This window comes from Streptomyces avidinii (assembly GCF_014650695.1).
Taxonomy (GTDB): Bacteria; Actinomycetota; Actinomycetes; order Streptomycetales; family Streptomycetaceae; genus Streptomyces; species Streptomyces avidinii.
Map to the genome: position 1 here is coordinate 253,062 of NZ_BMVL01000010.1, position 57,671 is coordinate 310,732.

At 73.8% G+C, this 57,671-nt stretch carries 47 protein-coding genes and 1 pseudogene (2 of these 48 cut by a window edge); 29 read left to right on the forward strand and 19 right to left on the reverse strand.

Translation table 11 applies throughout. The annotated features are described in order from the left end of the window. From IE257_RS25890 to IE257_RS25930, 9 genes are all read left to right on the forward strand, one after another. On the forward strand, nt 1–1,425 hold the 3' portion of the coding sequence (locus tag IE257_RS25890; RefSeq protein ID WP_189972314.1) for a VMAP-C domain-containing protein. 756 nt of this gene lie to the left of the window's left edge; 1,425 of the gene's 2,181 nt are visible here — the last part of the coding sequence; its start codon lies off the left edge, out of view; it ends in the stop codon at nt 1,423–1,425. Nucleotides 1,426–1,466: 41 nt separating this feature from the next. After that, entirely contained in the window at nt 1,467–2,528 is a 1,062-nt protein-coding gene (locus tag IE257_RS25895; protein ID WP_189972315.1) for an AAA family ATPase, read from the forward strand. Nucleotides 2,529–2,534: 6 nt separating this feature from the next. Continuing rightward, entirely contained in the window at nt 2,535–5,852 is a 3,318-nt protein-coding gene (locus IE257_RS25900) for an SAV_2336 N-terminal domain-related protein (RefSeq protein ID WP_189972316.1), read from the forward strand. Between the two features lie 162 nt (nt 5,853–6,014). Next, complete coding sequence (gene fxsA, locus IE257_RS25905) at nt 6,015–6,209, forward strand: FxSxx-COOH cyclophane-containing RiPP peptide (RefSeq protein WP_189972317.1); 195 nt, start codon at nt 6,015–6,017, stop codon at nt 6,207–6,209. A 153-nt stretch (nt 6,210–6,362) separates the two neighbouring features. Continuing rightward, entirely contained in the window at nt 6,363–8,042 is a 1,680-nt protein-coding gene (locus IE257_RS25910) for an FxsB family cyclophane-forming radical SAM/SPASM peptide maturase (protein ID WP_372453173.1), read from the forward strand. After that, nucleotides 8,039–9,298 carry an aKG-HExxH-type peptide beta-hydroxylase gene (locus IE257_RS25915; RefSeq protein ID WP_189972318.1) on the forward strand — a complete coding sequence of 420 codons (1,260 nt, stop codon included), beginning with the start codon at nt 8,039–8,041 and terminating at the stop codon, nt 9,296–9,298. The genes IE257_RS25910 and IE257_RS25915 overlap by 4 nt, the downstream gene beginning before the upstream one ends. A 62-nt stretch (nt 9,299–9,360) precedes the next feature. Beyond that, nucleotides 9,361–12,384 carry an FxSxx-COOH system tetratricopeptide repeat protein gene (gene fxsT, locus IE257_RS25920; RefSeq protein WP_189972319.1) on the forward strand — a complete coding sequence of 1,008 codons (3,024 nt, stop codon included), beginning with the start codon at nt 9,361–9,363 and terminating at the stop codon, nt 12,382–12,384. Nucleotides 12,385–12,729: 345 nt separating this feature from the next. Beyond that, the gene (locus IE257_RS25925) at nt 12,730–14,223 is read left to right on the forward strand and encodes an IMP dehydrogenase (protein WP_189972320.1); all 1,494 of its coding nucleotides are present in this window, start codon (nt 12,730–12,732) and stop codon (nt 14,221–14,223) included. Nucleotides 14,224–14,285: 62 nt separating this feature from the next. Then, nucleotides 14,286–14,639 (forward strand): hypothetical protein, encoded by a 354-nt coding sequence (locus tag IE257_RS25930; protein ID WP_189972380.1) that lies wholly within the window; start codon nt 14,286–14,288, stop codon nt 14,637–14,639. A gap of 318 nt (nt 14,640–14,957) precedes the next feature. Here IE257_RS25930 and IE257_RS39000 read toward each other — a convergent pair whose 3' ends face one another. From IE257_RS39000 to IE257_RS25955, 5 genes are all read right to left on the reverse strand, one after another. Continuing rightward, complete coding sequence (locus tag IE257_RS39000) at nt 14,958–15,662, reverse strand: hypothetical protein (RefSeq protein ID WP_189972321.1); 705 nt, start codon at nt 15,660–15,662, stop codon at nt 14,958–14,960. 219 nt (nt 15,663–15,881) lie between these two features. Next, a complete protein-coding gene (locus tag IE257_RS25940) occupies nt 15,882–19,796 on the reverse strand; it encodes a multifunctional oxoglutarate decarboxylase/oxoglutarate dehydrogenase thiamine pyrophosphate-binding subunit/dihydrolipoyllysine-residue succinyltransferase subunit (RefSeq protein WP_189972322.1) in 3,915 nt (1,304 codons plus the stop codon). A 259-nt stretch (nt 19,797–20,055) separates the two neighbouring features. Then, complete coding sequence (locus IE257_RS25945; protein WP_189972323.1) at nt 20,056–21,159, reverse strand: HAMP domain-containing sensor histidine kinase; 1,104 nt, start codon at nt 21,157–21,159, stop codon at nt 20,056–20,058. Beyond that, entirely contained in the window at nt 21,156–21,896 is a 741-nt protein-coding gene (locus tag IE257_RS25950; RefSeq protein WP_189972324.1) for a response regulator transcription factor, read from the reverse strand. The genes IE257_RS25945 and IE257_RS25950 overlap by 4 nt, the downstream gene beginning before the upstream one ends. 201 nt (nt 21,897–22,097) lie before the next feature. Next, nucleotides 22,098–23,855 carry a glycoside hydrolase family 3 protein gene (locus tag IE257_RS25955; protein WP_189972325.1) on the reverse strand — a complete coding sequence of 586 codons (1,758 nt, stop codon included), beginning with the start codon at nt 23,853–23,855 and terminating at the stop codon, nt 22,098–22,100. 139 nt (nt 23,856–23,994) lie between these two features. On the opposite strand from IE257_RS25955, the gene IE257_RS25960 reads away from it, so the two are divergent. After that, nucleotides 23,995–24,714 (forward strand): TetR family transcriptional regulator, encoded by a 720-nt coding sequence (locus IE257_RS25960; RefSeq protein WP_189972326.1) that lies wholly within the window; start codon nt 23,995–23,997, stop codon nt 24,712–24,714. Here IE257_RS25960 and IE257_RS25965 read toward each other — a convergent pair. Beyond that, a complete protein-coding gene (locus IE257_RS25965; RefSeq protein ID WP_189972327.1) occupies nt 24,711–25,250 on the reverse strand; it encodes a hypothetical protein in 540 nt (179 codons plus the stop codon). The two genes, IE257_RS25960 and IE257_RS25965, sit on opposite strands and share 4 nt — an antisense overlap. Before the next feature lie 36 nt (nt 25,251–25,286). On the opposite strand from IE257_RS25965, the gene IE257_RS39005 reads away from it, so the two are divergent. The 5 genes from IE257_RS39005 to IE257_RS25990 all read left to right on the forward strand — a co-directional run bounded on the left by IE257_RS39005 (nt 25,287) and on the right by IE257_RS25990 (nt 31,624). Next, nucleotides 25,287–26,669, forward strand: a complete 1,383-nt coding sequence (locus IE257_RS39005) for a glycosyltransferase family protein (RefSeq protein ID WP_189972328.1) — start codon at nt 25,287–25,289, stop codon at nt 26,667–26,669. A 100-nt stretch (nt 26,670–26,769) separates the two neighbouring features. Further along, complete coding sequence (locus IE257_RS25975; RefSeq protein WP_189972329.1) at nt 26,770–27,690, forward strand: sulfurtransferase; 921 nt, start codon at nt 26,770–26,772, stop codon at nt 27,688–27,690. Between the two features lie 64 nt (nt 27,691–27,754). Continuing rightward, on the forward strand, nt 27,755–28,519 hold the full coding sequence (locus IE257_RS25980; protein ID WP_189972330.1) for a DUF4097 family beta strand repeat-containing protein: 765 nt from the start codon (nt 27,755–27,757) through the stop codon (nt 28,517–28,519). A gap of 94 nt (nt 28,520–28,613) precedes the next feature. Beyond that, nucleotides 28,614–31,019: an endopeptidase La gene (gene lon, locus IE257_RS25985; RefSeq protein ID WP_189972331.1), complete on the forward strand. Its 2,406-nt coding sequence runs from the start codon at nt 28,614–28,616 to the stop codon at nt 31,017–31,019. A gap of 164 nt (nt 31,020–31,183) precedes the next feature. Next, on the forward strand, nt 31,184–31,624 hold the full coding sequence (locus IE257_RS25990) for a MarR family winged helix-turn-helix transcriptional regulator (RefSeq protein ID WP_030013696.1): 441 nt from the start codon (nt 31,184–31,186) through the stop codon (nt 31,622–31,624). Between the two features lie 46 nt (nt 31,625–31,670). Here the strand turns inward: IE257_RS25990 and IE257_RS25995 are convergent, their stop codons facing one another. Beyond that, a complete protein-coding gene (locus IE257_RS25995) occupies nt 31,671–32,444 on the reverse strand; it encodes a protein phosphatase 2C domain-containing protein (RefSeq protein WP_189972332.1) in 774 nt (257 codons plus the stop codon). Nucleotides 32,445–32,841: 397 nt separating this feature from the next. On the opposite strand from IE257_RS25995, the gene IE257_RS26000 reads away from it, so the two are divergent. From IE257_RS26000 to IE257_RS26020, 5 genes are read left to right on the forward strand one after another with little or no spacing between them, the layout of a single operon-like run. Next, nucleotides 32,842–35,844, forward strand: a complete 3,003-nt coding sequence (locus IE257_RS26000; protein WP_189972333.1) for a sensor histidine kinase — start codon at nt 32,842–32,844, stop codon at nt 35,842–35,844. Then, entirely contained in the window at nt 35,841–36,326 is a 486-nt protein-coding gene (locus IE257_RS26005; RefSeq protein WP_189972334.1) for a roadblock/LC7 domain-containing protein, read from the forward strand. Before IE257_RS26000 ends, IE257_RS26005 begins: the two co-directional genes overlap by 4 nt. After that, nucleotides 36,323–36,712 (forward strand): DUF742 domain-containing protein, encoded by a 390-nt coding sequence (locus tag IE257_RS26010; protein WP_189972335.1) that lies wholly within the window; start codon nt 36,323–36,325, stop codon nt 36,710–36,712. Before IE257_RS26005 ends, IE257_RS26010 begins: the two co-directional genes overlap by 4 nt. After that, nucleotides 36,693–37,328: a GTP-binding protein gene (locus tag IE257_RS26015; RefSeq protein WP_189972336.1), complete on the forward strand. Its 636-nt coding sequence runs from the start codon at nt 36,693–36,695 to the stop codon at nt 37,326–37,328. Before IE257_RS26010 ends, IE257_RS26015 begins: the two co-directional genes overlap by 20 nt. A 27-nt stretch (nt 37,329–37,355) precedes the next feature. Then, nucleotides 37,356–38,639 carry a styrene monooxygenase/indole monooxygenase family protein gene (locus IE257_RS26020; RefSeq protein WP_189972337.1) on the forward strand — a complete coding sequence of 428 codons (1,284 nt, stop codon included), beginning with the start codon at nt 37,356–37,358 and terminating at the stop codon, nt 38,637–38,639. Here the strand turns inward: IE257_RS26020 and IE257_RS26025 are convergent. The 6 genes and pseudogenes from IE257_RS26025 to IE257_RS26050 form a co-directional block, all read right to left on the reverse strand. Continuing rightward, nucleotides 38,567–39,760 carry a C40 family peptidase gene (locus IE257_RS26025; protein WP_229920659.1) on the reverse strand — a complete coding sequence of 398 codons (1,194 nt, stop codon included), beginning with the start codon at nt 39,758–39,760 and terminating at the stop codon, nt 38,567–38,569. The genes IE257_RS26020 and IE257_RS26025 overlap by 73 nt on opposite strands. A gap of 198 nt (nt 39,761–39,958) precedes the next feature. Further along, nucleotides 39,959–40,882, reverse strand: coding sequence for an RNA polymerase sigma-70 factor (locus tag IE257_RS26030; RefSeq protein ID WP_189972338.1), 924 nt, complete (start codon nt 40,880–40,882; stop codon nt 39,959–39,961). Nucleotides 40,883–40,989: 107 nt separating this feature from the next. Then, complete coding sequence (locus tag IE257_RS26035) at nt 40,990–41,463, reverse strand: carboxymuconolactone decarboxylase family protein (protein WP_189972339.1); 474 nt, start codon at nt 41,461–41,463, stop codon at nt 40,990–40,992. A gap of 92 nt (nt 41,464–41,555) precedes the next feature. After that, nucleotides 41,556–42,139, reverse strand: a pseudogene (locus IE257_RS26040) (alpha/beta hydrolase fold domain-containing protein); the annotation flags it as partial. 87 nt (nt 42,140–42,226) lie between these two features. Next, nucleotides 42,227–42,610 (reverse strand): SHOCT domain-containing protein, encoded by a 384-nt coding sequence (locus tag IE257_RS26045; protein ID WP_189972340.1) that lies wholly within the window; start codon nt 42,608–42,610, stop codon nt 42,227–42,229. Further along, entirely contained in the window at nt 42,610–43,017 is a 408-nt protein-coding gene (locus tag IE257_RS26050) for a DUF6325 family protein (protein ID WP_189972341.1), read from the reverse strand. Before IE257_RS26050 ends, IE257_RS26045 begins: the two co-directional genes overlap by 1 nt. 106 nt (nt 43,018–43,123) lie before the next feature. On the opposite strand from IE257_RS26050, the gene IE257_RS26055 reads away from it, so the two are divergent. Together IE257_RS26055 and IE257_RS26060 are read left to right on the forward strand one after the other, a co-directional pair. Then, the gene (locus tag IE257_RS26055) at nt 43,124–44,494 is read left to right on the forward strand and encodes an FtsW/RodA/SpoVE family cell cycle protein (RefSeq protein ID WP_229920660.1); all 1,371 of its coding nucleotides are present in this window, start codon (nt 43,124–43,126) and stop codon (nt 44,492–44,494) included. Beyond that, complete coding sequence (locus IE257_RS26060) at nt 44,491–45,948, forward strand: penicillin-binding transpeptidase domain-containing protein (RefSeq protein WP_189972342.1); 1,458 nt, start codon at nt 44,491–44,493, stop codon at nt 45,946–45,948. The genes IE257_RS26055 and IE257_RS26060 overlap by 4 nt, the downstream gene beginning before the upstream one ends. Nucleotides 45,949–46,014: 66 nt before the next feature. Here the strand turns inward: IE257_RS26060 and IE257_RS26065 are convergent, their stop codons facing one another. Beyond that, entirely contained in the window at nt 46,015–47,127 is a 1,113-nt protein-coding gene (locus tag IE257_RS26065) for a ferritin-like domain-containing protein (protein ID WP_189972343.1), read from the reverse strand. Between the two features lie 168 nt (nt 47,128–47,295). Here IE257_RS26065 and IE257_RS26070 point away from each other — a divergent pair, with 168 nt between their 5' ends. The 3 genes from IE257_RS26070 to IE257_RS26080 all read left to right on the forward strand — a co-directional run bounded on the left by IE257_RS26070 (nt 47,296) and on the right by IE257_RS26080 (nt 49,374). Continuing rightward, nucleotides 47,296–48,225: an AurF N-oxygenase family protein gene (locus tag IE257_RS26070; RefSeq protein WP_189972344.1), complete on the forward strand. Its 930-nt coding sequence runs from the start codon at nt 47,296–47,298 to the stop codon at nt 48,223–48,225. Between the two features lie 143 nt (nt 48,226–48,368). Continuing rightward, nucleotides 48,369–49,082 (forward strand): TetR/AcrR family transcriptional regulator, encoded by a 714-nt coding sequence (locus IE257_RS26075; RefSeq protein ID WP_053167702.1) that lies wholly within the window; start codon nt 48,369–48,371, stop codon nt 49,080–49,082. Nucleotides 49,083–49,092: 10 nt separating this feature from the next. After that, nucleotides 49,093–49,374: a DUF8847 domain-containing protein gene (locus IE257_RS26080; RefSeq protein ID WP_189972345.1), complete on the forward strand. Its 282-nt coding sequence runs from the start codon at nt 49,093–49,095 to the stop codon at nt 49,372–49,374. A 562-nt stretch (nt 49,375–49,936) separates the two neighbouring features. Here the strand turns inward: IE257_RS26080 and IE257_RS26085 are convergent. From IE257_RS26085 to IE257_RS26095, 3 genes are all read right to left on the reverse strand, one after another. After that, complete coding sequence (locus tag IE257_RS26085; RefSeq protein ID WP_229920661.1) at nt 49,937–51,202, reverse strand: histidine kinase dimerization/phospho-acceptor domain-containing protein; 1,266 nt, start codon at nt 51,200–51,202, stop codon at nt 49,937–49,939. Nucleotides 51,203–51,234: 32 nt separating this feature from the next. Beyond that, nucleotides 51,235–51,984 (reverse strand): hypothetical protein, encoded by a 750-nt coding sequence (locus tag IE257_RS26090; RefSeq protein WP_189972347.1) that lies wholly within the window; start codon nt 51,982–51,984, stop codon nt 51,235–51,237. A gap of 239 nt (nt 51,985–52,223) precedes the next feature. After that, nucleotides 52,224–52,892 (reverse strand): hypothetical protein, encoded by a 669-nt coding sequence (locus IE257_RS26095; RefSeq protein WP_189972348.1) that lies wholly within the window; start codon nt 52,890–52,892, stop codon nt 52,224–52,226. 186 nt (nt 52,893–53,078) lie between these two features. Here IE257_RS26095 and IE257_RS26100 point away from each other — a divergent pair, with 186 nt between their 5' ends. Further along, on the forward strand, nt 53,079–53,903 hold the full coding sequence (locus IE257_RS26100; RefSeq protein WP_189972349.1) for a nuclease-related domain-containing protein: 825 nt from the start codon (nt 53,079–53,081) through the stop codon (nt 53,901–53,903). A 174-nt stretch (nt 53,904–54,077) separates the two neighbouring features. Here IE257_RS26100 and ku read toward each other — a convergent pair whose 3' ends face one another. Next, nucleotides 54,078–55,241, reverse strand: a complete 1,164-nt coding sequence (ku, locus tag IE257_RS26105) for a non-homologous end joining protein Ku (protein ID WP_189972350.1) — start codon at nt 55,239–55,241, stop codon at nt 54,078–54,080. A 31-nt stretch (nt 55,242–55,272) separates the two neighbouring features. Between ku and ligD the strand changes: the two genes are divergently transcribed. Then, complete coding sequence (gene ligD, locus IE257_RS26110; RefSeq protein WP_189972351.1) at nt 55,273–56,169, forward strand: non-homologous end-joining DNA ligase; 897 nt, start codon at nt 55,273–55,275, stop codon at nt 56,167–56,169. Next, the gene (locus IE257_RS26115; RefSeq protein ID WP_189972378.1) at nt 56,169–57,053 is read left to right on the forward strand and encodes an ATP-dependent DNA ligase; all 885 of its coding nucleotides are present in this window, start codon (nt 56,169–56,171) and stop codon (nt 57,051–57,053) included. The genes ligD and IE257_RS26115 overlap by 1 nt, the downstream gene beginning before the upstream one ends. A gap of 73 nt (nt 57,054–57,126) precedes the next feature. Here IE257_RS26115 and IE257_RS26120 read toward each other — a convergent pair whose 3' ends face one another. Next, nucleotides 57,127–57,522, reverse strand: coding sequence for a DUF6479 family protein (locus tag IE257_RS26120; protein WP_189972352.1), 396 nt, complete (start codon nt 57,520–57,522; stop codon nt 57,127–57,129). 110 nt (nt 57,523–57,632) lie between these two features. Here IE257_RS26120 and IE257_RS26125 point away from each other — a divergent pair, with 110 nt between their 5' ends. Then, on the forward strand, nt 57,633–57,671 hold the 5' end (the start) of the coding sequence (locus IE257_RS26125; RefSeq protein ID WP_189972353.1) for a plasmid stabilization protein. Its footprint extends 285 nt past the window's final position; the window shows 39 of its 324 coding nt (coding positions 1–39); its start codon is at nt 57,633–57,635; the stop codon falls past the right edge of the window.

A 57,671-nucleotide genomic window follows, 5' to 3' on the forward strand; every position in this document is an offset into this window, starting at 1 on the left:
CACCTCAGCGATCTCGACAACCGCCGGACCTGGACGGACGTGCACGGCGAGCTCCCGCCGGAGGAGGGCGACCCGTACGCGGGCCGGGGCCGGCTCACCCCCGGCGAGCGCACCACGCTGTGCGGACTACTGGCCGAACTGCCCCCGCCCGGCTCCTCCGAGGTCGTACGCGCCCTGGTCGAGGCGGCGCGCGGCGAGGAGCCGGACCCGCTGCCGCCCGCCCCGCTGAGCTGGCGCGACGGGCTGGGGCTGCTGCACGACCCGCCCGGCGGGACCGGGGAGGCCGCGGCGATGCTCCGGTACGCGACGGACGTGAGCGTGGCCGACTACCGCGAGCCCGTCACGCCCGGCGCCGACGAGGAGTTGTGGGACTGGGTACGAGCCACGGCCGAGCGGCTGTGGCGGCCGCTGCGCCGGGAGCTCGGCGAGCGCCACGAGCGGGGCCTCGCCGAGCGCGAGCGGCGCCGGCGGGCCTCGGCCGGGCGGGCGGTCCACGGCACGGCCCGGCGGGCCGGCGGTCTGCCGTCCGGGGCCTCGGTGCTGCTGGAGGTGTGGGCGCACGGCTGGGAGGACGTCTACGACTGGCGGGTCTCCGTGCTCGCCGGACCCGCACACGCGGGGCGGGTGACACCGGTGGACTCCGGCGTACGGGCCACCCTGGCGGGTCTGCCCGAGGCGTTACGGGTCCCGCTCGCCGAGGGGTTCCGCCGGTGCGACACCCACGAGGCGGCGGCCCTGCTCGAAGTGGCGGTGGCCCCGGAGCTGTTCGGGCTGGCGGTGGACGCGTGGGTGGTGGTGGGCGGCGTACCGCTGGGCGTGCAGCGGCCGGTGGTGCTGCGCCACCAGGCCGGGGCCACAGGAGCCGCGGGGGCCGCGGGGGCCGCCGGGGCCGCGGGGGCCGCCGGGGCCGCCGGAACCACGGCGACCACCGGGCCGAACCCGGGCGGTGCGCGCGAGCATCCCGCCGACCGCGAGGGCACCGACGCCGCCGCCCGCTGGGCCCGGGTGCAGGCGGGCCCGCTCCAGGACGAACGGGCCGACTGCGCAGGGGGGCGCCCGCGCAGCCCCGCCACCGAGTGGCTGACCGGGCTCCCCGACAACACCGTGCCCGTGCACTGCCGGGCGGCGGACCAGGAGCCCACGCTCGGCTCGCTGCACGCGGTGCGCGACGCCGGGTACGGCGTGGTCGTGACCCGGAGGCCCCCGCCGGAGCCGGGGGCCTCGTGCGCGCCCTTCCACCGCGGGCTGCGCGAGGAACTGGCGGACGCGGGGCGGGCGGAGGTGCTGCCGCTGCGCTTCCAGACCCTGCGGGGGCGGGCGTACGGGGCGGACCCCGACGCCTACTGGGCGGCCGGGGCGGGGCTGGTGTGGGAGGACCCGGCGCGGCCGCTGCCCGAGGAAGAGCCGCTGCAGGGCGACCTGTGACGGGCGCCGGCCCGGCCGACGCGAGGGAGGGAGCAAGCATCATGAACGACGAGTGGCTCATTTACCGCGGGGTGGGCGAGCCCCACGACGGGATCGACGCCCTGCCCGACCCGCCGCCCTGGCGGGACTTCGACGGCGGGCCCGTGGCGGAGCCCGGCGGTCCGGCCCGCGTCGCCGACGGCAACGTGGCCCGGCGGCTCGGCGCGCACCGGCAGGCCGCCGAGCTGCACCGCCCGGAACCGGAGGAGCTGGAGGCCATCAACGCCGCGCTGTACCTGCGGCGGCCGCTGCTCGTGACCGGCTTCCCCGGAACCGGCAAGTCCACGCTCGCGCACGCCGTCGCCCACGAGTTGAGGCTGGGGCGGGTGCTGCGCTGGCCGGTGGTGTCGCGGACCGTGCTCCAGGACGGGCTCTACCGGTACGACGCCCTGGCCCGGCTCCAGGACGTGCAGATCGCCGCGAGCGGCGGCGGCCCGGCCCCGGGCACCCACGGCTCCGGCTCCGAATCCGGCACCGCCGCCGGACCCGCGGCCGTCCCCGGCATCGGGAAGTACATCCGGCTCGGGCCGCTCGGCACCGCCCTGCTGCCGACCGCCAGGCCCCGCGTCCTGCTCATCGACGAGCTCGACAAGAGCGACATCGACCTGCCCAACGACCTGCTGAACGTGCTGGAGGAAGGGGAGTTCGCCCTTCCCGAGCTGGAACGGGTCGCCGACACCGAGCCCGAGGTGCAGGTGCTCACCGACGACGGGACGAAGGTGACCGTCCGCGGCGGCCGCGTCCGCTGCCGGGCCTTCCCGTTCATCATCCTGACCAGCAACGGGGAACGGGACTTCCCGGCCGCACTGCTGCGCCGCTGCATCCAGCTCGGACTCGGCCAGCCCGGCGAGAAACGGCTCGCCACCATGGTCCGCGCCCACCTCGGCGAGGAGGCCGCCCGGCTCGGCGCCGACCTGATCCGCGAGTTCCTCAGCCGCTCCCAGACCGAGCTGGTCGCCGCCGACCAGCTGCTCAACGCCGTCTACCTGACCCACTACGCCGCCCCGCCCACCCGGGAGGACCTCGCCGACCTGCTCATCCAGCGCCTCGACCGCCCCAGGTGACCGGCCGTGTCACCCGCACCCGCCGGAGCACCCGGCGTCCGTGAACTGGCCGCCCTGCTGCGCGCCGCCGGACTCGACCCGTCCGCCGAGGAGATCGCCGACGCGCTGTGGCTGGCCGGCCACATCCGCGGGCCCGTCCGGGCCGCCCCGGGCGGCCGGGGACCGGGCGGTGGCGGCCCGGACACCGCGGCCGCCGAACCGGCCGCCGAGCCCGCCGAGTCCGCACGGGCGGAGGCGGAGGCCGACGACCCGGTCGGGCTCTACGCCCCCGGGGCGGCCCGCTCCGAGGGCGCCGGCGGGGAACGGCCGGGGGAGTCGCCCGAGGAGTACGGAGTGCCCGTGCGGGTGCCCGGGGCCGCCGCGCTGCCCCGCATCCTGGAGGTCCAGCGGGCCCTGCGCGCCCTCCAGCGGCACCGCCCGCCCGGCCCGCCCACCCGGCTGGTGATCGACGAGACGGCCACCGCCGAGGCCAGCGCCCGCACCCTCGGACTGGTCATCCCGGTGCTCCGGGCGGAGAGCCGGCGCGAGGCGACCGTACGGCTGGTGATGGACGCGTCCCCGTCGATGGCGGTGTGGCAGGACATGTTCGAGGAACTGCGGTCGGTGTGCGAGCGGTTGGGGGCCTTCCGGGACGTCCAGGTGCACTACCTGCACCGCCTCACCGACGGCACGGCCGCCCTCGGACGCAGCCCCGCACCCGGCTGCGTCCGCGCCTCCGGACTGCGCTCCGGAGACCAGCTGCGGGACCCGACCGGCCGGGCCCTGACCATGGTGGTCTCCGACTGCGCCGGGCCGCTGTGGCGCGAGGGCACCGCGCAGCGCCTGCTGTACCGCTGGGCCGAGTGCACGCCGTGCGTGGTCGTCCAGCCGCTGCCGCAACGGCTGTGGGGGCGCAGCTGGATGCCCACCGAGCGGGGCACGCTCGCACGGCTGGAGGGCGGCGGGCAGCAGCTCGCCTTCCGGCCGGACCGGCCGCCGCTGCCCGGGCGGCCCACCGGAGGGCTGACCGTGCCGGTGCTGCCGCCGAGCCCGACCGCCCTCGGGGCGTGGGCCCGGCTGCTGGCCGGACTCGCCGCCGGACCGGTACCGGCCGAGGTGGGCCGGGTACGGGCCGACCATCCGGCCGCGCCCCTGCCGCCGCCGCGTGCCGTGCGGCCGCCGCGCGAACTGGTGGCCCGCTTCCGGTCCTCGGCCGCGCCCCGGGCCGTACAGCTCGCCGTGTACCTCTCGGCGGCGCCGCTCACCCTGCCCGTGATGCGGCTGGTGCAGCGCACGATGCTGCCGGACTCCGAGCCCTCCGACCTGGCGGAGGTGCTGCTGAGCGGGCTGCTGCGGCGCAGCGTGCCCGGGCACGGGCACTGGTACGAGTTCGTACCCGGGGTGCAGGACGTGCTGTTGGGGCCGCTGGGGCGGGACGAGGCCGCGCTGGTGCTCAAGCACTGCTCCGAGTACGTCCTGGCCCACTTCGGCCGGGGCGTACGGAACTTCCCCGCGCTCGCCGTCTCCCAGCTGACCGGGGTCCCGCCGGCGGTCGCCGACCCGGGACCCGAGGACACCGAGCGCCCGCCCGAGGGCCGGCTCCCGCAGGCCTTTGCACAGGTTTCGGCCAAAGTCGTACGGCGCTACCTGCCCGGGGTGCCCCAGGAGGCCCCGCCGGTACGGGAACCCGCCCCGGCCCCGGTGCCCGCCCGGGCCGGCGCGGTGCGCGCCGCCCGGGACCGGCTCGCGGACGCCGACGCCGACGGGGACGGCGGCGCGCGGGCCCTGTACGAGGCCGTGGCGGTGCTCCGGCGCGCGGTGACGGCCCCCGCCGGGCCCGGCGATCCCCCGGAGGAGGCGGAGACCGAGCTGGCGGGCGCGCTGCTGCGGCTGTGGGCGGCCCAGCGGGACCCGGAGCTCCTGGCCGAGGCGGAACGGGCCGTGACCGGGCTGCGGACGCCGCAGGCGGGGGCGCTGCTCGGCCGGGTGCTGTACGAGCGGGCGCTGGCCTCCGGACCGGATGCGGAGCTGCTGGCCGCGGCGGACATGGAGTTCGCGGCGGCGGGCGCCGCGGCCGACCCCGAACTGCGGCGGGACTGCGCGGTGCGGCGGGCCGAGACCCTGATCCGGCTGAGCGTGCTGCGGGACGAGCCGGGCGCGCTCCGCGAGGCCCGCGCGGCCCTCGAACCCCTGGCGGGCCCGGCCCCCGGCCCGGGTGCAGAAGCAGGCGGCGAAGTCGGCCGGGAAGCCGGTGGGGAAGCCGGTGGGGTCACCGGTGGGGCCGCCGCCCGCCCGGACCACGGCGGGGCGGGCGGCCCGCGCCCGGCCCCGTACCCCGAGCTGCAACTGGCCCTGGGCCGGGTCCTGCTGGCCCTGCTGCCCCGCACCGCCGACCCGGCCGAGCGCACGGCCCTCGCCGAACAGGCCGCCGCCCGCCTCGGGGCGGCCCTGGGCGGCCCACCGGCCGTCCCCGCCCGGCCCGGCCCGGGGGCGGCGCGGGTACGGGTGGAACTGGCCGACGCGCTGCGCCACCTCCCCCGCCGCCTGGAGGAGGCCGCGGCCCAGCTCGACGCGGCCCTCGCGGAGCCCGGCGGGGACCCGGAGCTGCGGGTGGCCGCCCTGGTGTGCCTGGCCCGGGTGCACCGGGAGCGGTACGCACGGGATGCCGACCCGGCGGCACTGGAGGACGCCGCCGAGGCGTACGGCCGGGCCCGGCGGCTGATCCCCCGCGATGCGGAGGCCTTCGCGGAACTGCTGCCCGAGTGGGGCGACGTGCTCCTGGACCGGGCCCGCGCCGCCGACGGGCGCCGGTTCACCGGGACGGCCGTACGCGTCCTGCGCGAGAGCCGGACCGCGGTCCCCCAGTCCGACCCGGGCGCGGCGCACCGGCTGCAGCGGCTGGCCGCCGGGCTCCGGCTGCGGCACGCGTACGAGGGCGACCCGGTGGACCTGCGGGAGGCCGAGTACCTGCTGGAGCTGGCGGTCCGGCACAGCCGCAGCCCGCTGGAACAGGCCCGCGCCTGGCGGGACCACGGCGACGTGCAGCAGGACATCCACGGCCACACCCGGGCACTGGACCGCCTCGACCGGGCGGCGGACTCCTACCGGCGGGCCTGGCGGGCCGCGCTGGAGGCCGACGTGGAGGACCGCGAGGACACCGCGGTCCAGCTGGCCGCCCGGGTACAGCAGTTGCGCGGGGACGTGCTGGAGCGCCTCGCCCGGCCCCGCGCGGCCCTGGACGCGTACCGCTCGGCGCTGGAGCTGTGGACGCGTACCCGCGAGGGCGCCGCCGGGAGCCCGGAGGCGGTCCGGGCGCGGATCCGGGCCCTGGAGGCCGGGCTCTGATGCGCCCGCGACGCCCGCGCCACGGGCGCGGCCCGGGCCGGGGGCCGCCGTTTCCGAGGACCGGTCGGCGGGAAAGGGAAGTGGACCCAGGAGTGGACCCAGGAGTGGACCCAGTGGACCCGGACCATCCGGTGTGCGACGCGACAGGGGGACCGGCGGCACATGGTGACGAAGCAGCAGGAAGTGGCGGCAACGACACCGGGATGTCCGGAGCGGTTGCCGGATCTCTCCGGGCTGGACCTGGCGGCGCTGCGCGGGATCGACCATCCCGTACTGGCCCGGGTGATCGAGGGCATGGTAGAGCGGGTGAACCGTCCGGCGGAGATCCTCAACGCCTTCGACTCCAGCGTGGCCTGACCGGGCCGCGCCGCGCGGAGCGCGCCTGATCCGCCCCATCTTGAAACCAAGTTGACCACTTTCCGCCGTTAGCCGGGACGGCCCCCAGGGCAGGGATGGACCGTCCGCCGGGGTGTACCCGGGCGGTGGTGGCCGGGGGAGGGAGACACGGCGATGGGGCGAGCGGTCAGGAACGGCTCCCCGCTGCCCGCGCCCGGCAGCCCCGACCCCACCACCCCGCACCGAGACCCCGTGCCCGACGCCCCGGCGGCGCCCGCGGACGAGGACCAGGCGGTACCCGCGCACCGCGACCCGGCGGCGCAGCACCCGCACCGCGACCCGGTGCCACCCGCACACCTCGAACAGGTGCCACCCGCGCCCGACGACCCGGCGGGGCAGCACCCGAACCGAAGTCCGGCGGCTCCCGGGCAGCCCGCGCTCCAAGACCCCGCCGTGCAGTACCCCTACGGTGCCGCGGCGCCGGTCGCGCAGACCCTGCGCCCGGCCCCCGCGCTCCATGACCCCGCCGGGCAGCATCCGCTCCACGACCCCGCCGCGCAGCGGACCCGGCACGCTCGGCACGCGCCCTGGCCGTACACCCGGCTCGACGTGGCCGCCGCCCGGGCGGCCGGCCACCGGCCCCACCCCGTACGGCAGTTCGTCCTCAAGACCCGCAGTCGCTGCAACCTCGCCTGCACCTACTGCTACGTCTACGAGATGGCCGACCAGGGCTGGCGCGACCAGCCGCCCGTCATGACCCCCGCCACCTTCGCCCGCGCCGCGCAGCGGATCGCCGAGCACGCCGCCGCCCACGACCTGCCCCGCGTCGACCTCGTCCTGCACGGCGGCGAACCGCTGCTCACCGCCCCCGCACGGCTGGCCGAGCCCGTCGACGCCATACGCACCGCCGTCGCCGAGGCCGCCCCGCACACCCGCGTCACCGCCACCGTCCAGACCAACGGCACCCTGCTCACCCGCGGCCGCCTCGCCGCCCTCGCCGCCGCCGGGATCCGCGTCGGCGTCAGCCTCGACGGCGGTCTGCCCGCGCACAACACCCGGCGCGTGGACCACGCCGGACGCCCCGGCTTCGGGGCCGCCGCCCGCGGCCTGCGACTGCTCGCCCGGCACCCGCAGAGCTACGCCGGGGTGCTCTGCGTCGTCGATCTCGACCAGGACCCGGTGGAGACCTACGAGTCCCTGCTCGCCTTCGCCCCGCCCAGCATCGGGCTGCTCCTGCCGCTCGCGAACTGGAGCGACCCGCCCCCCGGCCACCACCCGGACCGGACCCCGTACGCCGACTGGCTCCTCGCCGTCTTCGAACGCTGGTGGCACGACGGCGTACGGCGTACCCGGATCCGGCTCTTCGAGGAGATCATCGCCCTGTTGCTCGGCCTGCCCACCGCCACCGAGACCCTCGGGCTGACGCCCGCCGCCACCGCCGTGATCGAGACCGACGGCTCCATCGAACAGGCCGACTCCCTGAAATCCGCCTACGAGGGCGCCGCCGCCACCGGTATGACCCTGGACACCCACAGCTTCGACCAGTTCCTCGACCACCCCGGTCTCGCCGCCCGCCAGCTCGGGCGGGACGCGCTCGCCGCCCCGTGCCGCGCCTGCGAGCTGGTCGAGGTGTGCGGCGGCGGGCACTACCCGCACCGCTACCGCGCCGGCGAGGGCTTCCGCCAGCCGTCCGTGTACTGCGCCGACCTCCAGCCGCTGATCCGGCACATCGCCGCCGCCGTCGAGCACGCCGTCCGGCACGCCGCCGCCCAGGCCCCCACCGGTACCCCCAGTACCACCGGTACCCCCGGTACCCCCGGTACCCCCGCCCACCCCCCGGCGGTCGCCTCATGACCACCACCGCCCTCACCGTCTTCACCGTCTCCTCGCCCACCCTGCGCGCCCTCGCCTCCACCGAGCCGTCCATGGAGGGCACCCGCCTGGTCCGCGACGTACGCCGCTCCAAGCGCCTGCTCCTGCTGCGCGCCGTCCTCGACGCCGCCCCCGGCGGCCGGTCCGGGGAGACCGCCGACCACTGGGCCCTGCTGGAGGAGGCCGAACGGCACGACGCGGGCGCCGTGCGCGACGTACTGCACTACCCCGCCACCGGGGTGTGGGCCGAGGAGACCCTGCGCCGGCTGCACGCCCCGTGCGGCCCCCCGCCCGACCTCGGACACCTCGGCGCGCTCGCCGTCGCCGCGGCCCTGCGCGCCGGGATCGCCTTCAGCCACACCCTGCGGCCCCTGCACGGCCGGCTCGTCCTGCCCACCCTCGGCCTGCTGCGCCCGGACCGCCCCGGCCCGCTCACCCTCACCGCACGCTCCTGGGACCCCGACGACCCCGCGACCGTGCCCCTGCACGTCCTGCCAGGGGGCCGGACCGCCCTCGACGACCTCGACCCCTACCGGGCGGCCGGCCCGGCGCAGCCCGCCCCGGTCCGCCCCGCCCGCCGGCTCACCCCCAAGGGCCACAAGCGGTGGGACACCCAGTGGTCCGGCGCGCTCACCCTGCTCCAGCGCTACGACACCCTCCGCGCGGAGGAGACCGTCCAGCTCCTGCGCTCCGTCGTACCGCTGGCCGGCGGCTCCCGCTCCAGCGGTGCCACCCTGCCCGCGGCCGCAGGCTCCGTACTGGCCCGCGCGCAGGCCCCGCCCGCGCTCGCCGCGACCCTCGTCCACGAGGTCCAGCACGGCAAACTGACCGCCCTCGCCGACGTGCTGACCCTGCACACCGCCGACCACACGCCCCGCCACTGGGCGCCCTGGCGCAGCGACCCGCGCCCCCTGGAGGGACTGCTGCACGGCGCCTACGCCCACCTGGCCCTGGCCGGGTACTGGCAGCGCGCCGCCCTCTACGGGGCCCGCGGCGCCTGGGCCCAGCACGCCCGGATCCGCGCCCAGGTGGCGGCGGTCCTGCCCACCCTGCGGGCGCACGAGCGACTCACCGCCGTGGGGCGGGACTTCGCCGACGCGATGGGCGCCGCCGAGCGCGCCATGGACGACCTCCCCCCGCCCGGTGACCAGCACGCCGCGGCCCGCAGGGCCGTCGACCGCGAACGCCGCGCATGGTGCGAGGCACACCCCGAACTCGCCCCGTTCGCAGAGGGCTGACGGACCGTCCGCTGCGGTACCTTTCAAGCCCGTCCACCGCCCGCATTCAGGGAGACGGCCGCATGACCACCGGTAGTCGGCAGGACCGTGAATCGGCGGCGCCGCAGCCGCCCCACCCGTCCCACCCGCAGCGATTCGTCATCAGCTTCGCGGGGTTCAACCGCCCCTGGGCGGTGTGGATCGCCCACCGCCTGGAGGAGCACGGCCACCGCGTCGCCCTCCAGCGCTGGGACCCGCAGAGCAGCCCCGGCATCGGCCAGGCCCTCGACGACCTGGCCCGCTCCGGCAGCCGCGTCCTCCTCGTCCTCAGCGAGCGCTACTTCTCCGCCGGAACCCACACCGAGGAGGAGTGGAACACCGCCCTGCGCGCGGTCACCGACCGCCATCCCGAACGGTTCGCGGCGGTCTGCCTCACCGACGCCCCGCTGCCCAGCGCCGTCGCCGTACTGGAGAAGACCGACCTGTGGGGCCTGGACGCGTACGAGGCCGAGTACCGCGTGCTGCGCCGCCTGGAGCTGCCCACCGACCGGATCGGCACCGAGACCGGCCGCCGCGGGCCGCGCTTCCCCAACGACCCGCCGGAGATCTGGGGCCGCGTGCCGCGCCGCAACCCGCGCTTCACCGGCCGCAACGACGTCATCGGGACCCTGCGCGAGGCGCTGACCGAGGCCCCGCCGGGCGCGTCCACCGTCACCCTGCTGGGGCTCTCCGGCGTCGGCAAGACGCAGGTCGCCACCGAGTACGCCTACCGCTTCGCCTCCGAGTACGACGTGGTGTGGTGGGTCCCCGCCGAGGACCGGCCCACCCTGCGCGAGCGCCTCGCCGACCTGGCCCCGGCGCTCGGGCTGCCGCGCGGCGCCGGCAGCTACGGCGAGCAGATCCGGGCCGTCCTCGAAGCGCTGCGGCGCGGGAACCCGTACGGCCGCTGGCTGATCGTCTTCGACGGCTGCGACAGTCCGGACGACCTGATCGACCTGCTGCCCTCCGGCGCCGGCGATGTGATCATCACCTCGCGCAACCGTGAATGGGCCGCCCGGCACACCAGCCTCGTCGAGGTCCCGCTCTACGCCCGGCCCGAGTCGATCACCTTCATCCGCCGCCGGGCCCTGCGCCTCACCGCCGCCGAGGCCGACCAGCTCGCCGAGGCCCTGGAGGACTACCCGCTCGCCCTCGACCAGACCGCCGGCTGGCTCGCCGACTCGCCGCTGCCGGTGGGCGACTACCTCGACCTGCTCCAGCACCGGATGGACTCGCACGAGGCCGTCACGGTCTCCGAGGACTATCCCCTGCCCTTCCCGACCGCCCTCGCCATACTGCTCAACAACGTCCGGGAGAACTTCCCCGACGCCCTCGCCCTGCTCCGGCTGTTCGTCTTCTTCGCCCCCGGACCGGTGCCCCTGCGACTGCTGCGCGAGTTCCCCGCCGACGACGTGCCCGAACAGCTCGCCGGACTCATCAACGACCAGATCCGGTGGAACGCCGCCCTCAACAAGCTCGTCCAGTTCTCCGTGGTGCGCCTGGAGTACTCGGACCTGGCCGTGGAGGAGGGCGGCGGCGGGCTGGAGACCGTACAACTGCACCGCATGGTCCACGGCATCGTCCGCGAGAACCTCTCCCCGGAGGAGGCCGAGCCCCTGGCCCGCGCCGTCCGCCAGGTCCTCGCCGCCGCCGACCCCGGCCGGCCCTCCGACTCCCGGCTGTGGCCCCGGTACGCCGAACTCATCCCGCACCTGGCCACCTCCGGCGTGCTCACCAGCAGCAACCCGCGCATCCAGAACTTCCTGCTGCACTGCCTGCGCTACCTGATCCTCGCCGGCGAGTACCGCACCTGCCTGCGCCTGTCCGAGGAGACCGACCTGATCTGGCGGGCCCTGCTCGGCGAGGACCACCCCAAGGTCCGCGAACTCAGCTACCAGTACGGCGGAGCCCTGCGCAACCTCGGCCTGTTCCGGCGCGCCGAGACCCTCACCCGCGCCCGCGCCGCCCAGCTCACCGAGGAACGCGGCGACCGCGACCTGGAAACCCTGCGCGCGACCAGCTCGTACGGCGGGGTCCTGCTGTGCATCGCCCGCTTCGAACCGGCCCGGGAGATCTTCGAGCACTGCCTGGCCACCTACCGCGAACTGCTCGGCGAGGACGACTCCACCACCCTCGCCGCCCAGAACAACCTGGCCGCCACCTACCGCCTGCTCGGCCGCTACCAGGACGCCTACGACCTCGACCTGGACACCCTGCGCCGCCGGGAACGGGTCCTGAGGACCCATCACATCTCCACGCTCTCCTCCGGGATCGCCTGCGCCATGGGGCTGCGGCTGATGGGCCGCTACCACGAGGCACAGACCCGGCAGGAACAGGGCGTGAAGATCAACACCCAGGTGCTGGGCCTGGAACACCCGCAGACCCTGCGCGCCGAGCACAACCTCGGGATGTGCCTGCGCCGCTCCGGCGACATCCCCGGCGCGGGCCTGCGCCTGCGGACCGTGTGGGAGCGAGCCACCCGGGTCTTCGGCGTCGACTACCCGTGGACCCTGATGGTCGCCTCCGACTACGCCACCTACCTCAGGGAGTACGGGGACATCGGCGAGGCCCGCCGGATCTCCGAGGACGTGGTCCGCGGCTACCAGTCGCAACTCGGCCTCGCCCACCCGTACAGCATCGGCACGGTCGGCAACCTCGGCCTGGTGCTCCGCGCCCAGGGCGAGCGCGCGGCGGCCCTGTCCCTCGCGGAGCAGGCACTGGTGGGCATGCGGGGCGCGCTCGGCGACCGGCACCCCTGGACCCTGGGCTGCGCCCTGAACGCCACCGGGCACCGCAACATCACCGGGCGCCTGGAGGACGCGCTGGACCTGAGCCGGGACACCCTGCGCACGGCCGAGCAGGTGCTGGGCCCGGACCACCCGATGGCCCTGAGCGCCCAGATCGCCCTGGCGGCGGACCTCCGGTCGGTACGGGAGTACGAGGAGGCGGCGAAGCACGAGGACGCGGGCATCAAGGGCCTCACCCGCACCCTGGGCCCGCAGCACGTCCACACCGTCTCGGCGAAGCAACAGACCAGGCCGTACTGGGACTTCGAACCCCAGCCGTAGGGGGCGCACGAAGACCCGCGCGCGGGGCCTGCCGTGGGGCGGGAGCGGTACGGGACGACGCGCGCGGGGCCCTCACCCCCTCGGGCGTGAACCGCTCTGTCGGGCCGAGGACTTGAAGCAACCGCCAGGGGGGTGACGGCACGATTGGTGCAGCGGCTGAGTTGATCGATAAGGTGCCGTGTCACGACCGCACCCCCGTTCGACCAACGGGCCGGTCAGGGCTCTGCCGCAGTGGGTGGCACCTCCACGGCTGCCGTGTGATCTCTGCCTGTCCGGGCCCCGGAGTACGGGGGCGGTCCTCACGGCGGGGCAGTCCGGCCCCGGCCGACGGGTCAGGAGGAACGAGTGGCACAGATCATCGCCGAGGTCTCACGGACGTTCAACGAGTTTCTGCTCCTGCCGAACCGGACACGCACCGACTGCTCGGCTGCGACGGTCGACTTGCGCACGCCGCTGGTGCGGCACATGGCGGGCGAGGCACCGGCGATCGAGCTGCAGTCCCCGTTCACGTCCGCGATCATGCAGGCCGTCAGCACACCCGATCTCGCGATCACGCTCGCGCGAAACGGTGGTTTCAGCTTCCTGCACCACAATCAGCCGATCCAGGACCAGGCTGCGGCGGTCCGCCAGGTGAAGAACTTCAAGGCCGGGTTCGTCACCAGCGATACCAACGTCCGCCCCGACGACACCCTGAGCCTCCTGGTCGATGTCATGCGCCGCACCGGTCACAGCACCGCCGCGGTCACCCACGACGGGACCGCCACCGGTCGCCTGCTCGGCCTGGTGACCTCCCGGGACTTCCACCCCCAGCGCCATGATCTGGACGGACCGGTCAGTGGCCGGATGACCGCTGTCGCCGACCTGGCCCACGCCGGGGCGGACACCACGCTTTCCGAGGCCAACGCGCGGCTGTGGGACGAACGACTGGACTGCCTCCCGGTGTTGGATGCCGAGGGTCACCTGCAGCATCTGGTGTTCCGTTCCGACTACGCGGACAACAAGCGCTTCCCGAACCAGGTCGTGGACGCCGCCAAGCGTCTGCGCGTGGGCGCGGGCATCAACACCCACGACTATCAGGAGCGCGTCCCGGCCCTGCTGGAGGCGGGCGCGGACGCGTTGTGCTTCGACTCGTCCGACGGCTACAGCGACTGGCAGGCGCAGGCTCTGACCTGGGTGAAGAAGCACTATCCGGAGATCCCGGTCGGCGGCGGCAACGTGGTCGACGGCGAGGCGTTCACCTTTCTCGCCGAGGCGGGGGCGGACTTCGTCAAGGTAGGGGTGGGCGGCGGCTCCATCTGCATCACCCGGGACCAGAAGGGCATCGGCCGCGGCCAGGCCAGCGCTGTGCTGGACGTGGCGGCGGCCCGGGACGCCTTCCGCGAACGCACCGGCGCGTACGTGCCGATCTGCTCCGACGGTGGGCTGGTGCACGACTACCACGTGGCCCTGGCGCTGGCGATGGGGGCCGACTTCGTCATGATGGGGCGTTACTTCGCACGCTTCGACCAGGCGGCCGGCGCGAAACTGCCCACCCGCGACGGCTTCGTGAAGGAGTACTGGGGTGAGGGATCGAACCGGGCCCGCAACTGGCAGCGCTACGGCCAGGGAGGCCAAGGGCTGGTCTTCGAGGAAGGCGTGGACGGCTACGTTCCCTACGCAGGCGACCTCAGCGAAGGTCTCGCCCTGACCATGGCCAAGCTCAAGACCACGATGGTCTCCTGCGGCTCCACCACCCTGCCGGAGTTCCGGTCCACGGCCCGGCTGACCCTCGTTTCGGACCAGAGCTTCCAGGAGAGCCACGCCAACGTCACCCTGAGGGACACCCCGACGACCCCCTGACGGTGCTGGGCCGGTCGCGATGGGGCCCCGGTCCGGGCGCGGCGAGGTGGCAGGATGATGCGGTGTCCGACTCTCTGCGTGAACTCTGGTTTCGCGGCACCGCCTTCAATCCGGCGGCGCTCTCCGACGTACTGATACGCCTGGTGGATGGAGCGGCCGGTGAGGCCGGCCGGTCGATGTGCGAGGGGCGTGACCTGCCCGACGCCGTCATCGACGCAGCCCTCGGCCTGCCGGACGACATCCTCGTCACCCCCGACGAGGCGGTGCGCCGGGCGGCCGGCGCCGACCCCGGGCTGACGCCGGAAGCCCTGGAGGCTCTCCTCGTCGACCCCCGCACCGCGGAGGGCGCTGCGGCCAACCCGTCCCTCCCCGTCGCCCGCATGCACGCCCTCCTCGACTGCTGCTCGATCGCGTGAGGGGGAAGAGGATGAGCTTTCGGCGTCAGCGCGTCGCACCGGTGATGGTGGCCCTCTGGATGTAGAAGCGGCTTCTGCGGGACCGGTAGCCGCAAACACCTGGAGCACGATCCATGTGGCTGCAGTCGTCGCTGCTGCAGCCCTGGTCGGGCACACGGTGTGGAGGTGGCGATACTCGGCACGACAGCCTGAGGGCCAGGGCTGATGGGCCCACTCCGACGATCGCAGCTCAGGGCTTCGGGCGACGGCCCCCGGGGATGAACCACAGGGTGATCGTGGCGGCCGGGTGAATTGCCGCCCGCCCGAGGCAGCTGGTTGTCACACCGTGCACTGGTGTTGTTCGGCCTGCAGTACCAGCCGGCGGGCCGTGTCCGCCTCCTCCCGGACCTTGTCGAGGCGCTCCTCCAGTTGGGCGACCCGCTCGCGGTAGCGCTCCAGCTCGGCACGTACGAACTCCACGTCGGCCACCTGCTGCGCCGACTCCTGGCGGATCTCCTCCGTCTCCTGCGCGAACCGGTGCTCGGAAACGTCCAGTTGGGCGATGGCCAGGTCCGCGGCCTCCTCCGCCAGCGCGGTGCGCCGTTCGGCGTCCAGGGTCCGCTGGGCCGCGGCCCTGGTCACGGTGCGGATGCGCGCCTCGGCGGCGGCCGAGTCCGTGATGATGGCCAGTTCCTCGATGTAGCCGGGCAGGTCCGTGGCCAGCCGGGAGATGAGCGCCACGAGGCCGTCACGGGTGCCTGATGCGTCCTTGCCCTCTGTCGCGTCCTCCAGGGCGGTCCACATGGTGGCTTCGGTCGTCCCGTCCACGGGGGCGCCGGCCGCCTCGGCCGCCTTCTTCGCCTCGGCCGCCCGGCGTTTCTCGTCCTTGCGCTGCTGCCGCTTGGCGCGGAACGTGCGGAACGCGCCCAGTGCGTTGTGGTCGGGGTGGGCGCAGTACCGGGGTGCCGGGTTGTCGGCCGTCGGTGCCTCGGGGTGGTTCGTGCACTCCGGGTAAGCGCAGTGGGGGAGCGTCTCGACCGTCATCTTTCCGCCTTCCAGTGACATTTCGGGTTCCCTCGGGTGCGGCACGTGCCGTCCGGTCGCACTCGGGGATGTACGAACACGCTAGAGGCGGATGGGGACTTGGGGGCGTCTCCAGGGGGTGGCGTCAGGGATCCGTAAGATCATCGGCCGACCCGGGGCAATACGCCGGAAGGCCCGGCCCCCCGAGGGGGCCGGGCCTTCCGTGGTGCCGCGTGGCGGTTACGCCTCGAAGACCTCGTTCAGCAGGAGCTGCTGCTCCGCCTGGTGGCGCTTCGCGGAGCCCACCGCAGGGGACGAGCCGTGCGGGCGCGAGATGCGCCGCAGGCGCTCGCCCGCCGGGACGTCCGCGCCGACCGCCAGGTCGAGGTGGTCGATCAGGTTCAGCGCGATGAACGGCCACGCCCCCTGGTTCGCCGGTTCCTCCTGGGCCCAGATGTACTTCGCCGCGTTCGGGAACTTGGCGATCTCGGCCTGGATCTCCGCACCGGCGAGCGGGTAGAGCCGCTCGATGCGGATGATCGCGGTGTCGGTGACGCCGCGCTTCTCGCGCTCGGCCTCCAGGTCGTAGTAGACCTTGCCCGCGCAGAAGACGACCTTGCGGACCGCGTTCGCGTCCACCGTCGTGTCACCGATGACCGGACGGAACGAACCGGTGGTGAACTCCTCCGCCTTCGACGCCGCCGCCTTCAGACGCAGCATCGACTTCGGGGTGAAGACGATGAGCGGCTTGTGGTGCGGGTTGTGGACCTGCCACCGCAGGAGGTGGAAGTAGTTCGACGGGAGGGTGGGCATGGCCACCGTCATGTTGTCCTGCGCGCACATCTGGAGGAAGCGCTCGGGACGCGCGGACGAGTGGTCCGGGCCCTGGCCCTCGTAGCCGTGCGGCAGGAGCAGCGTGACGCCGGAGGTCTGGCCCCACTTCTGCTCGGCCGAGGAGATGAACTCGTCGACGACGGTCTGCGCACCGTTGACGAAGTCACCGAACTGGGCCTCCCAGAGGACCAGCGCGTCCGGACGGGCCAGCGAGTAGCCGTACTCGAAGCCCATGGCCGCGTACTCGGAGAGCAGCGAGTCGTAGACGTTGTAGCGGGCCTGGTCGTCCGACAGGTAGAGGAGCGGGGTGTAGTCCTCGCCCGTCTCCCGGTCGATGAGGACCGCGTGGCGCTGGCCGAAGGTGCCGCGGCGGGAGTCCTGGCCGGACAGCCGGACCGGGGTGCCCTCCATCAGCAGCGAGCCGAAGGCGAGGGTCTCGCCCATGCCCCAGTCGATGGTGCCCTCGTCGATCATCGCCGCGCGGCGTTGCAGCTGCGGCAGCAGACGCGGGTGGACGGTGACGCCCTCGGGGATGGTGACCTGGGACTCGGCGATCCGCTTGACGACGTCCTGGGAGATCGCGGTGTTGACGGCGACCGGGAAGTCGGGCTGCGGGGTCGGGGAGGGCGCCGCGACGGCGGGCTGCGTGGCGGCCTCGCGGACCTCCGCGAATACCTTTTCCAGCTGGCCCTGGAAGTCCTGGAGCGCCTGCTCGGCCTCTTCCAGCGTGATGTCGCCGCGACCGATGAGGGACTCGGTGTAGAGCTTGCGCACCGAGCGCTTCTTGTCGATCAGGTCGTACATCAGCGGCTGGGTGAAGGCCGGGTTGTCGGACTCGTTGTGGCCGCGACGGCGGTAGCAGATGAGGTCGATGACCACGTCCTTGTTGAACGCCTGGCGGAACTCGAAGGCCAGACGGGCAACGCGGACGACGGCCTCGGGGTCGTCGCCGTTCACGTGGAAGATCGGCGCCTCGATCATGCGGGCCACGTCGGTCGCGTACATCGAGGAACGCGAGGACTCCGGGGCGGCGGTGAAGCCGACCTGGTTGTTGATGACCACGTGCACGGTGCCGCCGGTGCGGTAGCCGCGCAGCTGCGACATGTTCAGCGTCTCGGCGACCACGCCCTGGCCCGCGAAGGCCGCGTCGCCGTGGAGCGCGAGGGGGAGGACCGTGAAGTCCGTGCCGCCCTTGTTGATGACGTCCTGCTTGGCGCGGGCGACACCCTCCAGGACCGGGTCGACCGCCTCCAGGTGCGAGGGGTTCGCGACGAGCGAGACCTTGATCTGCTCGCCGTCCAGGCCGGTGAACGTGCCCTCGGCGCCCAGGTGGTACTTGACGTCGCCGGAGCCGTGCATGGACTTCGGGTCGAGGTTGCCCTCGAACTCGCGGAAGATCTGCGCGTACGACTTGCCGACGATGTTCGCCAGGACGTTCAGGCGGCCGCGGTGGGCCATGCCGATGACGACCTCTTCGAGGCGGGCCTCGGCGGCCGAGTCGATGACGGCGTCGAGCAGCGGGATGACGGACTCGCCGCCCTCCAGGGAGAAGCGCTTCTGGCCGACGTACTTCGTCTGCAGGAAGGTCTCGAAGGCCTCCGCCGCGTTCAGGCGGCGCAGGATGCGCAGCTGCTCCTCGCGCTCCGGCTTGCTGTGCGGGCGCTCGATGCGGTCCTGGATCCAGCGGCGCTGCTTCGGGTCCTGGATGTGCATGAACTCGACGCCGGTGGTGCGGCAGTACGAGTCGCGGAGCACGCCGAGGATGTCGCGGAGCTTCATCATCGACTTGCCGGAGAAGCCGCCGACCGCGAACTCGCGCTCCAGGTCCCACAGGGTGAGGCCGTGCTCGGTGATGTCGAGGTCGGGGTGCTTGCGCTGCTTGTACTCCAGCGGGTCCGTGTCGGCCATGACGTGGCCGCGCACCCGGTAGGAGTGGATCAGCTCGAAGACGCGGGCGGCCTTCGTGACGTCGTCGTCGTGCGAGGCGTCGATGTCGCGGTTCCAGCGGACGGGCTCGTACGGGATGCGCAGCGACTCGAATACGGCGTCGTAGAAGCCGTCCTCGCCGAGCAGCAGGTTCGCGACGATGCGCAGGAACTCGCCGGAGGCCGCGCCCTGGATGACCCGGTGGTCGTAGGTCGAGGTCAGGGTCATGACCTTGGAGATGCCCAGCTTGTTCAGGGTGTCCTGCGAGGTGCCCTGGAACTCGGCGGGGTAGTCCATGGAGCCGACGCCCATGATGACCGACTGTCCGGGCATCAGGCGGGGCACGGAGTGCACGGTGCCCAGGCCGCCGGGGTTGGTCAGCGAGACGGTGACGCCGGTGAAGTCGTCCATCGTCAGCTTGCCGACACGGGCGCGGCGGACGATGTCCTCGTAGGCCTGCCAGAACTCGAAGAAGTTGAGGGTCTCGGCCTTCTTGATGCCGGCGACGACGAGCTGGCGGTCGCCGTTGGGCTTCACCAGGTCGATCGCGAGGCCGAAGTTGATGTGCTCCGGCTTGACCAGGGTGGGCTTGCCGTCCTTCTCCGCGAAGGAGTAGTTCATGGCCGGCATGGCCTTGATCGCCTGCACCATCGCGTAGCCGATCAGGTGCGTGAAGGAGATCTTCCCGCCCCGGGCGCGCTTGAGGTGGTTGTTGATGACGATGCGGTTGTCGAACAGCAGCTTCACCGGGACGGCGCGGACGGAGGTGGCCGTCGGCACGTCGAGGGAGGCGTTCATGTTCTTGGCAACGGCAGCCGCCGGGCCGCGGAGCGTCACCAGCTCGGGGCCCGCGGGGGCCTCGGTGGCGGCAGCAGAGGGCGCGGCGCCAGCCGCTCCAGTGGAGCCGGTGCCTGCACCGGGCTTCTGCGGGGCTACGGCGGAGGGGGCGGGCGCGGCCGGTGCGGCGGCCGGGGCCTGGGAGGTGACAGTCACAGCAGGGGCACCAGAGGGGGTGGCAGGAGCAGGGGCAGGGGCTGGCACAGGCGTGGGCGCGGCAGTCGTGGTGGGGGCCGCGGCGCGCGCCGCCCCCGTGGCGGCGGCGTCGGTGACCTGGGGCGCCGCGGCGACGGTGGTGGCGGCCTGTGCGGAGGCGCCGTCCGTCGTCGCGGGCTTCTCGGGACCGTCCGACTTCACCGGAGCGACGACAGCGCCCCCCGGCTTGTAGTCGGCGAAGAAGTCCCACCAGGCCCGGTCGACCGAGTTCGGGTCCTGGAGGTACTGCTGATAGATCTCGTCGACGAGCCACTCATTCGCGCCGAAGCCTGAGGCAGGGTTCTTCCCGCCCTCTGCTGCTTCGGTCGTGGTGCTCGAGTTACTGGGGGACTGTGGCGACACGGCGGCAACCGCCCTCTTCCGCTTCACAAGGTATGGACAGCGGGAATAAAGGCTACGCCTCCTCGGCCGCTGCATGCAGGCCGGGCGGTACTTACGTCGTGCAGGTCACATCGAACGGCGGGTTTCATGACGTGGAATGGCGGGAAACCAGCCTGGTTCGGGTAGGGGGCACCGAGGTTGCGGCCCCCTTGGCTTCGCACCCCTGACGGACCCCGGGTACGTGTGGCCGAGATCATGTCCTTCCCACTCGAACCCTACGTCAACCCGGCACCTGCGAGCTGCCCGGAAGCGTGACGAGGATGCGGCAGCCGCGTGACGATTCGGCCACTCCGATCCGCCCTCCGTGCAGCTCCACGGCCCAGCGGGCGATCGCCAGGCCCAGTCCGGTGCCTCCGTCGCCGCCGCCCGCGCTGCCCCGGTTGAACCGCTCGAAGACCCGGTGCCGCTCCGCCTCCGGGATGCCGGGGCCCTCGTCGCGTACTTCCAGGACGAGGCTGCCGGGCGCGTCGCCGGCCCGGGCGCGGACCGTGACCCGGCCGTGCGGAGGGCTGTGCTTGACCGCGTTGTCGATCAAATTTGCCACTACCTGGTGGAGTCGCTCGGCGTCCGCGTGCGCCCACAGCTCGGACGGGAAGACGTCCAGGTGCAGGTGTACGTCGTTGCGGGTGTGCCCGCCCGAGCCGGAGAGCAGCCCCGGCCGGCCGGCGGCCGCCAGCCTCGATTCCTTCAGCACGCCCGACAGGTACGGCCACACCTCGAAGCGGCGGGCGCGCAGCGGGACCACGCCGTTGTCCACCCGGGAGAGGTCCAGCAGGGTCTCCACGAGCCCGCCGAGCCGCTCGGTCTGCTTCAGCATCGTGCGCATGGTCTCCGGATCGGCGGCCGAGACCCCGTCCACCACGTTCTCCAGTACCGCCCGCAGCGCCGCGATGGGCGTGCGCAGCTCGTGCGACACGTTGGCGACGAGCTCCTTGCGGTGCCGGTCCACGGCCTCCAGGTCGTCCGCCATCAGGTTGATGGTGGAGGCCAGGTCGCCGAGCTCGTCGCGGCGACCCGCCCCGCGCACCCGCCGGGTGAAGTCGCCGTGGGATATCGCCCGGGCCACGGTCGTCATGTCGTCCAGCGGCGCCGTCAGGCTGTGCGCCACGAACTGGGTGATCAGCATCGAGGCGATCACCGAGAAGACCGTGATGAAGCGCAGCTCGGTGTCCGTGCGCAGGGCCACCAGCAGCAGGCCCGTCGTGATGAAGACCGAGACCACCACGAGGGTGCCCAGCTTGGTCTTGATCGAGAAGGGCGAGAAGGGCCGCAGCCCGCCCACGGGCCGCTGCCTCTGCCGCTGCCGTATCGGCGGGCCGCTCATGCCTGGGCCGGGGTCTCCAGGGCGTACCCGACGCCGTGGACCGTACGGATCCGCTCCGCGCCGATCTTGCGTCGCAGGGCCTTGATGTGGCTGTCGACCGTACGGGTCCCGGAGGCGTCGGCCCAGTCCCACACCTCGGCCAGCAGCTGCTCCCGGGAGAGCACCGCCCGCGGGGTGCCGGCCAGGCAGACCAGCAGGTCGAACTCGGTCGGGGTCAGGTGCACGTCCTCGGTGTGCACCCGCACCCGGCGCTGCGCGTGGTCGATCTCCAGATCGCCCAGGCGCAGGGTGGCCCCGCGCGGGGTGTGCGCGGCGATGGTGGCCCGCTCCACGCGCCGCAGCAGGACGTGGACCCGCGCGGCCAGCTCGCGCATCGAGAACGGCTTGGTCATGTAGTCGTCCGCGCCGACCCCGAGCCCGACCAGCAGGTCGGTCTCGTCGTCACGCGCGGTGAGCATGAGGACCGGGACGGGCCGCTGGGCCTGGACCCGGCGGCACACCTCCAGGCCGTCGAAGCCGGGCAGCATGATGTCGAGGACCAGCAGCTCCGGCAGCCAGTTCTCGGCCGCGGCGACGGCGGAGGGCCCGTCCCCGGCCGTCTGCACCTGGAAGCCCTCGGCGCGCAGGCGGGCCGCGATGGCCTCGGCGATGGTGTGGTCGTCCTCGACGACCAGCACACGCCGCTGAGCGCCGGGTGTCGCCGCGGCGCCCTGATGGGTGGTGTGTGTCTGTTCCATGTCCGCCCCTGAAGATCCCGCGTGAATGGGGTGCAGCGTAGAGGAGGCGTGGGCCTGCGGCTACGTGGGGTTCGGACATGGCATATGTGCTGGACCACAGTAAGCGGAATGTGGTGTACCGGGTACCGGTCCCCCCACGGGACCGGCACCCGGCGGGCGAGACCGGTCAGGTGCCTCGCCGTCCTGGGGGCCGGGCGGCGGCTAGAGGGCCAGTCCGTGGCCGTGCGGGAAGACCGGGTCGAACGTGTCGTTCGGCACATCCGGACGGGAGGCCGCCACGGCCCTCATCGAGCGCGGGAGCTCGAAGGGCAGGCGGCCCTCGGCGGTGGCGCGACCGAACGCCACGTCCAGCAGGGCGGCGTCACAGGCGCCGTAGTCCGCGATCAGGGCCGCCGCCCGCTCGGCGATCTCCGGGACGACGGCGGCCCGCTCCAGGTTGATGCAGACCAGGGTGGGCACCCGGTCCAGGAGGGCCAGGATCCCGGCGAGTTCGGGCTCGGCGAAGGCCAGCGAGCCGGAGTGGAAGAAGGACTCGAAGATGTTCTCCCGCGGCTCGTGCGGCGTCCGCAGCCGCAGCACGGCAAGGTCCGCGTCGGCCGGGTCGACGACGACCTCGCCGTACTCGGCGGCGACGCTCGCGTCCACGCCCTGCACGTACAGCCTCGGCCGCGTGGTGAGCGGCAGCAGGCCCCCGGGGTTGGTCAGGACGGTGAGGGACCGGCGCTGGGCCGCGGCCCCCAGGGCCGTGAAGTCGGCCCGCCCCACGATCTCGGCCGCCGCCTCCGGGTCCACGTACGGGTCCTCGAACAGGCCGAGCGTGAACTTCTCGCGCAGCAGGCGGCGTACCGAGGCGTCGATCCTGGACTCCGCGACCCGGCCCGAGCGGACCAGCTCGACGATCACTTCCGGGCACTGCTCGCCGCCGAACTGGTCGCAGCCGGCCTCCAGGCCGCGCGCCGCCCGCTCGGCCACGCCCAGGTGCTCCAGGCCCCAGGCGCGGGCCGGGTGCACCTGCCCGAAGATCACCGCGTCGTTGAGCAGGCCCCAGTCGCTGCAGACGATGCCCTCGAAGCCGAGCTCCTCGCGGAGCAGGCCGGTGACCACGCCCTTGTTGAAGCCGAAGCCGACCTCCTCCCAGTCCGTGCCGATCGGCTGGCCGTAGTACGGCATCATCTGCGCGCACCCGGCGGCGATCGCGGCCCTGAACGGCTCCAGGTGGTGCTCGCGCATCCCGCCCGGGTAGACCTGCTCCTTGCCGTGCGCGAAGTGCGGGTCCTCGCCGTCCTTCTGGGGGCCGCCCCCGGGGAAGTGCTTGACCATGGCGGACACCGACCCGGGCCCCAGGGCCGGGCCCTGGAGACCGCGCACGTACGCCGCCACGAGCTCGGCCGTCAGCCGCGCGTCGGAGCCGAAGGTGCCGGACTGGCGGGCCCAGCGGGGTTCGCTGGCCAGGTCGATCTGCGGGTGGAGGGCGACGCGGAAGCCGACGGCGAGGTACTCGCGCCGGACGGTGTCGGCGAACCGGTGGACGAGCTCGGGGTCGCCGATGGCGGCCAGGCCCAGGGCCTCCGGCCAGGCGGAGAAGGCGCCGGAGTTGAAGGAGGCGCCGATGTTGTCGGTGAAGGTGTGGCGCGGGTCGGTGGAGAGGGTGACCGGGATGCCGAGGCGGGTGGCCGCGGCCATCTCCTGGACGGCGTTCTGCCACGTGGCCATCTCGCGGGGCCCGTAGGTGCCGAGCAGGTTGAAGTGGGTGAGGAAGCGGTCCTCGATCAGCTCGGGCGTGGTGAAGGGGAGCATCGAGCCGTCGGTCTCGGTGACCGGGGTGCCGTCCGCGTTCATCATCAGCATCGAGTGGAAGAGCTGGCCCGCCTTCTCCTCCAGGGTCATCCGGGCGAGCAGGTCCTCCACGCGGCGGTCGACGGGCAGCGCGGCGTCTTTGTAATCGGGCGTCGTGTTCATGGCGGGGCTCCTGGCGCGTGACCGTCGGATCGGCACGGTCACGGTAGAGCTGAAAACCATGCACCCACTAGGTTTTTGAAATGTGACCTGGGTCACGCGGGCCGGGTGGCCTGGAACAGCGGCCGCTTAGGGTGTCCGCATGGCACAGGACAACGGGCGGACGGCACGGGCGGAGGGACGGGCGGGGCGGACCGCCCCGAAGGGCTCGGCCCGGGGTACCTACGCAGTCGGCGACGCCCGGCGGCAGAAGATCCTCGACACCGCCGTCGAGCACTTCGCACAGTGGGGCTTCAACGCGTCCTCGCTGGCCCGGATCGCCGCCGACTGCGGGATCACCCAGGGCGGGCTGCTGCACCACTTCCGCGGCAAGGAGGACCTGCTGCTGTCGGTCCTCGCCCAGAGCGAGCAGCACGACGTGGAGCGGCTGTTCAGCGAGCCCGCCGAGTCGGTTGCCGCCCACTTCGCCACCGTGGTGGACCTCGCCGCCGACAACGAGCGGCGGCCCGGCATCGTCCGGATGTTCAACACCCTGGTCGGCGAGTCCGGCAACCCGGGGCACCCCGCGCACGCGTACTTCACCCGGCGCTACGCCCGGGTGCTCGGCTACACCGTCGATCTGCTGGAGGCCGGCGTCGCCCGCGGCGAACTGCGCCCCGGCACCGATTGCGAGGCCGTCGGCCGGGAGACCCTCGCCGTCATGGACGGCCTCCAGATCCAGTGGGTGCTGGCCCCCGGGAGCGTGGACATGCCGGCCCGGCTGCGCGGCTTCCTGGACCGCCTGCTGCGGGACATCTCGGTCGCGGGGACGGGCCTGCCGGACGCCCCGCCGGGTGCCTCGCCGGACTCGCCGACGGCTTAGGGGGCGTCCGTGCCGCCGGTGAACGGGGGCAGTGCGTCCAGCACCCTCGTGAGGGACTCCGGTAGGGACTCCTGGCCGCCCGACACCTCGTGGCCGTCGTGCACGAAGGCGTAGAAGAAGCCGTCGTAGATCGTGGGGCCGCCGGTCGTGATCCGGGGCAGCCGGGCGAAGTCCGCCTCCCGGAGGGCGGTGCGCAGGCCGGTGAGCTCCGCCCCGGACAGCTTGCCGGTGCCCGTCGGCTTCGCCCCGGCGTCCAGCCTGGTGTAGGAGCCGTCCCCCTTGACCACGAGGGTGTGGGTCTGCCCGGCGAAGCCGCCGGTCCGGGTGACCCGGACCAGGGTCTCGCCGGGGGCGGGGAGCCGGCCGGCCGTGGGGCTCGCGCTCGGGCCGCCGGGCGGGCTCGCGCTCGCACTCGTGCCCGGCGCCGTGGAGGCCTTCGGGGGCGCCTCGTCGCCGCCCCCGGAGCCGGACGGCCCGCAGCCCGCCAGGACCACCGCACTCAGCACTGCCGCGACCACCGCTCGGAACGCGCGCACACCCACCTCCGCAAGGACTCGGGTCCAACCCCGAGTATGGAGTCCGCACACCCGTTCCGACAGCACGCGGAGGCCGTCATCAGCCGGATCGCCCCCTGGCGGCTGCTCCCGCCGCTGCTCGCCGTGTGCCTCGGCCTGTGGGGCCTGGAGCGCGGCGGCAGCATGTGGCGCGACGAGTCCGTCACCTGGCAGGTGGCCCACCGGCCGCTCGGCCAGATCGTCGAGCTGCTGGGCCGGGTCGACGCCGTCCACGGCCTGTACTACCTGCTCATGCACGGGGTGTTCGAGGCCTGGGAGGGCGGCCTGTGGGCGCTGCGGCTGCCCTCCGTCGCCGCCACCGCCCTCGCGGCCGCCGGAGTGGCCGCGATCGCCCACCGGCTCGTGGGGGAGCGGGCCGCGCTGCTCGCGGGCTGCGCGTACGCCGTACTGCCGCCCGTGCAGATGTACGCCCAGGAGGGGCGCTCGTACGCCCTGGTCGCCGCCGCCGTGGTGTGGGCGACGTACCTGATGCTGCGCGAGCGGTGGGCGGCGTACGCGGCGGTGCTGCTGCTCGGCTGCTGGCTGCACGAGTTCGCCGCGCTGGCCCTGCTCGCCCACGCCTTCACCGCCTGGCGCTCGCGCGGCTGGCGGTGGAGCGCCGCGGCCGTCGTCGCCCTGCTGGTGCCACTGGCCGTGGTGAGCGCCCGGCAGGCCGAGCAGCAGCTCGGCTGGCTCGGGCGGCCGAGCTGGCAGGACTGGGCGGCGTACGCGGTGGTGGGCGCCGCGGCCCTGCTGCTCGCGCGGGGGGCTCCGGGAGACCTCGTACGGGTGGCGCTCCCGCTCGTCCTGCTGCCGCCCGGGCTGCTGATGGTGATCTCGCTGCTCAACCCCTGGTACGTCGACCGGTACGTGCTGTACGCGCTGGCCGGGCTCGCCCTGCTGGCGGGTGCCCGGCTCGCGACGGCCCGCGGGTGGTGGCCGTGGCTACTGGCCGGCGCCCTCCTGGTGGCGTTCGGCTTCTGGTCGGTGTGGCTGCGTACGCCGGAGAGCCGCAAGGACGACGCGCTCGCCGTGGCCGCCGCGGTCCGCGAGCGGGCGCGGCCGGGGGACGCGGTGGTGTTCATGCCCGCGCGCCGGCGCGAGTGGCTGCTCTCCTCGCCGGAGGTCTACGGGGAGCTGCGGGACGTGGCCCTGGACCGCACCCCGGAGGCCTCGCACAGCCTCCAGGGCACCGAGCTGTCCCCGGAGCGGATCCGCGCGGCGCTGCCGGCCTCGCCCCGGGTGATCGCCCTGCTGGACCCGGCCGGCCAGCCGCTCGACCCGTACCCGCGGGAGGCGGTCAAGCGCGAGGAGCTGGCCGCCCGCTTCGACCTGTGCTCCACCACGGAGGTGCGCGGCGCCCGGATCGCGGTCTACGCCCGCCCGGGCACCTGCCCCTGACCGCAGCTGCCCGCCGACTCCCGCCGCCCGACCCGCCGCCGAGCCGGTCCGGGCCGCGCCGGAGGATGGGGCGACCGTGTCGTCCAGCCGGAGGTGCCGCATGACCACGCCCGAGAACGCGTCCGAAGAGCTGTCCGGGACCCCGCCCGAGGCCCAGCCCGACGCGCCGCCGGAACCGCTGCCCGGGCCGCTCGTCGGGGCGGACTGGCTCGCCCGGCGGCTCGACACGCCCGGCCTGGTCCTCCTCGACGCCTCCGTCGGCGCCCACCGAGGCGCCGGCCGCCGGATCCCCGGTGCCCGCCCCTTCGACCTCGACGGGGCCCTGTCCGACCACACCGCGCCCGCCCCGCACACCATGCCCGGGGCCCCGGAGTTCACCGAGGCCGTGCGGGCCCTCGGCATCGACGACTCGGACACCGTCGTCGTCTACGACGGCGCCGGCCTCTACTCCAGCGCCCGCGCCTGGTGGATGCTGCGCGCCATGGGCTTCGACCGGGTCGCCGTCCTCGACGGCGGACTGCCCGCCTGGACGGCCGCCGGCCTGCCCGTCGAGGCCGCCGCCCCGGCGTACGAGGGACCGCGCGGCTCCTTCACCGCCCGGCCCCGGGCCGGGCTGCTGGTCGACAGCGCCACCGTCGCGCGCGCCCTGACCGACCCGGCCGCGGCCGTTCTCGACGCCCGCACCCGGGGGCGGTTCGCCGGCACCGCTCCCGAGCCCCGGCCGGGCCTGCGCGGCGGCCACATGCCGGGCGCGCTCAACCTGCCGTTCGGCGAACTCCAGGACCGGGCCGGGCTGATGCGCCCCGCCGGGGAACTGCGCGCGGCCTTCCGGGAGCTGGCCGGGGACCGGGAGCGGCTCTACTTCAGCTGCGGCTCCGGGGTGACCGCCTGCGTACTGGCGCTCGGCGCCGACCTCGCCGGGTACCGGGAGCTCGCGGTGTACGACGGCTCCTGGAGCGAGTGGGGCATGCCCTCGGAGCTCCCCGTGACGACGAACGGCCCGGAGAAAGAAGGGGGTTAACCCCACCGCGTTCCGGGTACGCGCCCCATCGGCCCGGGGGGTGTCACCGCCCGAGAATCGGGCCATGACCTCACACACCACGTCGGCCCGCATCGCCCGCACCACCGTCGCCGCCCTCGGAACCGGCCTCCTGCTGGCCGGCTGCTCCCTCCCGGACGGCCTCAATGACCGCGCGCGCCGGACGGCGACCGCCGACGCCACGGTCACCGAGGCGGTCACCGCGGTGCGGGTGACGCAGGCCCGGGCCGGCTCGATCGAGGTCACCCCCGGGACCGGCCCCGGCGTCACGATCCGCCGCACCGTCCACTACGGCGAGGGCGCCGCCCCGACGCCCGGCCAGCAGGTCGCCGGCGGCGTACTGACCTTCACCGACGGCTGCTCCGCGGACTGCTACGTCGACTACCGCCTGGAGGTCCCGGCCAACGCCACGGTCGAGCTGGAGAGCACCAGCGGCGGGATCTCGGTGACGGGCGTGGCGGCGGCCGCGGTGACGGCCACCTCCGGCACGGTCAGGGCCGACCGGATCGGCGGCCCGCTGAAGGTCCGCACCACCTCCGGCGACGTCACCGCCACCGGCCTGTCCGCCGCGAGCGCCGACGTCCGCTCCTCCTCGGGCGACGCCCGCCTGGACTTCGCCGGCGCCCCGTCCTCGGTGCTCGCCGAGACCACCTCCGGCAACGTCACCCTGAAGGTCCCCCGGGCCCCGTACCGGCTCGCGGTCTCCACCACCTCCGGCGATCGCGACATCACCCTCCCCGACGACGCCTCGGCCCCCTCCAGCCTCTCGGCGAAGACCACGTCGGGCGACGTCCGCATCTCTGCCGTCTGACGCGTTCGCCCCGGGCGAACGGCGTTGGGGGAACATCGGGCGGCGCACATGCATTGAGTCGGCGTAGCTCAACTTCACTGCCGGAGGGAAGATCATGGCTTCGACGTCCGCCACACTCACTCTGCCCGTGCTGCCGCTCGACGACGAGGTCGTGCTGCCCGGAATGGTCGTTCCGCTGGACCTCTCCGACGCCGAGGTGCGCGCCGCCGTCGAGGCCGCGCAGGCCGCCGCCGGAAAGAACGGCAGCGGGAAGCCCCGGGTGCTGCTCGTGCCGCGCATCGACGGGAAGTACGCCGCGACCGGTGTGCTCGGGACCGTCGAGCAGGTCGGCCGGCTCTCCGGCGGCGACCCCGGCGCCCTCATCCGCGGCCTCGGCCGGGTCCGTATCGGCGCCGGGACCACCGGGCCCGGCGCGGCCCTCTGGGTCGAGGGCGAGACCGTCGACGAGGCGGTGCCCGATCCGCTGCCCGGAGCGGTCGCCGAGCTCGTCAAGGAGTACAAGGCGCTCGCCACCAGCTGGCTCAAGAAGCGCGGCGCCTGGCAGGTCGTGGACCGGGTCCAGCAGATCGAAGGCGTCTCCGCACTCGCCGACAACTCGGGCTACTCGCCCTTCCTGACGGTCGAGCAGAAGGTGGAACTGCTGGAGACCGCCGACCCGGTCGCCCGCCTCAAGCTCGCGATCAAGGCCCTCAGCGACCACCTCGCCGAGCAGGACGTGGCCGAGTCCATCGCCAAGGACGTCCAGGACGGCGTCGACAAGCAGCAGCGCGAGTTCCTGCTGCGGCGCCAGCTGGAGGCCGTGCGCAAGGAACTGCGGGAGATCAACGGGGAGAAGGACGGTGAGGAGTCCGACGACTACCGGGCCCGCGTCGAGGCCGCCGACCTCCCCGAGAACGTACGGGAGGCCGCGCTCAAGGAGGTCGACAAGCTGGAGCGGTCCAGCGACCAGAGCCCGGAGGGGTCCTGGATCCGGACCTGGCTGGACACTGTGCTGGAACTGCCCTGGAACGAGCGCACCGAGGACGAGTACGACATCCGCGGAGCCCGGGCGGTGCTCGACGCCGAGCACGCGGGCCTCAGCGACGTGAAGGACCGCATCACCGAGTACCTCGCCGTCCGCAAGCGGCGCAGCGAGCGCGGCATGGGCGTCATCGGCGGGCGGCGCGGCGGGGCCGTGCTCGCGCTCGTCGGGCCGCCCGGGGTCGGCAAGACCTCGTTGGGCGAGTCCGTGGCGCACGCCATGGGCCGCAAGTTCGTCCGCGTCGCGCTCGGCGGCGTACGGGACGAGGCCGAGATCCGCGGCCACCGCAGGACCTACGTCGGCGCCCTGCCCGGCCGGATCGTCCGGGCCATCAAGGAGGCCGGGTCGCTGAACCCGGTGGTCCTCCTCGACGAGATCGACAAGGTGGGCTCCGACTTCCGGGGCGACCCGGCGGCCGCCCTGCTGGAGGTCCTGGACCCGGCGCAGAACCACACCTTCCGCGACCACTACCTGGAGGTGGAGCTGGACCTCAGCGACGTCGTCTTCCTGGCCACCGCCAACGTCCTGGAGGCCATCCCCGAGGCCCTGGCCGACCGGATGGAGCTCGTCCGCCTGGACGGGTACACCGAGGACGAGAAGGTCGTCATCGCCCGCGACCACCTGCTGCCGCGCCAGCTGGAGCGCGCCGGGCTCGGCTCGGACGAGGTGGTCCTGCAGGAGGACGCGCTGCGCAGGCTGGCCGGCGAGTACACCCGCGAGGCGGGCGTACGCACCCTGGAGCGGTCCATCGCCCGCCTGCTGCGCAAGGTCGCCTCGCAGCACGAGCTGGGGGAGCGGGAGCTGCCCCTGAGCATCGGGGCGGACGACCTGCGGGGGCTGATCGGGCGCCCGCACCACGTACCGGAGTCCGCCCAGGACCCGGCCGAGCGGCGCACCGCCGTGCCCGGCGTGGCCACCGGCCTCGCGGTCACCGGCGCGGGCGGCGACGTGCTGTTCGTGGAGGCCTCGCTGGCCGACCCGGAGACGGGCGCGGCCGGCCTGACCCTCACCGGCCAGCTCGGCGACGTCATGAAGGAGTCGGCGCAGATCGCGCTGAGCTTCCTGCGCTCGCACGGCGCGGAACTGGAACTCCCGGTCGCCGACCTGAAGGACCGGGGCGTGCACATCCACTTCCCGGCGGGCGCCGTGCCCAAGGACGGCCCGAGTGCGGGCATCACCATGACCACCGCGCTCGCCTCGCTGCTCTCCGGGCGACAGGTGCGCACGGACGTGGCCATGACCGGTGAGGTCTCGCTGACCGGGCGGGTCCTGCCGATCGGCGGCGTGAAGCAGAAGCTGCTCGCCGCGCACCGGGCCGGGCTGACCACGGTCATCATTCCGAAGCGGAACGAGGCCGACCTGGACGACGTCCCGGCGGAGGTGCTGGAGGGGCTGGAGGTGCACCCCGTGACGGACGTGCGCCAGGTCCTGGAGCTCGCCCTCGCCCGGGACGAGGCTCCGGTCGTCGCCGCCGCCTGACAGCGGCGCCCGAACCGCGCCCGAACCGCGCCCGACCCCCGCGTACGGCGACCGCACACGGCCCGGTACCCCGCTCCGGCGGGGTACCGGGCCGTCGGCCCACCCCCTGCGAAATACTGGTCCCGCACCCACCGAGGTGCCGGACGCCATCGAAGGAGCAGGACGTGCACGGGAGTGAAGACCAGGAGTTCCTTGCCCTGGAGCGGGAGCTGTCCGTCTTCCTCCGGCGGGCCCGCGCCTCGTCCGGCGAGATGGCCCGCGAGCTCCACCCCGAGCTGGAGCCGGCCGCGTACGGGCTCCTCGTACGCCTGGAGGCGGCCGGCCGGCAGCGGGCCACCGAGCTCGCCGCCTACTTCGGGGTCGGCAAGGCCACCATGAGCCGGCAGCTGCGGGCCCTGGAGGTGCTGGGCCTGGTGGCCCGCGAGCCGGACCCCGCCGACGGCCGGGCCTCCCTGGTCGGCCTCACCGAGGAGGGCCGGGAACGGTTCCTGCGGGTCCGGGGGGCCCGGCGCGAGCAGTACATGCGCAAGCTCGCCGACTGGGACCGCGGCGAGGTGGCGGAACTGGCCCGGCTGCTGAACCAGTTGAACGCGGGCGCGGAGTAGGACCCCTGGGCGCGGGGCGGCCGGGCGGCCGGGCGGCGCGAGCCGCTCACAGCTCCGCGTAGACCGCCGAGGCGTCGTCGTGCCGCTTGTACCGGGCCGCCGGCCGGGCCGGGTCGGACTCCACGGCGCGCACCCGGTCGATCAGGCCCTGCGCACCCTCCTTCCGCAGCACCGCCAGGCACTGCGTCCAGTCGCCCTCCCCGAAGGTGTCCGTCCACCGGCTCGCCCCGTCCGTGAGCGCGGCCACCGCCCGCACCCGCCCGCGCGGGGTGCGCCCGGTCACCGCCCGGGCCGCCACCGCCGGGTCCGCGGCCGCCGTGAAGAAGCCGCCCTCCGCGTTCCGCAGCGCGTCCGTCGCGGCCACCGAGCCCAGCACCTCCCGGGGGATCCGGTCCAGCCGGTCGTCGAGCACCGCCGTCACCTCGCCCCCGGGCGCCTCCAGGAGCAGTACGGAGTCGGAGAGGACGAGGTGCTCCACGTACTGCGCGTCCCAGCGGACCACCACGACCGTCGCCTGCGGGGTGCGTACGTGAGAAAGGTCACAGGTGTCGCGGTGGGCCTCGGCCGTGGCGCGGACGGATTCGGCCAGAACCTGATCGAGCGGCATGTCCCGCCGCGATCCGGACAGTTCGGTCAACCGGCCGCCGAGCCGGGCCGCGAACCAGGGCACTCCGTGCACGCATCCGTCGTCGCCGCCCGGCGGCGTGACCCCGTCCAGAACGACCAGGACACCGCCGCCCGAAGCAGGGATCGCGGCCGATACCCAGTCCTCATTGGGGCGTTCCTGGTGGCCGGGGGCCGAGGCGAGGTCGATGCGCATACCGGCATTCTGCCGCGCGAGGGGCGGGGAGCGCGGGAAGGTCCGTACCGGAACGGGTGCGGAGCGGCGGCGCGCAGACACGCCTCCCGGATGCGGGGCGCGGCGGCTGCGGCCCCGGGGCGCTCCTGTGGGCGGGCATCCTGCCAAAGCCCGTATCGATCTTTCAACCACCTGTCCATGGCAGTGCCCTGACACGGGGTGCCCGAGTTGGTCGGCAACTCATCCGTGATGTTCACTCGTTCGAGTGGCCGGGTGGGCGATGTGCGGCTCTCTCCCCAACACGCTGCAAAGGTCTGAGGCGGTACGAGGGGGCAGGGGGCGTTTACTTGTTGACCGGCCGTTACCTCGGCCACACGAGTAGACGAGCAAGAGCACACGTACAGGATTGCGAGCACCGGTGCAGAAGAAGCGGTCTCGGAAGAACGGCACCGCCGCCGACGGCCCGGCCCCCGCAGGACGCCGCGTCCGCGTGCGCCGCAGGCTGGTCATCGGCGTTGCCGTCGCCGGCCTCACCGTCCTCGCGGCAGGCGCGCCCGCCGTCGTCTCCGCGTCGAGGGAACTGAACGACTCCCAGCGCCTGGTCACCCTCGCGGAACAGACCCGGCAGACCCTCACCCTCGCGCACCTCCTCGCCGACGAGCGAGACGCCGTCGTCGAGTACGCCGCCAAGGGGCGCCCCGGCTCCGCCAAGGCGCCCGTCCAGGAGCGCACCGCCCGGACCGATCGGCAGCTCGCCGAGGTCCAGGCCGAGGCCGACGAGGCGACCGCCCGCACCCTTGCGCGCGTCGGGACCGTCCGCGGCGAGGCCGTCGACGGCAAGGGCAGCGCCCTCGCCGCCCACCAGGCCTACGGCGCGGTCATCGCGGAACTCCTCGCCCCGGGCGACCGGCTCGCCGAACTGACCCCGCCGCGCGCCGGGGACGCCCTCGCCACCACCCGTCCGCTGGCCCCGCTGGGCCAGGCCGTGGAACAGGCCTCGGCCACCCGTGGACTGCTACTCGCCGCCCTGGCCGTCCCCCGCGGCGAGCAGCTCCCCAACTCGGCCGTGGTCGACGAACTCACCACCGCCGCCCAGCGGGCCCGCGTACGGGAACAGGCCGCCCTCGACGACTTCGCACGGGCCGCGCGCCCCGACATGCGCCAGACCCTTGCCGCCACGGTCACCGGCCCCGAGGTCAAGACCGCAGACGACTTCCTCAAGCGGCTCACCGAGCGGCCCACCCTGAGCACGCCCGACCGCAAGACCGACGGGGCCGCCGTCGCCAGCGCGCTGACCGCACGCATCGACCGCATGCGGACCGTGGAGGCCACCCTCGCGGGTGAACGGGCCACCGCGCTGGCCACCCTGCGCGACGACGACGTGACCCGGCTCGAAATCGTGATCGCCCTGCTGGGCCTGCTGTTCCTGGTCGCCGTCGGCGTCTCGACCGCCGTGGCCCGGTCGTTGACCCGACCGCTGTCGGTCCTGCGCCGCGGCGCGCAGCGGCTGGCGACGCCGGAGGGCTCCGTGGAACCGGTGCGGTTCACGGGCCGCAACGACGAGTTCGCCGAGGTCGTGCGCCACCTCAACGCGGTGCGCGACCAGACGGTCTCCCTGCACACCCGGATCGCCGGTCTCGACGCCGACCGCCGCCGGATCATCGGCCGCAACGAGGCGCTCGCCGCCGGCCGGGACGTGCTGGAGGAGGAGCTGACGAAGCTGCGGGCGGGGCTGGAGGAGCACCGGCGCATCATGTCGACGACCTCCGTCTCGCTGTCGCTGCGGACCCTGGGCCTGGTGGAACGCCAGCTCGTGGTCATCGAGGAGCTGGAGTCCAAGGAACAGGACCCGGACCGGCTCGCGACCCTCTTCAAGCTGGACCACCTGGCGACCGTGATGCGCCGCCACAACGAGAACCTGCTGGTCCTCGCCGGGCAGGAACACGGCCACGGGCAGGGCCTGCCGGTGCCGCTCGTGGACGTCATGCGGGCCGCCGTCAGCGAGATCGAGCGCTACGAACGCGTCGACCTCGCCGCGCTGCCCTCGTACACCCAGGTTGCGGGGCATGCGGCCGACGACATCTCGCACGTGCTGGCCGAGCTGCTGGAGAACGCGACCACGTTCTCGCCGCCGGACATCAAGGTGAAGGTGTCCGGCCGGCTCCTGGACTCCGGAGACGTGGTGCTGTCCGTCGTGGACGAGGGCATCGGCGTCACCGGCGACCGGCTGGAGGCGCTGAACACCCGGCTGTCCACGCCCGAGGCCTACGACGAGGAGCCCGAGGTGGAGCACGGCCTCGGCCTCGGCCTGTACGTGGCCGGGCGGCTCGCGGCCCGGCACGGGGTCACCGCGGAGCTGCGCGCCCCGCGGCACGGCGGGACCGAGGCCCTCGTGGTCGTCCCGGCGGCGCTGCTGCCCGCCGCCCCGGCGGTCTCCCCGGTGCACGCCCTGGCCACGCCGGGCGGACCCGCGCTGCGGCTGCCCGGCGTGATAGCGGAGGCGAACGAGAACACGCTGCCGACGCGGCGCCGGGGGGCGCACGCGGCCCCGGACGCGGAGGCTGTCGCCGACCCGGACCCGGACCCGGACCCGGAGCCGGACCCGGAGCCGGACCCGGAGCCGGACCCGGAGCCGGAGCCGGAGCCGGAGCCGGAGTCGGAGCAGGCGGTTGTGGCCGACCCGGAGCCCGAGCCGGCCGCGGAGCAGGAGCCCGCCGCCGCGGCGGTCCCGATCACCCTGGCCGAGGCGCTGGCCGGCCCCGCCGTCGTGGCCGAGGCACCGGCGGAGGAGGCACCGGCGGAGCCGGAATCCGTGCCCGCCGAGGCGGAACCGGCTGCCGCCGCGCCCGCCGCGGCCGGACTGCCGCCCGCCGAACAGGTGTTCGTGGCCGCGCCCCCGGCAGGGGACGGGCCCACTCCCGAGGAGCAGCTGCTCGCGCGGGTCGTCCCCGACGTCGAGCCGGACGCCTTCGGGGTGCCGGACCCCGCCGAGGAGATCCCGGCCGCGCCGCACGACACCGCGCCCGTGGTCGACGTACGGGAAACCGAACCGCAGGCGGAGCCGCACACCCACGCCCCGGCCGAGGGCAACTGGCTCCCCCGCCAGGGCAGTCACCCTGCCGACCCGGCCGAGGGCGGCGGAGCCGTCACCGGCAAGGGCCTGCCGAAGCGGACCCCGCGCGCCGTCCCCGCCAAGCCCGCCGCCCGCGACGACGGGCCGCCCGAGCCGCCGCGCCGGGTCGACGCCGAGGAACTGCGGCGCCGGCTCGGGGGCTTCTACCAGGGAGCCCAGGACGGACGGCGCGTCGTCGCCGCCGAACTCGCGCAGGACCAGGCCCTCGACCAGGGGCAGACGCAGACGCAGAGGCAGGACCAGAGCAAGACCGACCGGGGGGACACCGCACAGGAGGCACGCACATGACCGCGCCCAGTACGTACGGACTGAGCACCCAGGCCCGCAACCTGCAGTGGCTGCTGACCGACCTCGTCGAGGAGGTGCCCGGCGTCAACTCCGTCGCCGTCGTCTCCTCGGACGGGTTGCTGCTCCTGTCCTCCGACCCGGGAGCGGGCGCGGTCGAGCCGCCCGCCGAGCCCCGGGCCAAGGGCCCGCGCGGTGCGTCCGCCGACCTGGCCACCATCGTCTCCGGCCTCGGCAGCCTCACCACCGGCGCAGCCGCCCTCATGGACACCGGCGCGGTCAAGCAGACGATGGTCGCGATGGAGCACGGCTCGGTCTTCGTCATGGCCATCAGCGACGGCTCACTGCTGGGCGTGCACGCCACCCCCGACTGCGACATGAGCGTCGTCGCCTACCACATGGCCCTGTTCGTCGGCCGCGCCGGCCACGTACTGACCCCCGAAGTCCGCAGTGAGCTGCGCCAGTCGATGGAGAACACCCCGTGAGGAGTACGGCCTCCGACCGGCTGCCGATACGCGGAGCCGACCGCCGCCCCGCCCGCGTCCGCCCGTACTCCCTCACGGGCGGCCGCACCCGCTTCACGCACGTCCTGCTCGTCGAGACGTTCGTCGCCGCCCTGGACACGAAGGTCTCGGAGCCGCAGAAGCCCGACCGCATGCCCGAGATGCCCGCCATCGTCGAGGTCTGCCGCCGCATGCGGACGATCGCCGAGATCGCCGCCCTGCTCAAGCTGCCGCTCGGCGTGGTGCGCGTCCTGGTCAGCGACCTCGCCGACCAGGGCCGGATCCGCGTCTACGGAACGGGCCACGGCACCGGCCGTCCCGAGCGCGCGCTGCTGGAAAGGGTGCTCAGTGGTCTTCGCCGTCTCTGACACCCCGGTGTTCCTGCCGCAGTCGGACGACGACGAGCCGGTCCAGCCCTGGCAGTACGACCGCTCCCGCGCACCCGTCGCCGTCAAGGTGCTGGTCGCGGGCGGCTTCGGCGTCGGCAAGACCACCTTCGTCTCCTCCGTCTCCGAGATCACCCCGCTGCGTACCGAGGCGGTGATGACACAGGCCGGCGTCCCGACCGACGATCTGTCCGGCACCCCGGACAAGAGCACCACCACCGTCGCCATGGACTTCGGCCGCGTCACCCTCGACGACGACCTCGTCCTCTACGTGTACGGGACCCCGGGTCAGAAGCGGTTCTGGTTCATGTGGGACGACCTGGTGCGCGGCGCCATCGGCGGTCTCGTGCTGGCCGACACCCGCCGCCTGCGCGACTGCTTCCCGGCCCTCGACTACTTCGAGAGCTGCGGGCTCCCGTACGCCGTCGCCGTCAACCACTTCGACGGCTCGCAGTCGTACGAGCCCGAGGACGTGCGCGAGGCGCTCAGCGTCCCGCCCCACGTACCGGTCGTGATCATGGACGCGCGGCGCCGCGACACGGTGGTCGAATCCCTCCTCGCCCTGGTGGGCCACGCCCTCGACACCACGCCCGAATAGAGCACCCCCGAACAGAGAACGTGAGAGATGCGCAAGATACTTGTCGTGGGGGCCGGCCAGTCCGGTCTCCAGCTCGCCCTCGGACTCCAGTCGAAGGGGTACGAGGTCACCCTCATGTCCAACCGGACGGCGGACGAGATCCGCACCGGGCGGGTCATGTCCACGCAGTGCATGTTCGACTCGGCACTGCAGCACGAGCGCGACCTGCAGATCAACTTCTGGGAGCAGCAGGCCCCGAAGATCGAGGGCCTCGGCGTCTCCGTCGCCGCCCCCGACGCCGGCCGCGCCGTCGACTGGCTGGGCCGGCTCAAGGGGTACGCGCAGTCCGTCGACCAGCGCGTGAAGATGGCCGGCTGGCTCGACACCTTCGTGCAGCGGGGCGGGCAGCTGGTCATCCACGGGGCCTCGGTCGCCGACCTCGACTTCTTCTCCCGCACGTACGACCTGGTGCTGGTCGCCGCCGGCAAGGGCGAGCTCGTCTCGATGTTCGGGCGGGACGCGGCACGTTCCCCCTACGACGCCCCGCAGCGCGCGCTGGCCGTCGCCTACGTGCACGGCCTCGGCCCCCGCCCGGAGCACCCGGAGACGGAGGCGGTCCGCTGCAACCTGGTCCCGGGCGTCGGCGAGCTGTTCGTCATGCCGACCCTGACCACCTCGGGCCGGGCCGACATCCTGTTCTGGGAGGGCGTCCCGGGCGGTCCCCTGGACGTCTTCAAGGGCGTCAAGGACCCGGCGGAGCACCTGGCGCTCACCCTGGAGCTGATGGAGACGTTCGTGCCGTGGGAGTACGCCCGGGCGACGAAGGTGGAGCTGACGGACGCGGGCGCCACGCTCGCCGGGCGGTACGCGCCGGTCGTCCGCAACCCGATCGGCCGCCTCCCGGGCGGCGGCCTGGTGCTGGGGGTCGCGGACGTGGTCGTCGCGAACGACCCGATCACCGGGCAGGGCTCGAACTCCGCGGCGAAGTGCGCGGCCTCGTACCTGTCGTCGATCCTGATGCACGGGGACAAGCCGTTCGACGAGGCGTGGATGAAGGCCACCTTCGACAAGTACTGGTTCACCACCGGCAAGCCGGTCACCCAGTGGACGAACGCCATGCTGGGCGTCCCGCCGGAGCACGTACTGAACCTGATCGGCGCGGCCGGGCAGCTCCAGCCGGTGGCGAACCGATTCGCCAACGGCTTCGACAACCCGGCCGACTTCGACGCGTACTTCTACGACCCCGAGGACGCGGCGGACTACCTGGCGGAGGTCGCCTCGTCCGCCGGAGCCCCCTCCGGGGCCTCTTCCGGGGCCTCCTCGGCGGAGTAGCCGGTGTCGTCCCCCGCCTGCGCCGCCGGTGCCTCCGGCAGCGCGGGCGGGGTGAACTCCGCGAGCGGGGCGCCGTCCGGGTCCGGGCGGACCGCCCCCAGCAGGGGGTTCGCGGCGATCGGCGAGACCTTGACCCGGGCCCCGGGCCGCGGCGCCTGGATCACCTTGCCGTCACCGACGTACAGGCCCACGTGCGTGGCCTTGGGGAAGTAGACCACCAGGTCCCCGGGCCGCAGCCGGTCCAGCGGCACCTTCGGCAGCCGGGCCCACTGCTCCTGACTGGTCCGCGGGATGGCGCGCCCGGCGTGCGCCCAGGCCTGCGAGGTCAGCCCGGAGCAGTCGAAGGACCCCGGCCCCTCGGCGCCCCAGACGTACGGCTTGCCGATCTGGGCCGCCGCGTAGGTGAGGGCCGCGCCGCCGGCCGCCGTGGGCGTGCCCGTACGGGTGGGGAGGCGGCCCGAGTCGACCAGGTCCCGCTGCGCGGCGGCGGTGTTCTCGGCCTCCTTCGCGCCGAGCCGGGTGAGCTGGTCCGGGGTCAGCGCGGAGAGCACCCGCTCGACCTCCTTGAGCTGCGCCGCGACCTCGTCCTGGTGGAGCTTCTGCCGCGCGGCCAGGGTCTGCCGGGCGTCCAGGGCCTTGCGGGCCCGGACGGCGAGCGCGTCGGCCTCCTTCTCGCCCCGCGCGAGCCGGGCCAGTACGGCCGCCCGCCGGGCGCCCTCGCGGGCGGCGAGCCGGCGCTGGTCCAGGGCCGCCTGCGGATTCCCGGCGAGCAGCATCCGGGCGTACGGGGACAGGCCCCGGCCGCCCTGGTACTGCTCCCGGGCCAGCCGCCCGGCGAGAGCCTTTTCGGAATCCAGAGCCGTACGGGCCCTGCCGAGGTCGGCGGTGCGCAGCCGCTCCTCGGCCTGTCCGGCCTTGAGGGCCACCTCGGTGGCGTTGTAGGCCTCGGTGGCCTCCTCGGCCTTCTGGTAGAGGCCCTGCAGGCGGGTGAGCAGCACCCCGACGGACTCCCCTTCGGGGAGCCCCGGCTCGGCGCCGGCCCCCGGGACGGGCCCGGCGACGAGGAGCGCTGCGGCGAGGCAGGCGGCGCGAAGCGGCCGATGTGACAGCCGACATGACATGGGATCACCTCCGAGGCGGCCGATGCTGCCACGCCCGGTATGACAAATCGCCCAACGGAGTCGGCCGGTCGGCGGGGGCCACCCGGTTGGCGGGCGTCGGTGGGGTGCGGGGCGGCTTCCGCGCACCGGCGCCCCGGCCACCCGATGCCCCGCCCGAGCGGATCCGCCCTCGCCTCGCCTCGCCTCGCCTCGCCCGCCTCACCTCACCCCGCGTCGCGCCTGCCTGATCCCGCGGTCGATCGCCCACGCGTCCGCCACCGCGCCCAGGTGGCCGAGCTTGTCCGGGTTGGCCACCGAGCGGATCGTGCGGATCCGGCCGTCGAGCAGCTCGAAGGACAGGACGTGGAGCACCCGGCCGTCCGCGTCGCGGGAGATCGCCCCCGGCTCGCCGTTGACGTCGTGCGCCTCGGAGGTGACGCCGACGCGGGGCATCAAGGGGAAGACCGAGGCGAGCAGACGGGCCACCTTGTCGGCGCCGGTGATGGCCTTGGCCAGCTGCGGGGCCCTGCCGCCGCTGTCCCCGACCAGTTGGGCGTCGGCCGCCAGCAGCTGCTGGAGCCCGCCGACGTCGCCGTCCTTCATCGCCTCCAGGAACCGCGTCGCCAGCTCCTGCCGCTCCGCACGGTCCGCCCGGAAGCGCGGCTGCCCGGCCTCCATGTGCCGCCGCGCCCGCACCAGTAGTTGCCGGCAGGCCGCCTCCGACCGGCCCACCGCGCCGGCGACCTCGTCGAAGCCGAAGGCGAAGACCTCCCGCAGGACGAACACCGAGCGTTCCAGCGGGCTGAGCCGCTCCAGGAGCAGCAGCGCCGCCATCGACACCGAGTCGGCCAGCTCCACCGACCGCGCCGGGTCCTGGTACGGGTCGTTCAGCAGCGGCTCGGGGAACCACGGACCGACGTACTCCTCCCGCCGGACCCGGGCGGAACGCAGGACGTCGATGGAGAGCCGGGTGATCGTCGTCGACAGGAAGGCCTTGGTCGACGTGGGCCGCGTCGCCGAGGCGTCGAAGCGCAGCCAGGTCTCCTGCACCGCGTCCTCGGCCTCGCTCACGCTGCTCAGGATCCGGTACGCGATCGAGAACAACAGTGGCCGCAGTTCCTCGAACTCCTCGACCTTGCTCATGCCGGCCTTCCTCCCCCTGGTCCCCGCCCCGCCCGGCCGTACCCGGTGGCCCGGACGGCCTGTGATGATCATCAGAGCATCCTCGGACGGGGGCAAGGGGATCTTGGTCAGTGGAACTGCCCGACCTCGTAGCTGCCGCCCGGCTGCTGGGTGATGAGGTTGATCCGGTTCGCCGTGTTCATCAGGGCGATCAGCAGCACCAGGGCGTTGAGCTGCTCCTCGTCGTAGTACTTGGCGGCCCGGGCCCACACCTCGTCGGGTACGCCGCCGGCCCCGTCCGCGGTCCGGGTGCCCTGCTCGGCCAGCTCCAGCGCGGCGCGCTCGGCCTCGGTGAAGACCGTGGCCTCCCGCCAGGCCGCGACCAGGTGCAGCCGTACCGCGGTCTCCCCGGCGGCGGTGGCCTCCTTGGTGTGCATGTCGATGCACACGGCGCAGCCGTTGATCTGGCTCACGCGCAGTGACACCAGTTCCTGCGTCGCGGCCGGCAGCGGCGACTCCTTGAGCGCCTTGCCGGCCGCCATGAAGTGCTTCAGGGCCCTGCCGGAGGTCGGGCTGGCGAACAGGTTCAGTCGCGGGTCCATGGTGTGCTCCTCGGTGGTTGTCGTCGACTACACCCTTGGGACGAGGCAGCCCGACGCCCTGTGACACGGGCGCGCACGGGAGCGCGTGTGACCTACGTCTCCTCGCTGCCGGGCCGTGCGAGGACCCGCCGGAGCCGGCGGGTACGGGCCTCGCGGGCGTCCCGGCTGAGGGCTGCCGCAGGGGCGAAGCTGTCGAAGCCGTGGTAGGCGCCGGGCCATACGTGCAGTTCGGCCTGGCCGCCGGCGTAGGCCACGTCCTCGTCCCTGAAGGTCTCGGCGGAGCCCACGTCGATGTAGGCCGGGGGAAGCCCGGACAGGTCCGTGGCGCGGTCGGGCGCCGCGTAGGGCGGCAGGTCCACGGCTTCGAACCGGTCACCGAGGGCGGCCTGCCACGCGGTGGTGTTGGACGTGCGGTCCCAGACGTCGATGCCGGCCATCTGGTGGCTGGAGAAGGTGCTGCCGCGGTCGTCGAGCATCGGGCACAGGAGCAGCTGGCCGATGGGCACGGGGCCGCCGCGGTCGCGGGTGAGCAGGGCGAGCGCCGCGGCGAGGCCGCCGCCCGTACGAGGCCGGCGTAGCAGTCCTCCACCGGTACGGGGTACGGGGCCCGGGGCGCCAGCCCGTACTCGACGGAGATGACGGCCAGCTTCAGCGGCAGGGCCCACTCGCGCAGCAACTGCGACACGCATGCGTCGGCGCTGGAGCCCTCGATGCGGAGCGCCGGGCCCGGAAGGCCCCGGGATCCGGGACCGGCTGACGCGGTTCAGCCGCGCAGGAGCCGGGCCTTGGCCGCCGTGAACTCCTGCGGGGTCAGCAGGCCCTCGCGGGCCAGGGCCGCCAGTTGGGTGAGCTCCCCGACCAGGCAGGCCGAGGGGGCCGGTTCGGCCGCGGGTCCGGCGTCCTGTGCGCGGCCGCCCGCGGGAAGCGCGGCGGCCGGCTCCGGCCCGGCGGGCTCCTCGGGCTCCGCGCGCCCCGGCGGGGCGCCCGGCGGGGGCCGGTCCGGGCCCACCGCGCCCGCCGTTTCCTGCACCGCCCCGGCCGCTCCTGCTCCCGCCGCCGTCGCCCGCGCCAGCAGGCCCCGCAGCAGTGGGTGGCCCGCCGGGCGGTTCGCCGGGTGGACCGTTACTCCCATCGGGCGGATGAACATCAGGCCACCCCCGCCGTCGGATCCGCCGGGACCCGGTCCCGCGGGATGCGGACCGACCCCACGATCCGGCCGCCCGCCGCCCGTACGGCAACCGCCGCGTCCTCGGCCCACACGTGCTCGACCACGAGCAGCAGCGCGCAGCTCCCGCGCTCCAGCAGCCCCGCCGCCTCCTGCACGTCCTCCGGCCCGATCAGCCGCGCCACGTCCCGGCCCGTCAGCAGGCCGTGCAGCTCCACGAACTCGTCGAACTCGGCCGCCAGCACGTCCCCCGACGCCGTCCTCGTCGCCACGATGCCGTCGATCAGCCGGACCACCCCGGTCTTGCGCAGCCCCATCACGGCCTCGACGGCCGGGGCCCGCAGCTGCTCCTCCGGGAAGGCGAGGACGATGAATTCCACAGGTCCCATACGCCTCGGCACCTCACTTTCGACACTTCCGACCGTTTGTGACGACTCTTCGGCACACTATGACATAAGCGGACATATCAACCGTCTGCTTGCTACGTTTCGGTGTATGAGCGCTCTGACGGCAAAGGTGGCGGAGCCCGCCCCGCCCCCGCCCCCCGGCACCGGCGCCCCCAAGCGGCGCGGCGTCGAGCTGGCGCTCCTCGCCGGTGCCGTCCTGATCTCCGTCCTCGGTCACCTCTACGTCGGCCTCGCGACCACCGGCCGCATCCCCGGCCCGGCCGCCCGCTACACCGCCGGCCTCTGCGCGGCCGCCCTGCTGGCGCACCTCGCCGTCCGGTTCCGGGCCCCGTACGCCGACCCCCTGCTGCTCCCGATCGCCGTCCTGCTCAACGGCCTCGGCCTCGTCCTCATCCAGCGCCTCGACGTGACCACCCCCGGCCACCTCACGGCCGGGGACCAACTCCTCTGGTCCGCGCTGGGCGTGGGGCTCTTCGTGCTGGTGGTGGCACTGCTCCGCGACCATCGGGTGCTCCAGCGCTACGCGTACCTCTCCGTCACCGTGGCCCTCGTCCTGATGCTGATCCCCGTCTTCTTCCCGGCGGTCAACGGCGCGCACATCTGGATCCGGTTCGCCGGGCTGTCCTTCCAGCCGGGGGAGTTCGCCAAGATCCTGCTCGCGGTCTTCTTCGCCGCCTACCTCGCCGCGAACCGCACGGCGCTCGCCCTGACCGGCCGCCCGCTCTTCCGGAAGCTCCGGCTCCTCCCCGGCCGCGTCCTCGGCCCCATCCTTGCGATCTGGCTGCTCAGTGTCGGCGTGCTGGTCCTGGAACGGGACCTGGGGACCTCGCTGCTGTTCTTCGGACTGTTCGTGATCATGCTGTTCACCGCCACCGGACGGATCGGCTGGATCGCGATCGGGCTGCTGCTGGCGGCCCTCGGCGCCTACGCCGTCGGGACCTTCGAGCCGCACGTGCACAGCCGGGTGGACGACTGGCTGAATCCCTTTGCCTCCATCGAGCGCGGCGAGGGCCCCGGCCAGCTCGCCCAGTCCCTCTTCGCCTTCGGAGCCGGCGGCCTGCTCGGTGCCGGGCTCGGCCACGGCCAGTCCTTCCTCATCGGCTTCGCCGCCAAATCGGACTTCATCCTCGCCACCGCCGGCGAGGAGCTCGGCCTCGTCGGCCTCGCCGCGATCCTGCTCCTCTACGGGCTCCTCGTCGCCCGCGGCTTCCGCGCCGGGCTCGCGCTCCGCGACCCCTTCGGGCGGTTACTGGCCACCGGGCTCGCCTCGATCGTCGCGCTCCAGGTGTTCGTCATCGCGGGCGGCGTCACCGGCCTGATCCCGCTCACCGGCATGGCCATGCCCTTCCTCGCGCAGGGCGGCTCCTCCGTCGTCACCAACTGGATCATCGTCGCCCTGCTGGTCCGGCTCAGCGACAGCGCCCGCAGGCCCCGCCCCGGGAAGGATCCGGCCGAGTGATCCGCTACATCCGCTGGTGCGCGTACTTCTGTGCCCTCCTGCTCGTCGCCCTGCTGGTCAACATCGCCCGCGTGCAGGTCTGGGAGTCCGCCGCCTACGGCGCGAACCCGGCCAACAAGCGCCCCGCCATCGCACGCTACGCCGAACCCCGCGGGGACATCCTGGTCGACGGGCGCCCCGTCACTGGCTCCCGCGACAGTGGCCAACTGCTGCGCTACGAGAGGACGTACGCGAACGGCCCGCTCTACGCGCCCGTCACCGGTTTCTCCTCCCAGACGTACGGGACCAGCTTCGTGGAGCGCGCCGAGGACGCGGTCCTGTCCGGTACCGACCCGGGGCTCTCGGCCTTCCCGCTCTGGTACGAACTCTCCCGCGGCCGCCCCGCCGGCGGGAACGCCGCCACGACCGTCCGGGCCGCCGTGCAGCGGGCCGCGTACGCCGGTCTCGCGGGCAAGCGCGGAGCGGTGGCCGCCCTGGAGCCGGCCACCGGGAAGATCCTCGCGCTGGTCAGCAGCCCCTCGTACGACCCGTCCACGCTCTCCGGTACGGGTACGAAGGTCAAGGACGCCTGGACCGCCCTGAACGCGGATCCCGCCCGGCCGATGCTCAACCGGGCGCTGCGCGAGACCTACCCGCCCGGCTCCACCTTCAAGATCGTGACGGCGGCGGCCGCCCTCGACGCCGGCGTGGTCACCGATGTGGACGCGCCGACCCTGACCCCCGACCCCTATCCCCTGCCGGGGACCAGCACGCTGCTGCCGAACGCGGGCACGGGCTGCGAGGACGCCTCGATGGCGGAGGCGGTGCAGTGGTCCTGCAACACGGTGATGGCGAAGATCGGCGTACAGGTCGGGCTGCGCCGGATGGTGGAGGCGGCGCGGCGCTTCGGCTTCAACGGCGCGGGGCTGAGGGTCCCCTCGTGGGTGTCCCGGTCGAACTTCGACACCGACATGAGTCCGGACCAGCTGGCCCTGTCCGCCATCGGGCAGTTCAATACGAAGGCCACCCCGCTGCAGATGGCGATGGTGGCGGCGGCGGTCGCCAACGGCGGCGAGGTCCAGTACCCCTACCTGGTGGAGCGGACCACCCGGAACGACGGCTCCCAGGTCCGGGGCGGCGACCGGCGCAGCCTCGGCCGGGCGATGAACCCCGCCACCGCGCTGCGGATGCAGGAGCTGATGGTGAAGGTGGTGGAGAACGGGACGGGCCGCAACGCCGCGATCCCGGGCGCGGTGGTCGGCGGCAAGACCGGTACCGCGCAGCACGGCGTCGGCAACGCGGGTACCCCGTACGCCTGGTTCATCTCCTGGGCCAAGGCCGAGGGTGCGCCGCTGCCGGCGGTAGCGGTGGCGGTGGTGGTCGAGGACGCCTCGGCCCACCGGGGCGACATCAGCGGCAACGGTGCGGCGGCGCCGATCGCCCGGGCGGTGATGGAGGCGGCGCTGGCCGGCTGACGCACGCCGCCGCCGGGGGCGCCCGTGTCCCCGGCCGCCCCTGCCGCCCCGCCCGCGGTAGAAGGCCTACGGTGCGTCCTGCCCGCCCTCCCGGATGGCGGCCTCGACCTCCGAGATCCGGGCCGACTCCTCGGCCGCGAACCGCTCGCGGTCGAGAGTCTCGGCGATCTCCTCGTCCTGGCTCATCAGCAGGTCCAGGTTGGAGTCGCCCATGTCGAAGACGCCCAGGTCCAGGTAGGCCCGCTGGAGCCGCTCGCCCCACAGCCCGATGTCCTTCACGCACGGCACGATCCTGCTGAACAGCAGCCTGCGGAACAGGTGCAGGAACTCCGACTGCTCACTGAGCTGCGCCGCCTCCTGTGCACCGACGCCGAAGTTCTCCAGCACCTCCACCCCGAGCAGCCGGTCCCGCATCAGGTAGCAGCCCTCGATCACGAACTCCTCGCGCTCGCGCAGCTCGGCGTCGGTCAGCTGCTTGTAGTAGTCGCGCAGCGCCATCCGCCCGAAGGCCACGTGCCGGGCCTCGTCCTGCATCACGTACGCCAGGAGCTGCTTCGGCAGCGGCTCGGCGGTCGTGTCGCGGATCATGCCGAAGGCGGCCAGGGCCAGCCCCTCGATGAGCACCTGCATGCCGAGGTAGGGCATGTCCCAGCGGGAGTCGCGCAGGGTGTCGCCGAGCAGCCCCTGGAGGCTGTCGTTGATCGGGTACAGCATCCCGACCTTCTCGTGCAGGAAGCGCCCGAAGATCTCGGCGTGCCGGGCCTCGTCCATGGTCTGCGTGGCGGAGTAGAACTTCGCGTCCAGGTCCGGCACCGACTCCACGATGCGCGCCGCGCAGACCATCGCGCCCTGCTCTCCGTGCAGGAACTGGCTGAAGTTCCAGGAGGTGTAGTGCCGGCGCAGCTCGCCCCGGTCCTTCTCGGTGAGTTTGGCCCAGTGCCGTGTCCCGTACAGCGGCAGCGCCTCGTCGGGGGTGCCCAGCGGATCGTACGGGTCCACCTCGATGTCCCAGTCGATGCGCTTGCCCCCGTCCCACTGCTTGTCCTTGCCCTTCTGGTAAAGGGCGAGGAGCCGCTCGCGGCCGTCGGCGTACTCCCAGCTGAAGCGGGCGGAGCCGGAGGCGGGGACCTGCCAGACCGTCTCGCCCGGGTTCTCGGTGTAGAGCTCATGCGTCGACACTGACGCTCCCTCGTCTCACGTACTGCCGTGTGGGACCGGACAGTTGGCAGCGTCACACGTTGGTAGACACGGGGTCAACAAGTCGTGCGCGAGGGATTGACGACCTTGCTGACAGGCAGTCTCATAAGAAGTGACCGCCGGTAACTCGACGACGAGGTGTCCGAACCCATGACGACCGTGACCGAACGCGCCGCGCTCCAGGACGCCCTCGGCCTGCTCAAGGACCGCGAGCAGATAGCCGAGCGACTGCTCGAATCCTCGGCCAAGCACTCCTTCGACCCCGACAAGGAACTCGACTGGGACGCCCCGTCGATCGAGGGCAAGTACTACTGGCCGCCGGAACTGCTCTCCCTCTACGACACCCCGCTGTGGAAGAGGATGGGGGAGGAGCAGCGCATCGACCTCTCCCGCCACGAGGCCGCGGCGCTCGGCTCCCTCGGCATCTGGTTCGAGATCATCCTGATGCAGCTCATGGTCCGGCACATCTACGACAAGTCCCTGACCAGCAAGCACGTCCGCTACGCGCTCACCGAGATCGCCGACGAGTGCCGCCACTCGATGATGTTCGCCCGCATGATCCAGAAGGCCGGCACCCCCGAGTACCCGGTCTCCCGCGTCAACCACAACCTCGCGCGGATCCTGAAGACCGTCTCCACCACCCCCGGTTCCTTCGCCTGCACCCTCCTCGGCGAGGAGATCCTCGACTGGATGCAGCGCCTGACCTTCCCGGACGAGCGCATCCAGCCGCTGGTCCGCGGCGTCACCCGGATCCACGTCATCGAGGAGGCCCGACACGTCCGGTACGCCCGCGAGGAACTGCGCCGCCAGATGCTGACGGCCCCGCGCTGGGAGCAGGAACTCACCCGGATCAGCTGCGGCGAGGCCGCCCGGGTCTTCTCGCTGGCCTTCGTGAACCCGGCCGTGTACGACAACATCGGCCTGGACCGCCGCGAGGCCGTCGCCCAGGTGAGGGCGAGCGGCCACCGCCGCGAGGTCATGCAGAGCGGTGCGAAGCGGCTCACCGACTTCCTCGACGACATCGGCGTACTGCGCGGAGTCGGCCGGAAGCTGTGGAAGAGCTCGGGTCTGCTCGCGTAGGGCGTGCGGGCGCGGCGGTCGGAGGCGGGCCGAGACAGTCGGTGCCGGTCCGACCGGTCCGGAACAGGCCTGATCGACCGGTGATCGACCGGTGATCGGCTGGAGACCCACTCGGCGGACGCCCGCGGGGCTACCCTGCGGACATGACCGTACGCGCGTACCGCAGGCTGAGCGTCGAGGAGCGGCGAGCCCAACTCCTCGACGCCGCCCTCTCGCTGTTCGCGCACCGGGCACCGGAGGAGGTCTCGCTGGACGACGTGGCCGAGGCCGCCGGGGTCTCGCGCCCGCTCGTCTACCGCTACTTCCCGGGCGGCAAGCAGCAGCTCTACGAAGCCGCCCTCCGCTCGGCGGCGGACGTCCTGGAACTGTGCTTCGCCGAACCCCAGGAGGGGCCGCTGACCCGGCGCCTGTCCCGGGCCCTGGACCGCTACCTCGCCTTCGTCGACGAACACGACGCCGGCTTCGCGGCCCTCCTGCAGGGCGGCAGCGTCGTGGAGACCTCCCGCACGACGGCGACCGTCGACGGCATCCGCCGGGCCGCCGCCGAGCAGATCCTCTTCCACCTGGGCGTCCCGGCCCCCGGCCCCCGGCTGCGCATGATGGTCCGTACGTGGATCACCGCGGTCGAGGCGGCCTCCCTCATATGGATCGACGAGGGCAAGCAGCCGGAGGTCGACCGCCTCAGGGACTGGCTGCTGGACCAGTTCATCGCCCTGCTGACGGCCACCGCCGCCACGGACCCGGAAACCGCGGCCGCCGCCCGGGCCGCCCTGGCCCTGGAGTCGGCGGACGGGCCGGTGGGGGTCCTGGCCCGCCGGGTGATCCCCGTGGTGTCCGAGGCCGCCCACCTGCTGTGACACTGGTGGGGTGAGAAGCCAACCGACCCCGTTCGAGGGCGGCCCCATGGACGGCCGGGTCCTCCAGGTCCTCCTCGGCCCGACCGGACACCCCCCGAAGTGGTACGAGATCCCGGTCCCGGCGCCGGACGGTGACCCGCCGACGGTGCTGCTGTACGAACGCGTCCCCGCGGGGTACTCCAAGCGGCTGGGCCTCCAGAAGGGCTGGAAGTACGACTTCCGCCCCTCGGGCACGAAGCCCAAACTCCGCTGGCCCTGGACAAAGCCCCCCGCCCCCGGCGCCGAAGCCTGAGACCGGCGGCCCGGACCGCGGCCTGTCGAGCCTCCGGCCAGGAACCCGCGGGGAGTGAGGACCCCGTCGGGCCTTCGGCCGGGAACGCGGCGCGCTTCGGACCGGGTGCGGAGGCCGGGGCCGGGTGTGTGTCGGGGCGATCCCCGCAGGGCGCCGAACGTACCGCCGCCGCGCCTTCCGATCCCTCGTCAGGTTCGGCGTCCGAGGAGACGCCCCGGCGCGCCCGGCCCCGGGCACGGCCCGCGCACAGGACTGCCGCCCCGGCCCCTCCGGCCGACCCCCGGCGGCGGCCCGTGCAAAGCACCGCCTTCCCCGTGGCTCCGGCCGGGACCGCCCGAGCTCCGGGCACGGCCTGCACAAAGCACGCCCCCGGACCCCGGCGGCGGCCCGTGCAAGGCGCCGCCTATGGCCGGGACCGCCGCGGCCTGCGCAAGGCGCCGCCGTCCCCCGCGCCTCCGGCAGGGACCGCCGCGGCTCGCGCATCGTACGGCCGCCCCCGCGCCCCCGGCAGGGACCGCGCGGCGCACCGCCGCCACCCGCAGAGCCTCCGGCCGGGAAGCGGCTAGGAGCCCGGCAATCCGAGGACCGCCAGGCCGCCGCCGCCCTCCGCGTGCCGGAATTCCAGTCGCGCCCCGATCACCGCCGCCTGCCCCACCGCGATGGTCAGCCCGAGCCCGTGGCCCTTGCCGCCGCCGCTGCGGAAACGCTGCGGGCCGTGGGCCGCCAGGTACTCGGGGAACCCGTCCCCGTGGTCCCGTACGGTCACCACCGGCCCGTCCACCGTCAGCACCACCGGCGGCCGCCCGTGCTTGTGGGCGTTGGCCACCAGGTTCCCGAGGACCCGTTCCAGCCTGCGCCGGTCCGTCTCCACGTGCGCGTCCCGGACGATCACCACCTCCGTGTCCGCCCCGGACGCCCGCACCACCCGCCGTACCAGCCGCCCCAGCTGGTGCAGATCGCTCTCCACCACCTCGCTGCCCGAGTCCAGCCGGGAGATCTCCAGCAGGTCCTCCGTCAGCTGGCGCATCGTCCGCACCCGCTCCCGCACCAGCTCCGTCGGCCGCCCCTCCGGCAACAGCTCCGACGCCGCGTGCAGACCCGTCAGCGGCGTGCGGAGCTCGTGCGCCACATCCGCCGTGAACCGCCGCTCGCTCTCCAGCTTCGACTGCAGGCTCCCCGCCATGGTGTCCAGCGCCGCCGCCACCGTCGCCACCTCGTCCTGGTGCCGCGAGGGGGTCCTGGTCCGCGGGTCGTCCACCCGCGCGTCGAGGTCGCCCTGGGTGATCCGCCGCGCCACCAGCGCCGTCTGATGCAGCCGCCGGGTCACGCGGGTCACCGCGAACGCGCCCACCAGCAGCGTGCCGCCGATCGCCAGCAGCGAGGACCCGATGATCGCGTGGTCCAGCCCGCTGATCGTGCGCGAGCTCTGTCCGTAGTCCACGGCGGCCGCGAGTGCCCGGCCGTCCGCCGGAGCCGCCGCCCACATGGTCGGGCGGCCCCGGTAGTCCGCCACCAGCGTGCCCCGCCGCCCGCTGACGGCGAGCGCGCGCAGCTCCGGCGGCAGCCCCGCGGGGTCCAGGCCCGCACCGCGCGGCAGGGGCTCGCCGGCCTCGTACGCGCGCGTGACGTCGTGCAGCTTGCCCAGTGCCTTCTCCCGCGCCGTGGCCACCGTCTGCCGGGTCACCTCCACGTGCACGAGGGCACCCAGTACGGCCGCCAGGGAGCAGCACATCACGACGATGAAGCACGCCGACTTCCAGGTCAGCGTGGCAGTCCAGGCGGGCAGCTTCAGGTGCTTCAGGTGCTTCAGGTGCTTCGGGTGCTTCACGGGCCTCGGCGGCCCGGGCAGCCCCGCCGGCCTCATCGTCGGCCCGGCACGGGCGCGGGATCCCGGCTCCCCGGGGCCTGCGGACCACCGGGCACCCGTGCGATCTGCTCGCGCGTCGGCAGCATGGTGCGCTGCTTCTCGTCCCAGGACCAGGCGGTGATCAGCTCGTAGCCGTGGTTCCCGCTGGGCACCCGCAGGATCACGTCACCCCCGGCCAGTTCCACCGAGATGATCGTCTCCGTGGTCGCCATGATCCGGTTGAGCCGCCCGTCCGGGTCGGCCGTGTACACCCGTACGGACATCATCTTGTCGGGGAACTCGATGCCGACGATCAGCTCGTCCTTGCCGTTGCCCGTGAGGTCCCGGTAGTACGGCTTCTGCACCGGGCACGCCTCGGGATCCTCGTCGGCCCTCGCGTCCCGGTCCTTCGCGCACTCCCTGATCGCGGCCGCCGTCGCGGCCGGCATGCCGTCGGCGCCGACCTCGGTGTTCGGATGGGCCCGCAGCTCCGCCTGGACCAGGGCCACCGGGTCGACGGCGTGCACGTCCTGGTCGTGGACGGGCGGGATCCCCTTGACGTACTCGGGCGGGGCTCCACCCGGATCGGCGGGCGGTACGGACGCACCCCGGCGGTCGGGCCACAGGTGTACGGGCCCGCTCGCGGTCGGTGTCGACCCGGCGCTCACCAGCCCGCCGGTGTCCCCGCAACCCGCCAGCAGCGGAACCAGGGCGAGCACCGGGAGCAGCGGGTACGCGGCCACACGCAAGCGCAACCTGTTCACAGCCCCTGTGCCCTCCTGCCCGCCGTACGCCAACGTTCGAAAACGCTCGATCACGTCAACCATATGCGGAGGTACAGACCTTTTAGCGCGAGATCGCGGGCACCGAAGCTGTCTCGGGCGTCACAGCTCTCTCGATGATCTCAGTGGTCTCGGCCGTCTCGGCCGTCTCGGCCGTCTCGGCCGTCTCGGCCGTCTCGGCCGTCTCGGCCGTCTCGGCCGTCTCGGCCGTCTCGGCGGTCTCAGCTGTCGGTGCGCCCGCGCCGCAGCATCGCGAAGCCCAGTCCGGCGGCGCCGACGGCCGCGATCCCGCCCGCGGCCGCGAGCAGCAGCACACCCTCACCCGGACCGTCCGCCAGCGCACTCAGCCGCCGCCCACCACTGCCACCGCCACCGCCGCCGCCGTCGGCGACGGTGCGGGTGCCCCCGGCGGTCGCCTGCCGCGGAGCCTGCGGAACCGAGGCCGGGACGACCTGCCCGCCGTGGGCCCCGGTGCGGGTGCCCGTCTTGTGCCCGTCCCCGTCCACGGCGTGATCGGCGCCCGGGGCGGCGGCGTCGCCCACCCAGGAGGTCAGCCGCCCGGTGGAGTCCAGCGCGGCGTGCAGCTCCCCGGTGCCGCCGAAGCCGGTGACCCCGTCATGGCTGGTCAGCGTGGCGGCCCTGGTGCCGTCGGCCGCGAGGATCTCGGCGTGGTAGCCGCCCTGCGCCGTGCGGTAGACCTTCGCCGTGGACACCCCGTCCGCCAGCGAGAGGCTCTTGACGAGGCTCAGCCGGGGGGCCGCGGAGCGCGCGGACGAGGCCGCGGGCACCCCCTCGGCCAGGGCGGCGGCGGTGGGCAGCGCCAGCAGAGTTCCGGCGCATGCGGTCACGGCGGCGGCGCGAACGAGAGTGCGGCGGCTGACGGTGCTCACGGAGAAGTCCTTCGGTGCCGGTCAGGGCCTGGGCCATCCAGGTGGGTCAAACCTAGGGCCCGGCCGTTGCGGCAGCGCCCCGGTCATGTAACAGCGGAGTCGCAACGTTCCGTCGGAGTCGTTACACATCCGAGGGATTGCCGTGCGGCGCCCCGGCTGCTCCCATGGACGCCGGGGGTGAGGGCGATGCGCGGACTCAAGGTACTGCCGAGCGGCCGGCCCGGCCGCGGCCGGCTGTACGTCAACCTGCCCGACGGGCAGGCGGTTGCCTGGTACGACCGGCAGGCCAACCGGATCAGCGTCCTTGCGGACGACCACCGCGAGGCGATCCTGGCGGTGCTGCGGCCCTACCTGAACGGGACGGTCTCGATCGGCCCGCCCCCGGTTCCCACCGCCGCCGACCTGCGGCGTCTCGCCATGCACCCGGACGCGGACCTGGCCCCGAACCGGCCGGGGGAGACCCTGCTGGGAGAACTGGAACACGGCCGGGCGGGCGCCAGGGCCCGGCACCGGCTGCGCCAGGACCTGACGGCGCAACAGCGGATGGGCGACGCCTTCGACACCCTGGAGCCCGACGGCTGGCGGATCCTGCACTGCGTCCCGCTCCCGGGCCAGGGCCACATCGACCACCTGCTCATCGGACCGGCGGGGATCTTCTGCGTGCGTACGGTCCCGGGCCGCCGCCAGCGCGCGGTGATCGGCGACCTCCTGCTCACGGTGGGCCGCACCGAACCCCGCCCGGACCCGCGTTGGATCCGCCGCGCGGCGGCCTACGCGGCGGCGGCCCTGTCGGCGAAGGTCACCCCGGCGCTGGCCGTGGTCGACGCCTCACGGGTCGAGACGGCCCCCACGGTCCGCGACATCCGCATCCTCCAGCCCCCGACCGCCACCCCGACCCTCGCGGCGTCCCCCACGACCCTGAAACCCCCGGAGATCGACTCGCTCTTCGCCCGAGCCCGAGACACCACGACCTGGCTCCACCTCACAGATCGCAGCCCCGCCGGCGTTTGAGGCGAAACCCACCCCACCTTCCGGCTCCGCCCCGCCCCCCTTTTCCCAGCCCCGCCGGCTTTCCCAGCCCCGCCGGCGTTCGAGGCGCGGGGTCCGGGGGAGGAGCCCCGGTTTCGGGAAGGGGCGGGTAGAGGAGAGCGCCGCAGGCTCCGCCCCTCGGGCCCCGCCGGCCCCTCAGGCAGAGGTCCGCTTCCGCGGCGTGGCCGCCTTCTTCGCCGCCGCGCCCGTCTTCTTCGCCGCCGCCGTCTTGGCCGTACTCTTCGTGGCCGCCGCCCTGCCCGTGGACTTCGACGCACCCGAAGTCGACTTCGCCGCCGCCGCCGACTTGCCCGTGCCCGTGCCCGTGGCCTTCTTCTTCGTAGCGGCTGCCGCCGTCTTCTTCGTCGAAGCCGCCGTCGACTTCTTCCCGCCCACCGCCTTCGGCGCCGCTGCACTCCTGCCCGCACCCGCACCCGCACGGGCCCCGGCCTTCCGCCGAATCGGCGTCACCTCGGCCTCCGCCCCGCCCTCCGTCCCGGCCTCCGTCCCACCGGAGGCCTCCGCCCGGCCGTCCCCCTCCCCTCGGGAAGCCTTCGCCGCCCGCACGCTCTTCTCCAACGCCGCCATCAGGTCGATCACCTGCCCCCCGGCCGGCTCCACGACGGCCTCCGTCGGCTCGAACGCCCCGCCCGACTTGGCGGCGATCATCGCCTCCACGGCCTCCCGGTAGTCGTCGTGCAGCGAGGCCATCTCCACCTCCCCCAGCGTCGCCATCAGCGCGTCGGCGAGGTCGAGTTCGGCGTCCCGCACGGACACCGCGGCATCCGGCGCCACCCCCTCCGGCGCCCGGATCTCGTCCGGCCACAACAACCCGTGCATCGCGATCACGTCGTCCACCACGCGCAGCATCCCCAGCCGTTCCCGCCCCCGCAGCGCGTACTTGGCGATCGCGACCTTCCGGCTCCGCTTCAGCGCCTCCCGCAGGAGCGTGTACGGCTTCGCAGCCGTCGCCCCGTTCGCCGCGAGGTAGTACGCCGCGTCCATCTGCAGCGGATCGATCTCCTCCGCCGGCACGAACGACATGATCTCGATGGTCTTCGCGGTCGCCAGCGGCAGCTGTGCCAGGTCCTCGTCCGTGATCGGGACGATCGACCCGTCGGCCTCCTCGTACCCCTTGCCGATCTCGGCGCTCGGCACCTCCTCCCCGTCCAGCTCGCACACCTTGCGGTACCGGACGCGCCCGCCGTCACTCACATGGATCTGGCGGAAGGAGATCGAGTGGCTCTCGGTGGCGTTCACGAGCTTGATCGGGATGCTGACCAGGCCGAAGGAGATCGCCCCGTTCCAAATGGATCGCACGGTTCCTCCTGATTCGTGGCAATCTCATCGTATGACGCCGATCACATTGGTGGAGGGCCGTCGCATCGCGCTCAGCAATCTCGACAAGGTCCTCTACCCGGAGACCGGCTTCACCAAGGGCGAGGTGCTGCACTACTACGCCACCGTCGCGGGCCCGCTGCTCGCCCACATCCACGACCGGCCGGTGTCCTTCCTGCGCTATCCCGACGGGCCGGACGGCCAGCTCTTCTTCACCAAGAACCCGCCGCCCGGCACGCCCGACTGGGTGAAGACCACCCCCGTACCGCGCTCCGAGGACCTGTCCGCCGCCCAGGTGGTCGTCGCCGACCTGGCCACCCTGATGTGGTCCGCCAACCTCGTCGTGGAGTTCCACACCCCCCAGTGGACCGCCGGCCGCCCCGGCCTCGCCGACCGGCTGGTCCTCGACCTCGATCCCGGCCCGCCCGCCACGGTCGTGGAGTGCTGCGCCGCCGCGCTCTGGCTGCGCGAGCGGCTCGCCGCCGACGGCCTGCACGCCTACGCCAAGACCTCCGGCTCCAAGGGCATGCACCTGGCCGTGCCGCTGGAGCCGACCCCGTCCGAACGGGTGTCCGCGTACGCGAAGCAGCTCGCCCAGGAGGCCGAGCGAGAGCTCCCGGACCTGGTGGTGCACCGCATGGCCAAGGCGCTGCGCCCCGGCAAGGTCTTCGTCGACCACAGCCAGAACGCCGCCGCCAAGACCACCGCAGCCCCCTACACCCTGCGCGCACGGCCCCGGCCCACCGTCTCGGCGCCCGTCTCCTGGGCCGAGGTCGAGGCCTGCCGGACCGCGGCCGGCCTGGTCTTCCTCGCCGACGACATCGCACCGCGGCTCGCCCGCGACGGGGATCTCTTCGGCCCGCTGACCGACCCCGAGCGGGCCCGCCCGCTCCCAAGGGTCCGGTCGTGATCCGCGTCGCGCTGGCCGCACCCGTACGCACCCTGCCGCGCGGGGCGGGACTGGCGTACGAGCCGAAGTTCGACGGCCACCGGCTCGTCGTGCTGCGCTCGGCGACCGACGTGACGCTCCAGGCGCGCTCCGGCCGCATCGTGACCAGCGCCTTCCCCGATCTGGCGGCGGCCGCGCTGCAGTTGCCCGCCGACACGGTGCTCGACGGCGAGGTGGTGGTCTGGCATGCCGGCCGTACGGACTTCGCGCTGGTGCAGCGGCGGGCTGCGGCCACCGCGGCGCGGGCCGCCGTACTCGCCCAGCGCCTGCCGGCCTCGTACGCCGCCTTCGACGTCCTGGAACTGGCCGGGCTCGATGTGCGCGCCCGCCCGTACGAGCGCCGCCGGGCCCTCCTCGTCGACCTGCTCCTGCCGCTCGGGCCACCGCTCCAGCCCGTACCGATGACGACCGATCCGGAACTGGCCGCCACCTGGTACGAGACCCTCCCGGCCAGCGGCATCGAGGGCCTCGTCGTCAAACGGCTGGACCAGGCCTACCCGGCCGGGCGCCGCGGCTGGCAGAAGCTGCGGCACACGGACGTCCGGGACGCGGCGGTGGTCGGCTACACCGGCACCCCGCGCCGGCCGCTCGCCCTGGTGCTGGTCCTGCCCGTCGGGGACGAGACCCCGCTGGTGTCGAGCCCGCTGACGGCGGCGTTGCGCACGGAGGTGGCGGCCGAGGTGGCCGCCCGCGGGGCGGCCTCGCCCGCCCTGGCCACGGTCACGGCGATCGGGTTCGGGGACGTCCCCTTCCGGACGCTGGACCCGCCGCTCGCGGCGGAGGTCCGGCACACCTCGGCCCGGCACCCGCCGCCGGAGGTGCTCCGGCTGCGGACGGACCTCTGACCCGCGCGGGAGGCGCGGGTCAGAGGCCGGTCGAGCAAGTCCGCCAGGTCACGTCAGGACGCGTCAGGTCACGTCAGGAGTGTGCGCCGCGTCCGGCGTCCGGGGGAGCCCCCGGCTGTGGATGCGGTCCCGGCCCCTTCGGTAGTTCGTAGCCGGACTCCCGCTCCGCCCGGACCTCGTCCGGATGGGTGGAGGTGGTGGAGCCGAAGTTCCCGTAGCCCTGCATCTCGTGCGGCCGCAGGCCACCTTCCGGGATCTCCACCTGATCCCGCTCCTCGCGGACCTCGTACACCGCGCCGCCCTCCGGCAGATGCGGCTGGCTCTCGGCGGTGGGCGGGGGTGGCTCCTTCGCCCGCACCTTCTTGCCCAGCAGGAATCCGCCCAGCAGGAAGCCGGCGACGAGGATCCCGACGACCAGGAACCAGGCGATGTCGGTGAGGGTCGCGTCCACGCTCAGGGTCGTGTCCATACCGACCATTTTCACTCACTCCTGCCCGATATGCGTCGCTGTGCCCCGGATAGCCTGGGCCATCCGGGGTACACGCCAGGCCTGGACGCGGAACGAGAAGGAGGCAGACCATGCCCCGCGGATCCTCCCCGAAGCGCGAACGACAGTAC

Bases quoted from the DNA above. Each gene is read 5' to 3' on its own strand.
- IE257_RS25895 (WP_189972315.1), top strand. From the start codon at position 1,467: ATGAACGACGAGTGGCTCATTTACCGCGGGGTGGGCGAGCCCCACGAC.
- fxsA (WP_189972317.1), top strand. From the start codon at position 6,015: ATGGTGACGAAGCAGCAGGAAGTGGCGGCAACGACACCGGGATGTCCG.
- IE257_RS25910 (WP_372453173.1), top strand. From the start codon at position 6,363: ATGGGGCGAGCGGTCAGGAACGGCTCCCCGCTGCCCGCGCCCGGCAGC.
- IE257_RS25915 (WP_189972318.1), top strand. From the start codon at position 8,039: ATGACCACCACCGCCCTCACCGTCTTCACCGTCTCCTCGCCCACCCTG.
- fxsT (WP_189972319.1), top strand. From the start codon at position 9,361: ATGACCACCGGTAGTCGGCAGGACCGTGAATCGGCGGCGCCGCAGCCG.
- IE257_RS39000 (WP_189972321.1), bottom strand. From the start codon at position 15,662: ATGACGGTCGAGACGCTCCCCCACTGCGCTTACCCGGAGTGCACGAAC.
- IE257_RS25945 (WP_189972323.1), bottom strand. From the start codon at position 21,159: ATGAGCGGCCCGCCGATACGGCAGCGGCAGAGGCAGCGGCCCGTGGGC.
- IE257_RS25950 (WP_189972324.1), bottom strand. From the start codon at position 21,896: ATGGAACAGACACACACCACCCATCAGGGCGCCGCGGCGACACCCGGC.
- IE257_RS25955 (WP_189972325.1), bottom strand. From the start codon at position 23,855: ATGAACACGACGCCCGATTACAAAGACGCCGCGCTGCCCGTCGACCGC.
- IE257_RS25960 (WP_189972326.1), top strand. From the start codon at position 23,995: ATGGCACAGGACAACGGGCGGACGGCACGGGCGGAGGGACGGGCGGGG.
- IE257_RS39005 (WP_189972328.1), top strand. From the start codon at position 25,287: ATGGAGTCCGCACACCCGTTCCGACAGCACGCGGAGGCCGTCATCAGC.
- IE257_RS25975 (WP_189972329.1), top strand. From the start codon at position 26,770: ATGACCACGCCCGAGAACGCGTCCGAAGAGCTGTCCGGGACCCCGCCC.
- IE257_RS25980 (WP_189972330.1), top strand. From the start codon at position 27,755: ATGACCTCACACACCACGTCGGCCCGCATCGCCCGCACCACCGTCGCC.
- lon (WP_189972331.1), top strand. From the start codon at position 28,614: ATGGCTTCGACGTCCGCCACACTCACTCTGCCCGTGCTGCCGCTCGAC.
- IE257_RS25995 (WP_189972332.1), bottom strand. From the start codon at position 32,444: ATGCGCATCGACCTCGCCTCGGCCCCCGGCCACCAGGAACGCCCCAAT.
- IE257_RS26005 (WP_189972334.1), top strand. From the start codon at position 35,841: ATGACCGCGCCCAGTACGTACGGACTGAGCACCCAGGCCCGCAACCTG.
- IE257_RS26020 (WP_189972337.1), top strand. From the start codon at position 37,356: ATGCGCAAGATACTTGTCGTGGGGGCCGGCCAGTCCGGTCTCCAGCTC.
- IE257_RS26025 (WP_229920659.1), bottom strand. From the start codon at position 39,760: ATGTCATGTCGGCTGTCACATCGGCCGCTTCGCGCCGCCTGCCTCGCC.
- IE257_RS26030 (WP_189972338.1), bottom strand. From the start codon at position 40,882: ATGAGCAAGGTCGAGGAGTTCGAGGAACTGCGGCCACTGTTGTTCTCG.
- IE257_RS26035 (WP_189972339.1), bottom strand. From the start codon at position 41,463: ATGGACCCGCGACTGAACCTGTTCGCCAGCCCGACCTCCGGCAGGGCC.
- IE257_RS26045 (WP_189972340.1), bottom strand. From the start codon at position 42,610: ATGTTCATCCGCCCGATGGGAGTAACGGTCCACCCGGCGAACCGCCCG.
- IE257_RS26050 (WP_189972341.1), bottom strand. From the start codon at position 43,017: ATGGGACCTGTGGAATTCATCGTCCTCGCCTTCCCGGAGGAGCAGCTG.
- IE257_RS26055 (WP_229920660.1), top strand. From the start codon at position 43,124: ATGAGCGCTCTGACGGCAAAGGTGGCGGAGCCCGCCCCGCCCCCGCCC.
- IE257_RS26070 (WP_189972344.1), top strand. From the start codon at position 47,296: ATGACGACCGTGACCGAACGCGCCGCGCTCCAGGACGCCCTCGGCCTG.
- IE257_RS26075 (WP_053167702.1), top strand. From the start codon at position 48,369: ATGACCGTACGCGCGTACCGCAGGCTGAGCGTCGAGGAGCGGCGAGCC.
- IE257_RS26100 (WP_189972349.1), top strand. From the start codon at position 53,079: ATGCGCGGACTCAAGGTACTGCCGAGCGGCCGGCCCGGCCGCGGCCGG.
- ligD (WP_189972351.1), top strand. From the start codon at position 55,273: ATGACGCCGATCACATTGGTGGAGGGCCGTCGCATCGCGCTCAGCAAT.
- IE257_RS26120 (WP_189972352.1), bottom strand. From the start codon at position 57,522: ATGGACACGACCCTGAGCGTGGACGCGACCCTCACCGACATCGCCTGG.